At 69.5% G+C, this 55,323-nt stretch carries 57 protein-coding genes and 1 pseudogene (1 of these 58 only partly in view); 35 read left to right on the top strand and 23 right to left on the bottom strand.

Features of this window, described 5'->3' with window-relative positions; translation table 11 throughout:
- From DQW50_RS12465 to mptA, 5 genes are all read right to left on the bottom strand, one after another.
- On the bottom strand, positions 1-581 hold the 5' portion of the coding sequence (locus DQW50_RS12465; protein ID WP_112079606.1) for a Gfo/Idh/MocA family protein. Its footprint begins 418 nt before the window's first position; the window shows 581 of its 999 coding nt (coding positions 1-581); it begins with the start codon at positions 579-581; its stop codon lies beyond the left edge, outside the window.
- A gap of 39 nt (positions 582-620) precedes the next feature.
- Positions 621-1,349, bottom strand: a complete 729-nt coding sequence (locus tag DQW50_RS12460) for a DUF1641 domain-containing protein (RefSeq protein WP_241964414.1) — start codon at positions 1,347-1,349, stop codon at positions 621-623.
- Between the two features lies 1 nt (position 1,350).
- Positions 1,351-2,496, bottom strand: a complete 1,146-nt coding sequence (locus DQW50_RS12455; protein WP_112079605.1) for an NAD(P)/FAD-dependent oxidoreductase — start codon at positions 2,494-2,496, stop codon at positions 1,351-1,353.
- Position 2,497: 1 nt separating this feature from the next.
- Positions 2,498-2,740: a sulfurtransferase TusA family protein gene (locus DQW50_RS12450; RefSeq protein WP_112079604.1), complete on the bottom strand. Its 243-nt coding sequence runs from the start codon at positions 2,738-2,740 to the stop codon at positions 2,498-2,500.
- Positions 2,741-2,874: 134 nt separating this feature from the next.
- Entirely contained in the window at positions 2,875-3,801 is a 927-nt protein-coding gene (gene mptA, locus DQW50_RS12445) for a GTP cyclohydrolase MptA (protein WP_112079603.1), read from the bottom strand.
- Positions 3,802-4,149: 348 nt separating this feature from the next.
- Here mptA and DQW50_RS12440 point away from each other — a divergent pair, with 348 nt between their 5' ends.
- The 7 genes from DQW50_RS12440 (at position 4,150) to DQW50_RS12410 (ending at position 9,758) form a co-directional block, all read left to right on the top strand.
- A complete protein-coding gene (locus DQW50_RS12440) occupies positions 4,150-5,340 on the top strand; it encodes a DNA cytosine methyltransferase (RefSeq protein ID WP_112079602.1) in 1,191 nt (396 codons plus the stop codon).
- Positions 5,341-5,587: 247 nt separating this feature from the next.
- Complete coding sequence (locus DQW50_RS12435) at positions 5,588-5,878, top strand: 50S ribosomal protein L21e (protein WP_112079601.1); 291 nt, start codon at positions 5,588-5,590, stop codon at positions 5,876-5,878.
- A 1-nt stretch (position 5,879) separates the two neighbouring features.
- Entirely contained in the window at positions 5,880-6,236 is a 357-nt protein-coding gene (locus DQW50_RS12430; protein ID WP_112079600.1) for an RNA polymerase Rpb4 family protein, read from the top strand.
- Positions 6,237-6,348: 112 nt separating this feature from the next.
- The gene (locus DQW50_RS12425; protein ID WP_112079599.1) at positions 6,349-6,954 is read left to right on the top strand and encodes a DUF655 domain-containing protein; all 606 of its coding nucleotides are present in this window, start codon (positions 6,349-6,351) and stop codon (positions 6,952-6,954) included.
- A gap of 188 nt (positions 6,955-7,142) precedes the next feature.
- Entirely contained in the window at positions 7,143-8,042 is a 900-nt protein-coding gene (locus DQW50_RS12420) for a 16S ribosomal RNA methyltransferase A (RefSeq protein WP_112079598.1), read from the top strand.
- Between the two features lie 4 nt (positions 8,043-8,046).
- Positions 8,047-9,195 carry a mechanosensitive ion channel family protein gene (locus tag DQW50_RS12415; protein WP_112079597.1) on the top strand — a complete coding sequence of 383 codons (1,149 nt, stop codon included), beginning with the start codon at positions 8,047-8,049 and terminating at the stop codon, positions 9,193-9,195.
- Positions 9,192-9,758, top strand: coding sequence for a HemK2/MTQ2 family protein methyltransferase (locus DQW50_RS12410; RefSeq protein ID WP_112079596.1), 567 nt, complete (start codon positions 9,192-9,194; stop codon positions 9,756-9,758). The genes DQW50_RS12415 and DQW50_RS12410 overlap by 4 nt, the downstream gene beginning before the upstream one ends.
- Here DQW50_RS12410 and DQW50_RS12405 read toward each other — a convergent pair.
- Complete coding sequence (locus DQW50_RS12405; protein ID WP_112079595.1) at positions 9,727-10,656, bottom strand: ABC transporter substrate-binding protein; 930 nt, start codon at positions 10,654-10,656, stop codon at positions 9,727-9,729. The genes DQW50_RS12410 and DQW50_RS12405 overlap by 32 nt on opposite strands.
- A 117-nt stretch (positions 10,657-10,773) precedes the next feature.
- Between DQW50_RS12405 and DQW50_RS12400 the strand changes: the two genes are divergently transcribed.
- From DQW50_RS12400 to DQW50_RS12385, 4 genes are all read left to right on the top strand, one after another.
- Positions 10,774-11,787, top strand: a complete 1,014-nt coding sequence (locus tag DQW50_RS12400) for a 5-methyltetrahydropteroyltriglutamate--homocysteine methyltransferase (RefSeq protein ID WP_112079594.1) — start codon at positions 10,774-10,776, stop codon at positions 11,785-11,787.
- Positions 11,787-12,860 carry a methionine synthase gene (locus tag DQW50_RS12395; protein WP_112079593.1) on the top strand — a complete coding sequence of 358 codons (1,074 nt, stop codon included), beginning with the start codon at positions 11,787-11,789 and terminating at the stop codon, positions 12,858-12,860. Before DQW50_RS12400 ends, DQW50_RS12395 begins: the two co-directional genes overlap by 1 nt.
- A gap of 69 nt (positions 12,861-12,929) precedes the next feature.
- Entirely contained in the window at positions 12,930-13,517 is a 588-nt protein-coding gene (locus DQW50_RS12390) for an FAD-dependent oxidoreductase (protein ID WP_112079592.1), read from the top strand.
- 54 nt (positions 13,518-13,571) lie between these two features.
- The gene (locus DQW50_RS12385) at positions 13,572-14,321 is read left to right on the top strand and encodes a sugar phosphate isomerase/epimerase (RefSeq protein WP_112079591.1); all 750 of its coding nucleotides are present in this window, start codon (positions 13,572-13,574) and stop codon (positions 14,319-14,321) included.
- A 40-nt stretch (positions 14,322-14,361) separates the two neighbouring features.
- Here DQW50_RS12385 and DQW50_RS12380 read toward each other — a convergent pair whose 3' ends face one another.
- Both DQW50_RS12380 and DQW50_RS12375 read right to left on the bottom strand, forming a co-directional pair.
- Positions 14,362-15,204 carry a hypothetical protein gene (locus tag DQW50_RS12380; protein WP_112079590.1) on the bottom strand — a complete coding sequence of 281 codons (843 nt, stop codon included), beginning with the start codon at positions 15,202-15,204 and terminating at the stop codon, positions 14,362-14,364.
- Between the two features lie 78 nt (positions 15,205-15,282).
- Positions 15,283-16,368: an NADH:flavin oxidoreductase/NADH oxidase gene (locus DQW50_RS12375; protein WP_112079589.1), complete on the bottom strand. Its 1,086-nt coding sequence runs from the start codon at positions 16,366-16,368 to the stop codon at positions 15,283-15,285.
- Positions 16,369-16,615: 247 nt separating this feature from the next.
- Here DQW50_RS12375 and DQW50_RS18200 point away from each other — a divergent pair, with 247 nt between their 5' ends.
- Both DQW50_RS18200 and DQW50_RS12370 read left to right on the top strand, forming a co-directional pair.
- On the top strand, positions 16,616-16,777 hold the full coding sequence (locus DQW50_RS18200) for a hypothetical protein (protein ID WP_198664675.1): 162 nt from the start codon (positions 16,616-16,618) through the stop codon (positions 16,775-16,777).
- Between the two features lie 254 nt (positions 16,778-17,031).
- Positions 17,032-18,525, top strand: a complete 1,494-nt coding sequence (locus DQW50_RS12370; protein WP_112079588.1) for a HEAT repeat domain-containing protein — start codon at positions 17,032-17,034, stop codon at positions 18,523-18,525.
- Between the two features lie 289 nt (positions 18,526-18,814).
- Here the strand turns inward: DQW50_RS12370 and DQW50_RS12365 are convergent, their stop codons facing one another.
- Positions 18,815-19,822, bottom strand: a complete 1,008-nt coding sequence (locus DQW50_RS12365; protein ID WP_112079587.1) for a bifunctional oligoribonuclease/PAP phosphatase NrnA — start codon at positions 19,820-19,822, stop codon at positions 18,815-18,817.
- 277 nt (positions 19,823-20,099) lie between these two features.
- A complete protein-coding gene (locus DQW50_RS12360; protein ID WP_112079586.1) occupies positions 20,100-20,294 on the bottom strand; it encodes a cold-shock protein in 195 nt (64 codons plus the stop codon).
- Positions 20,295-20,398: 104 nt separating this feature from the next.
- On the opposite strand from DQW50_RS12360, the gene DQW50_RS12355 reads away from it, so the two are divergent.
- Positions 20,399-22,192 (top strand): phosphatidylserine/phosphatidylglycerophosphate/cardiolipin synthase family protein, encoded by a 1,794-nt coding sequence (locus DQW50_RS12355; RefSeq protein WP_112079585.1) that lies wholly within the window; start codon positions 20,399-20,401, stop codon positions 22,190-22,192.
- Positions 22,193-22,232: 40 nt separating this feature from the next.
- Here DQW50_RS12355 and DQW50_RS12350 read toward each other — a convergent pair whose 3' ends face one another.
- A complete protein-coding gene (locus tag DQW50_RS12350; protein WP_112079584.1) occupies positions 22,233-24,182 on the bottom strand; it encodes a DHH family phosphoesterase in 1,950 nt (649 codons plus the stop codon).
- A gap of 135 nt (positions 24,183-24,317) precedes the next feature.
- Between DQW50_RS12350 and DQW50_RS12345 the strand changes: the two genes are divergently transcribed.
- From DQW50_RS12345 to DQW50_RS12325, 5 genes are all read left to right on the top strand, one after another.
- The gene (locus DQW50_RS12345; protein ID WP_112079583.1) at positions 24,318-24,839 is read left to right on the top strand and encodes a Mov34/MPN/PAD-1 family protein; all 522 of its coding nucleotides are present in this window, start codon (positions 24,318-24,320) and stop codon (positions 24,837-24,839) included.
- A complete protein-coding gene (locus DQW50_RS12340) occupies positions 24,836-25,264 on the top strand; it encodes an adenylyltransferase/cytidyltransferase family protein (protein WP_112079582.1) in 429 nt (142 codons plus the stop codon). Before DQW50_RS12345 ends, DQW50_RS12340 begins: the two co-directional genes overlap by 4 nt.
- A gap of 88 nt (positions 25,265-25,352) precedes the next feature.
- Positions 25,353-26,777, top strand: a complete 1,425-nt coding sequence (locus tag DQW50_RS12335; RefSeq protein WP_112079581.1) for a heme o synthase — start codon at positions 25,353-25,355, stop codon at positions 26,775-26,777.
- 57 nt (positions 26,778-26,834) lie between these two features.
- Positions 26,835-27,077, top strand: a complete 243-nt coding sequence (locus DQW50_RS12330) for a SelT/SelW/SelH family protein (protein ID WP_112079580.1) — start codon at positions 26,835-26,837, stop codon at positions 27,075-27,077.
- Between the two features lie 136 nt (positions 27,078-27,213).
- The gene (locus tag DQW50_RS12325) at positions 27,214-28,032 is read left to right on the top strand and encodes a hypothetical protein (protein WP_127341334.1); all 819 of its coding nucleotides are present in this window, start codon (positions 27,214-27,216) and stop codon (positions 28,030-28,032) included.
- A gap of 9 nt (positions 28,033-28,041) precedes the next feature.
- Here DQW50_RS12325 and DQW50_RS12320 read toward each other — a convergent pair whose 3' ends face one another.
- Together DQW50_RS12320 and DQW50_RS12315 are read right to left on the bottom strand one after the other, a co-directional pair.
- Entirely contained in the window at positions 28,042-30,639 is a 2,598-nt protein-coding gene (locus DQW50_RS12320) for a cation-translocating P-type ATPase (RefSeq protein WP_112079578.1), read from the bottom strand.
- Between the two features lie 80 nt (positions 30,640-30,719).
- Complete coding sequence (locus DQW50_RS12315) at positions 30,720-30,932, bottom strand: hypothetical protein (RefSeq protein ID WP_112079577.1); 213 nt, start codon at positions 30,930-30,932, stop codon at positions 30,720-30,722.
- Between the two features lie 97 nt (positions 30,933-31,029).
- On the opposite strand from DQW50_RS12315, the gene DQW50_RS18195 reads away from it, so the two are divergent.
- From DQW50_RS18195 to DQW50_RS12295, 5 genes are all read left to right on the top strand, one after another.
- Positions 31,030-31,203 carry a hypothetical protein gene (locus tag DQW50_RS18195; RefSeq protein ID WP_198664674.1) on the top strand — a complete coding sequence of 58 codons (174 nt, stop codon included), beginning with the start codon at positions 31,030-31,032 and terminating at the stop codon, positions 31,201-31,203.
- 6 nt (positions 31,204-31,209) lie between these two features.
- The gene (locus DQW50_RS12310) at positions 31,210-31,722 is read left to right on the top strand and encodes a cytochrome c oxidase subunit II (protein ID WP_112079576.1); all 513 of its coding nucleotides are present in this window, start codon (positions 31,210-31,212) and stop codon (positions 31,720-31,722) included.
- Positions 31,719-33,539 carry a b(o/a)3-type cytochrome-c oxidase subunit 1 gene (locus tag DQW50_RS12305; RefSeq protein WP_112079575.1) on the top strand — a complete coding sequence of 607 codons (1,821 nt, stop codon included), beginning with the start codon at positions 31,719-31,721 and terminating at the stop codon, positions 33,537-33,539. Before DQW50_RS12310 ends, DQW50_RS12305 begins: the two co-directional genes overlap by 4 nt.
- Positions 33,536-33,751, top strand: a complete 216-nt coding sequence (locus DQW50_RS12300; RefSeq protein WP_112079574.1) for a CbaC protein — start codon at positions 33,536-33,538, stop codon at positions 33,749-33,751. Before DQW50_RS12305 ends, DQW50_RS12300 begins: the two co-directional genes overlap by 4 nt.
- Positions 33,752-33,834: 83 nt before the next feature.
- A complete protein-coding gene (locus tag DQW50_RS12295; RefSeq protein ID WP_112079573.1) occupies positions 33,835-34,080 on the top strand; it encodes a hypothetical protein in 246 nt (81 codons plus the stop codon).
- A 43-nt stretch (positions 34,081-34,123) separates the two neighbouring features.
- Here the strand turns inward: DQW50_RS12295 and DQW50_RS12290 are convergent, their stop codons facing one another.
- The 3 genes from DQW50_RS12290 to DQW50_RS12280 form a co-directional block, all read right to left on the bottom strand.
- Entirely contained in the window at positions 34,124-34,930 is an 807-nt protein-coding gene (locus DQW50_RS12290) for a TrmB family transcriptional regulator (protein WP_112079572.1), read from the bottom strand.
- 139 nt (positions 34,931-35,069) lie between these two features.
- Positions 35,070-36,746 (bottom strand): DUF255 domain-containing protein, encoded by a 1,677-nt coding sequence (locus tag DQW50_RS12285; RefSeq protein ID WP_112079571.1) that lies wholly within the window; start codon positions 36,744-36,746, stop codon positions 35,070-35,072.
- A 147-nt stretch (positions 36,747-36,893) separates the two neighbouring features.
- Positions 36,894-37,208, bottom strand: a complete 315-nt coding sequence (locus DQW50_RS12280) for a hypothetical protein (RefSeq protein WP_241964413.1) — start codon at positions 37,206-37,208, stop codon at positions 36,894-36,896.
- 337 nt (positions 37,209-37,545) lie between these two features.
- Here DQW50_RS12280 and DQW50_RS12275 point away from each other — a divergent pair, with 337 nt between their 5' ends.
- Both DQW50_RS12275 and DQW50_RS12270 read left to right on the top strand, forming a co-directional pair.
- Positions 37,546-38,601: an asparaginase gene (locus DQW50_RS12275; RefSeq protein ID WP_112079570.1), complete on the top strand. Its 1,056-nt coding sequence runs from the start codon at positions 37,546-37,548 to the stop codon at positions 38,599-38,601.
- A 59-nt stretch (positions 38,602-38,660) separates the two neighbouring features.
- Positions 38,661-39,788 (top strand): hypothetical protein, encoded by a 1,128-nt coding sequence (locus DQW50_RS12270; RefSeq protein ID WP_112079569.1) that lies wholly within the window; start codon positions 38,661-38,663, stop codon positions 39,786-39,788.
- A 14-nt stretch (positions 39,789-39,802) separates the two neighbouring features.
- On the opposite strand, the gene DQW50_RS12265 is transcribed toward DQW50_RS12270, so the two are convergent.
- On the bottom strand, positions 39,803-40,285 hold the full coding sequence (locus DQW50_RS12265; protein ID WP_112079568.1) for a co-chaperone YbbN: 483 nt from the start codon (positions 40,283-40,285) through the stop codon (positions 39,803-39,805).
- Between the two features lie 91 nt (positions 40,286-40,376).
- Between DQW50_RS12265 and DQW50_RS12260 the strand changes: the two genes are divergently transcribed.
- Positions 40,377-40,829, top strand: a complete 453-nt coding sequence (locus DQW50_RS12260; protein ID WP_112079567.1) for a pyridoxamine 5'-phosphate oxidase family protein — start codon at positions 40,377-40,379, stop codon at positions 40,827-40,829.
- Positions 40,830-40,863: 34 nt separating this feature from the next.
- On the opposite strand, the gene DQW50_RS12255 is transcribed toward DQW50_RS12260, so the two are convergent.
- Positions 40,864-42,891, bottom strand: coding sequence for a type II secretion system F family protein (locus tag DQW50_RS12255; RefSeq protein WP_112079566.1), 2,028 nt, complete (start codon positions 42,889-42,891; stop codon positions 40,864-40,866).
- A complete protein-coding gene (locus DQW50_RS12250) occupies positions 42,888-45,326 on the bottom strand; it encodes a type II/IV secretion system ATPase subunit (protein WP_198664673.1) in 2,439 nt (812 codons plus the stop codon). The genes DQW50_RS12255 and DQW50_RS12250 overlap by 4 nt, the downstream gene beginning before the upstream one ends.
- A gap of 156 nt (positions 45,327-45,482) precedes the next feature.
- Between DQW50_RS12250 and DQW50_RS12245 the strand changes: the two genes are divergently transcribed.
- The 6 genes from DQW50_RS12245 (at position 45,483) to DQW50_RS17885 (ending at position 52,089) form a co-directional block, all read left to right on the top strand.
- The gene (locus DQW50_RS12245; protein WP_112079565.1) at positions 45,483-46,376 is read left to right on the top strand and encodes a zinc finger domain-containing protein; all 894 of its coding nucleotides are present in this window, start codon (positions 45,483-45,485) and stop codon (positions 46,374-46,376) included.
- Positions 46,377-46,450: 74 nt separating this feature from the next.
- Complete coding sequence (locus DQW50_RS12240) at positions 46,451-49,519, top strand: FAD-binding and (Fe-S)-binding domain-containing protein (RefSeq protein ID WP_112079564.1); 3,069 nt, start codon at positions 46,451-46,453, stop codon at positions 49,517-49,519.
- A gap of 139 nt (positions 49,520-49,658) precedes the next feature.
- Positions 49,659-49,820, top strand: coding sequence for a hypothetical protein (locus tag DQW50_RS18190; RefSeq protein ID WP_198664672.1), 162 nt, complete (start codon positions 49,659-49,661; stop codon positions 49,818-49,820).
- A 132-nt stretch (positions 49,821-49,952) separates the two neighbouring features.
- Positions 49,953-51,350 carry a deoxyribodipyrimidine photo-lyase gene (locus DQW50_RS12235; RefSeq protein ID WP_112079563.1) on the top strand — a complete coding sequence of 466 codons (1,398 nt, stop codon included), beginning with the start codon at positions 49,953-49,955 and terminating at the stop codon, positions 51,348-51,350.
- A gap of 47 nt (positions 51,351-51,397) precedes the next feature.
- Complete coding sequence (locus DQW50_RS12230) at positions 51,398-51,844, top strand: acyl-CoA thioesterase (RefSeq protein ID WP_112079562.1); 447 nt, start codon at positions 51,398-51,400, stop codon at positions 51,842-51,844.
- A gap of 92 nt (positions 51,845-51,936) precedes the next feature.
- Entirely contained in the window at positions 51,937-52,089 is a 153-nt protein-coding gene (locus DQW50_RS17885; protein ID WP_157964865.1) for a hypothetical protein, read from the top strand.
- A gap of 28 nt (positions 52,090-52,117) precedes the next feature.
- On the opposite strand, the gene DQW50_RS12225 is transcribed toward DQW50_RS17885, so the two are convergent.
- Complete coding sequence (locus DQW50_RS12225) at positions 52,118-52,540, bottom strand: SHOCT domain-containing protein (protein WP_112079561.1); 423 nt, start codon at positions 52,538-52,540, stop codon at positions 52,118-52,120.
- Between the two features lie 94 nt (positions 52,541-52,634).
- On the opposite strand from DQW50_RS12225, the gene DQW50_RS12220 reads away from it, so the two are divergent.
- A complete protein-coding gene (locus DQW50_RS12220; RefSeq protein WP_112079560.1) occupies positions 52,635-53,279 on the top strand; it encodes a non-canonical purine NTP pyrophosphatase in 645 nt (214 codons plus the stop codon).
- 42 nt (positions 53,280-53,321) lie between these two features.
- On the opposite strand, the pseudogene DQW50_RS12215 reads toward DQW50_RS12220, so the two are convergent.
- Positions 53,322-53,789: pseudogene (locus DQW50_RS12215) on the bottom strand (hypothetical protein); the annotation flags it as partial.
- A gap of 26 nt (positions 53,790-53,815) precedes the next feature.
- Positions 53,816-54,013, bottom strand: a complete 198-nt coding sequence (locus DQW50_RS18860; protein WP_241964411.1) for a hypothetical protein — start codon at positions 54,011-54,013, stop codon at positions 53,816-53,818.
- A gap of 329 nt (positions 54,014-54,342) precedes the next feature.
- Between DQW50_RS18860 and DQW50_RS12210 the strand changes: the two genes are divergently transcribed.
- Complete coding sequence (locus DQW50_RS12210) at positions 54,343-54,762, top strand: hypothetical protein (RefSeq protein WP_112079559.1); 420 nt, start codon at positions 54,343-54,345, stop codon at positions 54,760-54,762.
- A gap of 18 nt (positions 54,763-54,780) precedes the next feature.
- On the opposite strand, the gene DQW50_RS12205 is transcribed toward DQW50_RS12210, so the two are convergent.
- On the bottom strand, positions 54,781-55,323 hold a 543-nt coding region (locus DQW50_RS12205; protein ID WP_133258792.1), incomplete at its 5' end, for a CDP-alcohol phosphatidyltransferase family protein.

Below are 55,323 nucleotides of genomic sequence, written 5' to 3'. Positions count from 1 at the left end.
CCGAGTACCGCCCTGACGATCGACACCGGGTAACAGCCGACGTCCATCAGCGACCCGCCGGCGAGCGCCGGGTCGAGCCGCACGTCGTTCGGGCGGTCGTACAGTGGGAACCGGAACGTCGCGGTCACCGTGCGCACGTCGTCTAGCTCTCGGTCGACCAGTTCGAGGACGCGCTCGGTACGCGGGTGGTACCGATACATGAACGCCTCCATCAGGGTGACGCCTCGGTCCGCGCAGTGGTCGACGACCTCGCGCGCCTCCGCCGCGTCGCTCGCGAGCGGCTTCTCACAGAGCACGTCGAGCCCCGCATCGGCCGCGCGCTTCGTCCACTCGGCGTGGAGCCCGTTCGGGAGCGGAACGTAGACGGCATCGATCCCGTCGTCCGCCAGGAGCGCCTCGTAGGAGCCGTAGCTCCGGGGGATCGAGTGTTCCGTCGCGAACCGCACAGCACGGTCGTCGTCGCGGGAGGCCACCGCACCGACCGCGTGGTCGCTCGACGCGATCGCCGGGACCACCGCCTTGCGGGCGATCCCCGCGGTTCCGAGCACGCCGAACGTCAGCCGGTCGTTTGGTGTAGACATGTACAGTCTCGGACACTCCGAATCACAAAAAGGGCGGTGTCACTCCTCGCCCGCGTCAACCGCCCGCGACCGCCCGATCGCCTTCGAGACCGCGAGCACGTACCCCAGCCCGTACTGGATCTCGGGGTCGCGGAGCCCGCGTGCGAGCCCCAGGGGTCCGACCTTCGCGGGGTCGCTCCGGTGAGCGGCGCCGACCCCTTCGAGCATCGTCTTCACCCCGTCGCGCGTGTCGTCGTCCGCCGCGGTGTCGGCGACCTCGCCGAGCGCCGAGCCGGTGCCGGCGAGCGACCGGACCATCTCGTCGTCGAGGGCGGCCGTCGCGAGCGAGCCGACCTGCGCCAGCTCCGCGAGCTCGTCTAACGCGCCGCTCCGCTGGAGCTCGGTCAGCGTCTCCATCGCCTCGCGAAGCTCGTCGCCGTTCGAGCCGACGGTTTCCGCAAGCGCGACGGTCTCGTCGGTCGCGAGCCCATCGGCGGACTCCGCGAGCGTCGAGGCGGTTCCGGCGAGCTCGACGACCATCTCGTCGGTGAGCGCGCTCTCGCCGAGCGAGACGACGTCGAGCAGTTCGTTGACCGCGTCGAGCCGGTCGACGAACGCCGCGACCGCCTCGGGGTTCTCGGCGACGATCGATTCGAGGTCGTCGCGGTCGAAGGCTTCGGGAGCGGTATCGACGGACCCGTCGGTCTCGGCAGCCTCGGGGTCCTCGGCGGAGCCGTCGGCCTCGGAACCGTCGACGGCGTCGTCGACCGCTGTGGACTCGTCGGACATCTCAGAGCAACCCCCGTGCGGTGAGCCAGTACGACTCGTTGTACGCCAGCTTCGACCAGTGGAGCTTCTCGGACGGTGGCGCCGGTGACGGCGGGTTCTCGTAGTCGAACTCGACGAACGACGCCGCGTCCATCCCCGTCTCGACGAAACACAGCGTCTTGCCGTCGTACGTCGCCGTCGCGGGACGGCCGCGAATCTCGCTCGCGAGCCGCTGGCTCAGGACCCCGGCCTGGTAGTGGGCGACGCTCCCGGCCTTCGGCACGCCGGTCGTCGCGGCGTCCCCGAGCGCGTACACGTCTTCGGCCGCCTCGGCCTCCAGGGTGTGTTTGTCCACGTCGACCCAACCGCGGTCGCCCAGCCCCGCCTCCTCGACGACGTCGACGCCGCGGTGCGGCGGAATCGTGACGAGGAGGTCGTAGTCGAGATCCGTTCCCTCCATGGAGGTGATCGTCTTCGCGTCGGGGTCGACGGACTCGGCGTTGAAGAACGTCTCCACGTTGATGTCGCGCTCGTCCATGATCGGCGCCGCCCACTCGGCGATGTGGGGGTTGCCGTGGACGCGCTGGATCGGGTACGTGTAGGTGATCTCGACGTCGTCGCGCAGGCCGCGCTCCCTAAACCAGTCGTCCGCCATGAAGACGAACTCCAGCGGCGCCGCCGGACACATGTGCGGCGTGCCGACGACGCTCAACACGAGGTGGCCCTCGGTCATCGAGAGCAACTCGTCGCGGAGCGCCAGCGCGCCGGATTCGGAGTAGTAGTCGTGCCCGCCCGCCGCGAGCCCTGGGATCTCATCGTCGGCGAGCGTCGATCCGGTCGCGACGACGAGGTAGTCGTAGTCGAGCGCGTCCGGCGCGTCGCGGAGCGCGAGTTCCTTCGCGTCCGTGTCGATCTCGGTCACCCGGTCGACGGCGAGGTCGACCCGGGAGTCGACGAGGTCGCGGAGCGGGCGGCGCCCGTCGGCGGGCTCACGCTGTCCGAAGGGGATGTACAGCCACACCGGCTTGTACACGTGGTCCGGGCCGTCGTTGATCAGCGTGACCTCGACGTCGCCGGCGTCGATCTCTGCGCCGAGCCGCTCCGCGAGGCCGTTCGCGAGCACCGCACCGCCCGTGCCGCCGCCGAGGATCGCGATCCGGTCGGTCATCTCACGCGACCTCCACGTAGAAGCGGTAGTCGTCGCCCGTCTCGTCGACGGCGAGCAGTTCGTTATCGGTCTCGTCGACCCACTCCGAGACGTCGGTGAGCGACTGGTCGGCGTCGCTCAAAAGCAGGATCACGTCTCCCGGGCTCGCCGAGCGGACGCGTCCGATGAGGTCCATCAGCGGACCGGGGCAGGCGGCTCCGCGCGCGTCGACGGTGTCGGTGGGTTCGATGTCGATGTCCGTCATGGGTACGTGTACCCGTTCGATCTCCACGGATATAGTATTGTACCAAAATCCCAGTTATGTGGAATATTGCTCGGGAGGAGACCGACGGTCGACGATACCGCTGTGGGTCGGAGCGTACCGATCGACGGCGACGCCTACTCGCCGAGTTCGTCGCGGAGGTCGCCCATCGTGACCTCGCGTTCGGCGTGGGCGTTGTGCTGATGGATCGACTCGTCGTTCGACTGTTTCATGCGGATCACGGCGTCGTCGGGGAGGTGGCCGAACTCCGAGAGCGTCCCCTCGGCGAGCGAGCGCACGCAGTCCTCGACGAACTTCGCGTTCGCGTGGGCGTGGTAGGTCATGTGGTCCTCGTCGGGGCGTTTCGCCATGTTGTAGATCCGCGCGCTCATCGAGTCGCGGGCGACGTCGATCACGTCGCGGAGGTCGACGTCCGGGTGCCCGTCCGTGGTGATAGTCAGCGTGGCGTGGCCGCGCTGGGAGTGGCCCGGCTGCGGGACCGCATCCAGGAACGCCTCGGTGGTCTCCTCGTCGACGCCGAGCCGGTGGAGCTCCTCGCGAGCACGCGACTCGGACATCCCCTGCGAGCAGGGACACACCGTCATTCCGGTGACCTCCGCGCCGATCTCCGCGCGTGTCCCCTCGTCGGTCGCGGTCGCACGGGCGATGATGGTCGCCGTGCTCTGGGTCTCGAGCCCGGAGGCCGGGGTGTCCTCGCGGGTGACGAGCTCCGCCGTCATCGACACCTCGGCGGTGGTGGTGTAGTCGTGTTTCTCGAGGAGTCGCTCCGCGGCGTCGCCACAGACGTCCTCGACGCGGTACGCCTCCTCGCGGGTGATCTCCTCCAATATCTCGTCTATCGTCGCGAGGTTCCGCGACATGTCGATCCCCTTCCGGCCGCTCGGCAGGTCGACGAACACCTCGAACTCGGCCATGAGGACGATCGGTCGCTCGTCGCCGCGAGCGAGCTTGACGAGTTTCTCCACGCCGGTGACGCCGACCTGCGAGAGCCCGACGGTGACGTCCGGGGCCGACGCCTGTACGTCCGGCAACTGATGACTCATTACGACCGTATCAGGGGAGACGCGTGATTAGGGCTTTCGATGGCGGGATTCCCGTCGGGCTTTCCACCGCGAGATGAGTGATCTAGCCGTGCGAGACGAGTAACGTCTCCACGTTGATCCGTCTCTCGGGTATCGGCCCTGCGAACCAGACAAACAGGCGGATGTCGTCGAAGAGTGCGGTCTCGAACGAAACAGACCGCTTATATTCCCACTTCGACTCGGGATTTCAGAGTCGTCTTGGTTCTGGTGTTCCGAGACTTCTGTTCGGTTTTGCGGAAAACTCGAGGGTAAACTACCCCGCAGCTCCATACCTTCTTTAGGGAAGGACCCTCCAGATGATAACACTAGATGAATCGAAACAGACCGGTGGCTGTCGATCTGTTCTGTGGACCTGGTGGTATTAGTACCGGGTTCCGAAACGCTGGATTCGATATCGCGGTTGCCGTCGACTATGACGAAGCAGCGGTTCAGACCTACGAAGCGAACCACGAACAGAGTCCACTACATGCGGATATTCGGGAAATAGACACGGAGGATGTCCTTCGAATTGTACGAAAGGAAGGATATGAGCGTGAAGACGTGGATATCGTCGTCGGAGGCCCTCCGTGTAAGGGATTTTCACTCGCAAACATGCAGACGAGATCTCCGGACAACCCGATGAACAATCTGTTTATGCATTTTTTGAAGATCGTCCGTGAGATCAGCCCACCGGTGGTCGTTATGGAGAACGTCCCCGGGCTCCTTTCGATGGGAAAAAACGAAGGAGAGATCAAAGACATCATCGTCGAAGAACTCCGAGAGATGGGCTATACGATCCAGTACCGTATCCTCAAGGCCGAGCGATTCGGGGTGCCGCAAGCTCGACGGCGTGTGTTTTTCATCGGGGTTCTAGAGGGGAAACCGCCGTTCCCATCGCCGACACATACGGAAGCCGGTCGTCAGGCAACACTAACCGCGTTGACGGACGAGCTGTCTCCAGTCGTGACGGTTGGCGGTGCCATCTTCGACCTTCCAGAATTACCCACTGGCGGTGGTGGATCGGAGGTCATGGAATACGATACGTCTCCTCATAGCGATTATGCGAGTGAAATGAGAGCGAACGTTGACGAAACACTGTACAATCATGAAACAACGATCAACAGGGAGAACACCGTCAAGCGATTTGAGCACGTGCCCCAAGGAGGAAATTGGGAGAACATTCCTCCGGAGTTGATGGAGAACTACACGGATCGTTCCCGAACACATGGGCACATATACTATCGCCTCGAGGAAGACGAACCAGCACTGACCATTGCGAACTTCCGAAAGTCCATGATGTTACATCCGACACAGGACCGGTTGCTGTCCGTCCGTGAGGCAGCACGGCTCCAATCGTTCCCCGACGTTTACCGGTTCGTCTCGAGCCGGATCAGTGACAAACAACAGATGGTCGGCGATGCGGTACCGGTGAAGCTTGCAGAAGCGATCGGCGGTGCCGTGTATGACCATCTGAAGGCACGAGGGTATCTCGAGCCCGGTACCCAAGAATCACTCAGCTAGGACGTCAGACCGGATCGGGTGGCACGAACGAATTCACGCACTCATATACAGTCCCCTCTGGACATGCTTTTCCTCTGGGCATCCTCTTCCTCTGGAGATCCTTTCTACGCGGTTCGAGAACAGATACGACCGAAACGCCACTACAGTACTTCGAGATGCCACGGAACATCTCATGCTACTGATGGAGGAGGTCTGACGGCGTAACGCACCATTTATACCTTCGACAGCTAAATACCATCCCACGACTATGCCGAGTTCCAATGGACCCCAGAAGGCCACTCGAGACAAGCTGTCGAACAAGCCGAGAGACCGCGGAACGTCGCCGCCACAGCGCGCGATCCAGGAGTTCGAGGAGGGCAGCCGGGTCCACCTCAAGATCGACCCGAGCGTCCAGGAGGGTCGCTTCCACCCCCGTTTCGACGGCCGAACCGGCACCGTGACGGGCAAGCAGGGCGCGGCGTTCAAAGTCGAGATCACGGACGGCGGCAAGACCAAGACGCTCATCGTCCGTGCCGCCCACATGAGCCGTCAGCAGTAAGATGACTATCTTCAAGGAGAAACTCGACGAGGAGTACCTCACCACCGCGGAGGCGAAGGACATCCTCGCCGAGATCGAGGCCAACCGCGCGGCCGACGAAGAGCGTGAGCTCCAGTACGAGCTGGCCCGCGCGATCGAACACGTGAACCGGTTCGGCCACCTCGACGCCGAGGAGTCCCGCGAGCTGGTCGAGGAACTCGTCGAGCTCGAGCGGATCGACGTCCCGACGGCGGTGAAGATCACCGACCTCCTCCCCGAGGACCGCACGGAGCTACGCTCCGTCTTCGCCCAGGAGCGGTACTCGCTCGACGGCGAGGAACTCGACGAGGTCCTCGACGTCGTCGCGAAGTACGCCTAGACCGAACGGAGCGCCGGCCGATCGGCCGGGGGTGTCCCTGATCGAGTCGACGAGGACCCACGTTTCCTCGATGACGGCGGCTTTTTACCTCTCGGATGCGCTACCTGTTGGTATGACCGACGACGCGACGGACGACGACGACGAGCGTGCCGCGACCTCCGAGGACGGGACGGAGGGCGGTTCCGTCGCCGTCCTGCTCGACGTCCTCCCCAACGGCCGACCCGACGACGGCCGCCCGGGCTACCAGAAGTCCCCGGTGGCGTACGCGCTCGGCACGTCGTCGTTCCGACTGTACGAGCTGTCGCTCGAGGAGGAAGCCGACGTCGCCGTGAGCGACCGGATCGACCTCGGCGGGCCGGCCGTCTCGCGGTACCGCGAGGTCACCTTCGACGACCTCACGCGGAACGCGGCCGCCGAGATCGAGTACGCCGTCGAGGCGATCGTCGACGCCGACGAACGTCGGTTCGTCGACTTCTACAACGAGGCGGGGCCGATCACGCTCCGGCTCCACCAGCTCAACCTCCTCCCCGGGATCGGCAAGAAGCTCCGGAACCGGGTCCTCGACGAGCGGAAACGCGGGCCCTTCGAGAGCTTCGAGGAGGTCTCGGAGCGGGTTTCGGGGCTTCACCGTCCCCGCGAAGTGGTCCTCGAGCGGATCGTCGAGGAGATCCGCGAGGACGACCTCAAGTACCGGACGTTCGTCGGCCGGGAGGAGTGATAGTGATCACTGCGAATAGTTTCATCGAGGGTGTCGACGGACGCCGAGTCAGCCGCGTTCGGCATCGAGACGAGTCGTCGTAGTGGGACGGACTCGCAGTGATCACTACGAACGGACGACGGCGGGAGCGGGACGCGTACTCCCGACCGAAACGGGACTTTTACCCCCGACGGGGATGTACCGCGGCCATGACCGATCGATCGGCGGGGGCCGCGGACGCGTACGGGACCCGCGATCCCGACGCGCTCGCGCGGCGGGCCGGCACCCGCGCGAACCCCGACAACGATCAACACTTCCTCGTCGACGACCGCGTCCTCGACCGGCTACCGACGTACCTCCCCGCGGGGGCCGACCTGCGCCACCTCCTCGAGGTCGGCGGCGGCGCGGGCGCGCTCACGGATCGCCTGCTCGCGACGGTCGACGCGGGCGACGGAGGCCTCGCCGGGCGGGTGACCGTGATCGAACGCGACCCGCCGTTCGCGGCGTTCCTCCGCGAGGAGTTCGCCGACGCGGTCGCCGACGGGACCCTCGCGGTGATCGAGGGCGACGCCCTCGAGGTCGAGCTGCCCGACTTCTCCGCCTGCGTCGCGAACCTCCCGTACGGGATCTCCTCGGAGGTTGCCTTCCGGCTGCTCCCCCGGAAGAAGCCGCTCGTGTTGACCTTCCAGGCGGAGTTCGCCGACCGGATGGTCGCGTCGGCCGGCGAACCCGAGTACGGTCGGCTCTCCGTCTCCGCTCAACACTACGCGAACGTCGAGGTCGTCGAACGGATCCCCAAGGAGGCGTTCGACCCACAACCGGCGGTCGAGAGCGCGGTCGTCCGCTGTACGCCGCGAGCCCCCGACTACGAGGTCGGCGACGAGGCGTTCTTCCTGCGGTTCGTGAAGGCACTGTTCACCCAGCGACGCAAGACCCTCCGGAACGCGATCCGCAACACCGCACACATCTCGGGGCTCGAGGCGCCGGACGCCGTCGTCGACGCGGTCGACGAGGACCTGCTCGGCCGGCGACCCGGGACGCTCGACCCCTCGACGTTCGCGGCGCTCGCCGAACTCGCCCGCGAGCACGGGTCGCCGGCGGAGGCCTGAGACGATGCTCGAGGTCGGAACCGTCGTCGGCGTGCTCGCCGATCTCGATCGGCTCGTGGACGGAACGGTTCGGCGAATCCTCCTCACGGCGGCGATCATCGCTGCGGTCGTCGTCGTCCGGCTGGCCGTCGGCCGGGTAAAACGGCGGGACGGGGAGCTCACCTCGAAACAGCGGATGGCGCTCTCGACGACGGTCGCGGGGACCACCGCTGTAGGGGTGCTCGCGGCCCTCGTCGTCTGGGGGCGCAGCGGGGCGCTCGTCGACGCGTTCCAGTCGGCGGCGATCGCCGACCAGCTGTCGAACGTCGTGCTCGCGGTGATCCTGCTCGCGAGCGCCTACGCGGTCACGGACTTCCTCGGCGACGTGATCCGCGAGCTCTCCGTCGAGAGCACCGCGGTCTCCGAACACCAGGAGGAGGTGCTCCGGCGGATCGTCCAGTTGAGCGTCTACACGCTGGTCGCACTCGTGACGATCGGCCTCTTCACCGACAACGTCGGCAGCCTCCTCGTCGGGGCGGGGTTCCTCGGGATCGTCGTGGGGATGGCCGCCAGACAGACCCTCGGTGCCGCCCTCGCCGGGTTCGTCCTGATGTTCTCGCGGCCGTTCGAGGTCGGCGACTGGGTGTCGATCGGCGAGTACGAGGGGACCGTCACGCAGATCTCGATCATCAACACCCGGCTCCGGTCGTTCGACGGCGAGGTCGTCACCATCCCGAACGACGAGGTCCGTTCGGGTGCGGTCGTCGACCGCTCGCGCCGCAATCGGCTCCGGATCGAGGTCGAGGTCGGCGTCGACTACACCACCGACCTCGACCTGGCCGTGGACGTCGTCGAGGGGGCGGTCACCGGGCTCGACGGCGTGGCTCGGATGCCCCAGCCCGACGTCGTGACCAAGCGGTTCGCCGACTCGGCGGTCGTCTTCGGGGTCCGCTACTGGATCACGAACCCGAGCATGCGAAAGCGCTGGCGGACCCAGACCGCGGTCATGGCCGCGATCAAAACCGAGTTCGAGGCCGAGGGGATCACGATCCCCTTCCCGCAGCAGACGCTCTCGAGCCGGACGAAGGGGGCCGACGCCGAGTTGAACGCCCGGATCGGCGGCGGGGGCAAGTCCGAACCGTCGGGTGAGACGAACGGCTCCGAGGGGACGTGACCCGGTTCGACCGCGACGGGCCGACCGTGTATCGGCCGGCCGAGGACTCCGGGCTGTTGGCGGAGGCGGCCGTCGCGGCCGCTCACGGCCGCGTGCTGGAGGTCGGGACCGGCTCCGGCTGGGTCGCGGAGCGGATCGCCGACGAGCGCGGGCTCCGCGTCGTCGGGAGCGACTACAACCCCCACGCAGCGCGGGAGGCCCGCGAACGCGGCGTCGAGGCCGTCGTCGGCGACCTCCTCGACCCGTTCCGCAACGACGCGTTCGACACGGTGTGTTTCAACCCGCCGTACCTCCCGACCGACCCGGACAACGAGTGGGACGACTGGATGGAACGCGCGCTCTCGGGCGGCGAGTCCGGACGCGAGCTCATCGAGCCGTTCCTCGCCGACGTCGGTCGGGTGCTCGCACCGGGCGGGACCGTCCTCCTGCTCGTCTCGTCGCTGACCGGATACGAGGCGGTGCTGGCGCTCGTCGAGGAGGCCGGCTTCGACCACGCGGTCGCCGTCGAGGAGTCGTTCCCGTTCGAGACGCTCACCGTGTTACGGCTCGACCGACGCGTCTGACCTTCGCGTCGCCGCCGGGTTGGTCGCTTCCGGGCTGGTCCGGGTGGATCATGGCCGCGAGCGCCTCCAACGTGTCGACCACGCGGTGGCTGTGACGGTTGAGGTAGGCGGTGCCGTCCATCGCGTACACCCGCCCGTCACGTACCGCGGTCACGTCGTCGAGCGGTTCCCGTTCGAGCAGGTCGCGGGCGCGCCTGCCGGCCTCGTCGACGTCGGCGCTACACGGCCCGACGACGAGAACCTCGGGGTCGAAGGCGCGCAACTCGGCGGGGTCGACCTTCCGCGACCGCTCGCCCGCGGCGACGAGCCCGGGTTCCCCGCCGGCGAGCCGGACCAGATCGGGGACCCAGAGCCCGCCGTGGCGGACCGGGTCGGTCCAGTCGAGGACGGCGACGCGCGGGCGGGAGTCCGAAGCTGTTCCCCCGGCGCCGGTCGAAACCGCGTCCGCGACGGCGTCGATGCGGGCTTCGAGGTCCGCGCGGAGTTCGATCGCAGTGTCTGGACGGCCGACCGCCTCGCCGATCCGCTCCACGTTCGCGAGCACGTCCGCGAGGTCGTCGGCGTGGACGTCGAGCACCGCGGCGTCGAGGTCGAGTCGCTCGACCGCCCGGCGGGCGAGCCCGGCGTCGAGCGCGCAGACGGCACAGACGCCCTGGGTGAGTATCGCGTCCGGGTCGGCCGCGGCGAGCGCGTCGCCGTCGAGGTAGTAGACGTCGTCGTGGGCGACGATCCGGTCCAGCTCGTCCGGGTCGCCGTCGAGGTCGCGGACGAGCCCGGTGAGCGTCGGCCGGTCGGCCACCGCCGGCGGGTGGTCACACTGGTGGGAGACCGCTGTAGGCGTGACGCCGAGCGCCGCCGCAACTTCCGTCGCCGAGGGGAAAAGCGAGACGACTGACATGGGACCGGGTTCCGCGCCTTCGGGGTTAACGGTTCGGCTCGGGTAGCCAGATACAATAACTACAAGACATAAATCAGGTTCGCAAATATTATACAACGGCATATCCAACGCTCGGTGATGACCGAACGAGTCGCGGCCACGCCGGGGATCTATCCGCTCCCGGACTGGGCGAAAGGGACGCTGTCGGACCTGAAGGGCCACCAGAAGGGCGACCTCCTCAGCGGCGACGAGGGGGAAGAGATCGCCGGGACGTACGACGAGGTCCGCGCGGAGTTCGTCGACGACCAGCTCGAGGCGGGCCTCGATCGCGTCGTCGAGGGACAGGGACGCTGGGACGACATGATGGCCCACCCGCTGACGGTCCACGACGGCGTCGAGACCGGGGGGATCGTGCGCTACTACGACAACAACAACTTCTACCGCGACCCGCGGGTCGTCGACGACCTCGGCTTCTCCGGGGACGTCGCCGGCGAGCTCGAGTCGGCGCGGGCGCTGCTCGCGGAGGCGGGCTCTGACGGTGCCCCGCTCGCAGCGACGCTGCCCGGGCCGTACTCGCTCGCGGCGCTCGCGACGGACGAGCACTACGGCGACGACGACGAGTTCCAGGCTGGGATCGCCGAGTTCCTCGCCGGCGAGGTCGAGGCGTTCCCGGCCCACGAGACGCTGTTCCTCCTCGAGCCGTCGCTGGTGACGGACCCGCCGGCGGACGGGACCGAGGAGCGCGCGACCGGCGCGATCGCGACGGTCGCCGACGCAACCGACGCCGACGTGGTCGTCCAGACCTTCTACGGCGCGCTCGACGAGAAGCTCTACGCGCACCTCGTCGACGAGGCGGACGCGGACGCGCTCGGGCTCGACCTGGTCGCCGGCGACCGCGAGGACACGGTGTACAACGTCCAGGAGTACGGTTCGACCGACTCGGTCGCGCTCGGGCTCGTCGACGGCCAGAACACGCTCGTCGAGGAGCCGGAAACGGTCGCAGAGCGCGTCGAGTGGTTCGAGGGACAGGTGCCGACTGCCGACTTCGGGACGACCTACCTGACGCCGAACACCGAGCTGTTCTACCTGCCCGAGAACAAGTACCGCGCGAAGCTGTCCGCCCTCGCCGCAGCCACGGAGGTGTTGGCGTAATGGTCCGAAACCCGTCCGCCAACCGCGAACAGTTCCGACCGACCGACCACCCGAACGACGCGTTCCTGCTCACGACCGTCGTCGGCTCGTACCCCAAGCCGAAGTGGCTCAACCGGGCCGACGAACTGGTCGAGGACCCCGACTCGAAGTTCGACGAGGCCGACCTGGCGGAGGCGCACGACGACGCCTGCCGGCTGATCACCCACGAGCACGAGCGCGCCGGGCTCGACACCGTCGTCGACGGCGAGATGCGCAGAAACGAGATGGTGGAGTTCTTCGCCGAGCGCATCGACGGCTACGAGTTCAACGGCCCGGTGAAAGTGTGGGGACACAACTACTTCGACAAGCCGAGCGTCGTCGAGGAGGTCTCCTACAACGAGCCGTGGCTCGTCGACGAGTTCGATTTTACCTCGAACGTCGCCGAGCGCCCGGTCAAGGTACCGATCACGGGGCCGTACACGCTCGGCTTCTGGGCGTTCAACGAGGCGTACCCCTCCACCGAGGAGCTCGTCTACGACCTCGCGGACCTCGTGAACGAGGAGGTCGAGAAGCTGGTCGAGGCGGGCGCGCGGTACGTCCAGATCGACGAGCCCGCGCTGGCGACGACGCCGGAGGACCACGCCATCGTCGGCGAGGCGCTCGACCGGATCGTCTCGGGTATCGACGAGGAGGTTCGGATCGGCTTACACGTCTGTTACGGCGACTACTCGCGGGTCTACCCCGAGATCAACGACTACCCGATCGACGAGTTCGACGTGGAGCTGTGTAACGGCGACTACGAACAGATCCCGACGTTCACCGAGCCTACATTCGAGCCCGACCTCGCGCTCGGCGTCGTCGACGCCCACACCGCCGAGATCGAACCGGTCGAGGAGATCAAAGCGAACATCCGCCAGGGACTGCGGGTCGTCCCGCCGGAGAAGCTGACGATCTCACCCGACTGCGGGCTGAAGCTGCTCCCCCGCGAGGTCGCCTACGGCAAAACCGAGAACATGGTGACGGCTGTGAGGGAGGTCGAAGCCGAGATCGACGCCGGCGAGATCGACCTCGACGCGCCGCTCGCGGACGACTGATTCGCCGCCGGTCACCCGATCACACGCACGTTACCTGACATTTATGCGGGTCGCCCCCGTGTGTCCGGCATGGCAAACGTCATCGTCGTCGGCGGCGGCCCCGCAGGCCTGAGTGCAGCCCTCTTCACCGCGAAGAACGGCCTCGAGACGACCGTCTTCGACACCGACGGCACGTGGATGCACAAGGCACACCTGTTCAACTACCCCGGGATCGGGTCCGTCGACGGCACCCTCCTCGTCGGCACGATGCGCGAGCAGGTCGACGACTTCGGCGTCGAGCGCCACCAGGGCGTGGAGGTCACGGGCGTCGAGTCGGCGGACGACGGGTTCGTCGTCTCGACCGAGGACGACGAGCACCCTGCCGACTACGTCGTGCTCGCGACGGGTGCGAACCGCGACCTCGCGGAGGACCTCGGCTGTGCGTTCACCGAGGACGACACGGTCGACGTCGGCGTGGACATGGAGACCTCGGTCGAGGACGCCTACGCGACGGGCGCGATGGTCCGCGCCGAGGAGTGGCAGGCGGTCATCTCCGCGGGCGACGGCGCGGCCGCCGCACTCAACGTCCTCTCGAAGGAGAAGGGCGAACACTACCACGACTTCGACGTCCCCGCCGACGCCGAGCGCGTGCTCGGGTCGCTCGTCGACGAGGAGTAGCGAGCCCGGCGGGCGGTCCGTTTTTTTAAGTCCCCCGCAGCGCAACCGATCGGTATGGACATCGGCGTGACCGTCGGCGACGACCTCGACCGACTGGCGGCGTCGCCGGCGGCGTTCGACTTCGTCGAGCTCGGCGTCGGCGCGGGCAGTCTCCCTCCGGAATCGATCGACCCGGACCGGCTCGAACGGGAGCTCGCCGGCCGCGACCTGGTCGTTCACCTGCCGTACAGCCAACTCCTCACGAGCTACGCGCGCGAGGTCAACGACGCCATCGTCGCCTACCAGCGGCGGCTGCTCGAGAGGGCCGGAGACCTCGGCGCGCGGAAGGCCGTTCTCCACGCCACCTCCGCCGACCGCGACGACGTGGAGTTCCGCGAGACCGCTGGCGAGCAACTCCGGCGGGTCGCCGACGCCGGTCGCGAGGCGGGCGTCGAGGTCGTCGTCGAGAACGTGGGGCACCAGCACCGCGGGATCCAGCTGTCGGTGCTCGGCGACATCGCCCGCGAGACGGACACGGCCGTGTGTTTCGACGTCGGCCACGCCTACATGGAGGGCGGGAACAAGGCGATACGGCGGTTCCTCCGGAGCCACGCCGACCGCGTCTCCCACCTCCACTGTCACGACGTGCGCCGCCGCGGCGACACGCACATCCCGATCGGGGCCGGCGAGGTGGACTACGAGGCGGTGAGCGCGGGGCTGGAGGGGTTCGACGGCACCGTCGCACTGGAGGTGTTCACCGACGACGACGACCTGCTCGTCGACTCCGCCGAGCGCGTCGCCGACCGGTTGGGAACCTCCTTTTGAGGGCGAAAGGGGGTCGACTCGGCGGACCGCGACGCGAACCCTATCGCCCCTGGCCGTCGTCTTCGGTTCCGTTGCCGCCCTCCCCGTGCGCGGAGCCGTCATCGCCGGGTTCCTCGCCGTCGGTCGCCTCGTCGTCACCCCCCTCGCCGTCGACCGCCCGTCCGCCGTCCTTCTCGCCGTCGTCGATCGCCCGCTTTATCGATTCCAGCTCGGACTCGACGTCGACCTCCGGAGGAGCGTCGGCGTCGTCGGCGTCGGTTTCCGCGTCGCTCCCGTCCGCGTCGTCCGCTCCGGGGTCGGTCACGTCGATCCGGACGGGAGCGTCGTCGCCCGCGTCGTCCCGATCGCGTCGGCGGCGATCGTCGCTGTTCCGGTCCGTTCGCCCGTCGCCGACCCGTCGGGACCGCGCCGCGTCCGCCTCGCGGCGACCCTCCTCGATCCGCGATTCGATCTCCGCGGTGAGGTCCCGCGCGTCGGCGACGATCGAGCGGGAGGCGGCCTCCTCCGGGAGGTCGGCCTCCGAGAGCGCGTCCCGCAGTTCCGCGAGCGACCGGGAGAGCCCGGCCGTCGCACCGGCGCGGACGTCCGCGAGGCGGTCGCCGGTCGCCTCCGCCCCCGCCGTGACGCTCCGGCCGGGGTCGGCGAGCCGGAGCGTCCCCTGGAGGAGTTCGAGCGATTTGATCGTCGTCTCCAGGAGAGCGATGAGCGTCGGGATGGTGTACTGCTCGGTGAACCGCACCAGCTCCGAAAGCCTGGGCGGACGCGGTGGCCCGCGACGGTCGCGCTCGGTCTCCCGGAGCTCGCGCCGGAGCTCGCTCAACACGTCCTCGAGCTCGTCGAGCCGCTCCTCGAGGTCGTCGTCGCGTCGGTCACGGGAACTCATACCCTCGCGTACGCGACGGGCGGGTAAAAACCTCGGCTGTGGGGGTCGACACCGTCAGTCGACGCGGTCCGGCACCCGTCAGTCGAACCGTCCGCGCCGATACTGGACCGGCCACTCGATCTCCGCGCCGAGCTCGTGGGCGGCCTCGAGCGGCCAGTAGGGGTGTCGGAGCATCTCGCGGCCGAGCGCGACGAGGTCCGCCCGGCCGTTTCGGACGAGCGCGTCGGCGTGGCTCGGCTCCGTGATCCCGCCGACGGCGGCGACGGGCACGTCCGTTCCCTCCCGGATCGCCTCCGCGTACGGCACCTGGTAGCCCGGCCCCGCGTTCGGGAGCTCCTGGTCCGGGTGGATCCCGCCGCCGGAGACGTCGATCAGGTCCGCACCGGCGTCGGCGAGGAGCGGGGCCAGCCGGACCGAGTCGTCGACGTCCCACGAGTCGCGATCGGGGAGCCAGTCGGTCGCGGAGATCCGGACGAAGACGGGTTTGTCGTCCGGCCAGACGTCGCGAACCGCCTCGACGACCTCGCGAACCAGCCGCGTCCGGTTCTCGAAGCTCCCGCCGTACCCGTCCTCGCGGTCGTTGGTGACCGGCGAGAGGAACTGGTGGAGGAGGTAGCCGTGGGCGGCGTGGACCTCCGCGATCTCGAAGCCGGCCGACAGGGAGCGCTCCGCCGCAGCGGCGAACGCGTCGATCACCGCGTCGATGTCGTCGGCGTCCATCCGGCGGGTGGCGGCGGGGTCGTCGTCGGGATACGGTTCGTCGGTCGCGGAGAGCGTCTCCCACCCCTCCTCGTGGTCAGCGGGGAGCGCGTGTCCGCCCTCCTTCGGCGGGGCGTGGGAGGCCTTCCGGCCGGCGTGGGCCAGCTGGATCGCGGGAACCGCGCCCTGCGACCGGACGAACGACGTGACCGGTTCGAGCGCCTCAGCCTGTTCGTCCGACCAGATCCCCAGGCAACCGGGCGTGATCCGACCGCGTCGCTCGACCCCGGTCGCCTCCGCCATCACGACGCCCGCGCCGCCGACCGCGCGGGTGCCGAGGTGGACCCGGTGCCACTCGTTGGGCATCCCCTCCTCGGCGGAGTACTGACACATCGGCGAGAGCATGATCCGGTTCGGGATCTCCGTGCCGCGCAACGAGAACGACGTGAAAAGCGAGTCCGTCATCGCCGGATCGACGACGCCGTCGTGGTAATGCCCACCGATAGCCCGCCCGAATCGCCGCCATCCCCGCCACCATCGATTCCGCCCTCGTCTCATCGACTCCATCCCCGCCACCATCGACTCCGCCCTCGTCTCATCGACTCCGCCCTCGTCTCATCGACTCCGCCTCGTCCGTTTCGGAGCCACGCCCGGCCCACGCGATTTAGGTCGACCGAAATCTATAACCCTTCCCGCCTCGGAGCAGTCGGCAATGAGTAGCGGAGAACCCGTCGAACGCGAGCCCGGACCCTCGAGCGACGACCCACCCGCCGTGACGGCGAGCCGCGCCTCGCCGACCCGAACCGTGTTCACCGAGGAGGGTAACACCGACGGCTGGATCGCGACCGACCTGACCGTGGAACTCGAACGGTAGTCGTCGAGCGGGCGTTTCCGCCGAATCGGACTCCCCGCCAAGCCCCCGCTCTCATCGAGTCACCGACGTTCTCCGACGGGATCTCCGGCGCCCCGTTCCCCGCGATACGCGATCTCGCACGAAACCGGCCGACGGAACGCTTCGTCCCGCGCGTCTACCGAACGCTTCGTTCCGCGCGTCGAGCCGTCGTCCGGAGATAGGGGCGCGGCGCGAAGGGAAACGTCTTAATGCACTACGTGCGCACTCTCCGGTATATGAGCAACGGCGACGACGAGCCGGCGGAGGCTGCCGAGGAGGCCGACGCCGCCGACCAGGCGGACACGGACGAGCCCGAGGCGACCGCCCCGACGCTCCCCGACGAGGCGACCGAAGAGTCCCTGACCGAGTACCTCGAGGAGATCGAGGCGATGCTCGAGGACGCCGAGACCGAGGCGGACCTCGACGACGTCGAGGCGCTGCTCGACGACGCCGAGGACGCCCTGGCGGGTGCCGACCTCCCCGAACCCGACGAGGACGACGAGGACGCCGACGACCCGCAGGGCGAACTGGAAGACCGGATCGCGGAGCTTCGAGAGGGTCTCGAGGACGCCCGCGGCCCCTACGCCGAGGACGTCGTCGAGGCGATCGAGACGTCGGTCTCGACGCTCGAGGACACCGAGTGGACCGCCGAGGGACGCGAGGACGCCGCTGGAGCGGTCGAGGCCTTCGTCGACGCGGCCGCGGAGGCGGTCGACGACGGCGTCGACGCGGACGCGATCGAGACGGACCCGGACGCCGCGGACGCCGGCGACACGAACGACGACGAGACCGACGCTACGGACGACGAGGCGGAGGCCGACGCTACGGACGACGAGGCGGAGGCCGACGAGGACGCTGACGACGGGGAGGCGGGGTCCGACGACGACCGGATCGCCGCCCTCGTCGACGCGCTCCGTGCCGTCGCGGCGGGGATAGAGAACGCGGGACTCGACCCCGACGACGACGCGGAGACGCTCGCGGAGCTCCTCACAGCGACCGACGCGCTCGAGGACGACCTCGAGGACGCCGAGGAGTGGGACGATCTCGAGACCCACGAACAGCTCCGCGCGCAGGGCTACTACGACGTGCTCGGCCACTACAAGGACTTCCCGGTCGAGTGGGCTGCGCTGAAGGAACACGAGGCGCGGGGCAACGTCGACATGGTCCTGCTGGCGCTCGACTCGCTCCAGTCGGACTTCATGGAACGCCACTGTCTCGAGGCGTTCGAGCGGATGGGCAAACGCGGGAAGACCGAGGCGTCGCTCGAGGAACTGCTCGGACGCGCGGGCAAGCGCGACCAGTTCGCGATCCGCATCCTCGGGAAGATGTCAGCCGAAGAAGCAGTCGAGACGCTCCTCGAGTACGTCGACGAGGACTCGAACCCACAGCTCCAGAAGGCGACGTTCAAGGCGCTCGGCGAGATCGGCGCAGTCGACGCGGTCGGCCCGCTCGCGGGGAAGCTATCGATGGAGAACGACCACGTCCGGCCGTTCGCGGCGCGCGCGCTCGGGCTCATCGGCGACACCCGAGCCATCGACCCGCTCGCCGATGCGCTCGCGGAGGACGACTCGGACGACGTCCGCGCGGCCGCCGGCTGGGCGCTCCGGCAGATCGGCACGCGGGAGGCGCTCGAGACGGTCGCCGAGTACGCCGACGAGCGCTCCTTCGTCGTTCAGACCGAGGCCGAAAAGGCACGGGCAGCCCTCGACGCCGCTGCGACGCCGGCTTAGTCGAGCCGAGACTCCCGCACAGCCGCGTGTTCGTGGATCGGCGACCCGGGTCGTCGGCTACTCGATTTCCTTCCATCCGGTTTCGTTGAAGTCCACATATCCTGACAGGATCTCCGTGCGAGGTACATCGCGTGTAGTCGGCGTTACAGCGATGTTTGTTTCACGTCGAAACTGCTGAACCAGCAACTCACCACACGCGTGCGAATTGAGTTATCAAGCGACATATGACGGAGTCCGGAGTCGGATAATAACTGTCCTTATCGAACGGTCGTTCGTGTTACTCTTCTGTCTATTCGGACAGATTGAGTTCCGCGAACAGGCGTGTAGTAATGATTTGTTCGACCATATCAAGCAACTGTGCGTCGTCGGACGTGTAGTCAGCAAAGAGACCGAGCGGGATTTCACCGCCCGCGACGTCGTGATGGCCACCGCCACTCCCGACATCTTCGAACGCCTCGTCCAGTATATCACCGACGTTCACTCGTGCATCTGGTGACCGAGCACTGAGGTGAATTGCGTCGTTGACGAGTCCAAACACGATGGCGGTCTGAACGCCCTCGAGTCTCACCAGATAATCGACGGCCTGTGGGAGCGCATCACGTTCGGTCGTCCGGCCGACGTGAGAGATGAGTACCGCTCCGTTTATAATTCGATTGTCGATCGCGGTCGAGATCGCGTCGAGGGTTCCCCCAGACACCGACGGCGAGGAAAGCTGGCGGACCATCTCTTGATCCGCGTACTCGTGAAGATACCCCGACGCATCGTACTCCCCGGAGGTCGCCCCGCGGAGGAAGTCGAGGGTGTCCGAACGGATGGCAAACAGGAGTGCTGTCGCGAGATCCGTATCCAGATCAATGTCGAGGGTGCGCACGTACTCCGTAAGGATCGTCGCAGCTGCTCCCAGTTCCTCACGATGATCGACGAACCGGGCGTCGATATCCTCGGCAGGATGGTGGTCGATCACGATATCGACGGCCGTGTCCGGGGGAACCGTGTTGTTCTCGCCCGGGATGGAATGATCGACGAATGCAAGTAACGAGTCCGGCTGACGGTTCTGGACGGTCGCCGAATCGAACGATCGGAGGTCGATGTCAAGGAGATTGACGAACGCTCGGTTTTGCTGGTGGGAAATCTCGCCACTGTAGAGGATCTGCTGTTCGTCGATGCCAGCCGCAGCCGCGATCCGACCCAATGCGAGTGCGCTCGCGAGACAGTCCGGGTCGGGGTTATTGTGGCAGACGATGTTGAGATCGCTGCCCCCCTCGAGAAGGTCATAAAGCTGTTGTGGCTGACTCATACACCCATATCTACAATCTCTGTACAGTTACAGTACAGGATATATCAAGACAAGTCAGTTACCCACGACTAAAGTCGTGGGGGGTTGCCCTCGAAATCAATGTGAATATATCAGCTGTCGATGATTCAGCGGAGCCTTCGATCCGGAAGTGCCCGCTGAACCGAGCGGTGGCTCGGTGCGTGATATACGTGAAAACGGGGTCGCGTCCGGTGTCCGCCCGTGAAGGTGGGTCGGGCCCGATAGTCGGTGTGAGGGTCGGGGCTGCGGTCGCCCGAGGTTAGTTGCGGACGACGTTCGTCGCGCGGGGGCCTTTCGGCGACGACTCGACGTCGAACTCTAACTCCTGTCCCTCCTCGAGGTCCGGGCCGCCAACGTCTTCCATGTGGAAGAACACGTCATCGTCCTCGTCCTCAGTCGAAATGAAACCGTAGCCGCCAGTGTCGTTGAAGAAATCAACCTTTCCGTTTGCCATTGCAAACAAACGTACGAGCGATCCGGGCATAACCCTTGCGAGGGTCGTGGTACCACGAGGGGACCGCCCGACCGTTTATATCGAATACCGCGGCCAGAGCCCGTATGCGTTCCCCGAGTAACCGGTCCCGTCCGTCGGTCGGGGCCGAGCCCACCGTCCGGGTCGAGGCCGCCACCCGGATCGACGCCGCCGCTCGGGCCGAGGTCGCCGCCCGAATCGTCGTCGCGATCGCGGTCCTGCTCGCGACGGTCGCGTCGGCGGCGGGCGTCGCTGGCGTCGCGGGCGCGACGGGAACGTCCGGAGCGGTCGAACCGGTAGAAGCCGCAAACCAGACGGAGGCGACCGGAGGGGGAAACCACACAGTCGACACTGCCGACCCGCGGATCGTCGAGCTGTATCCGAACCCGACCACCGAGGGGAATCGCGGCGAGTACCTCGTCGTCCGGCTCCCGGAGCCCGGAAACTGGTCGCTCTCGGACGGCTACCACGACGCGTCGCTTCCGTCGGACGCGAACGGAACGGTCGCGCTCTCGATGGATCCGAACCGCACGCGGGACCTCCTCGGCGATCGTGACGTCCCCGTCCGCGCGCTCGACGGCTACTTCCCGCTCTCGGCGAGCGGCGACCGGATCGAGCTACGCAGTGGCGGCGAGGCGGTGGACGTCGTCGAGTACGGCCGCGTCCGGGAGGGCTACCGCTGGCGGTCAGCGTGGGACGAGTGGCGACCCGACGGGTACGCCCCGCGCGCGCCCGAACGCGTTGCCGGCGCGGCGGTGACGCCGTTCGTCCTCCCGGACAGCCCGGACACACCCGTCGAACCGCTCGCCGACGCCGAAGAGCGGATCTTCCTCGCGGGATACACCGTCGAGTCCGAGCGTGTCGCGGACCGCCTCGTCGACGCGGCTGACCGTGGAGCGGACGTACGTGTCCTCCTCGAGGGCTCCCCGGTGGGTGGCTTTCCGCGGCGGGGGGCCCACGTCGCCGATCGGCTCGTCGCCGCCGGCGTCGAGGTTCGCGTCCTCGACGGCGATCCGGAGCGGTTCCGGTTCCACCACGCGAAGTACGCGGTCGCCGACGACCGGTCGGTCGTGCTCACCGAGAACTGGAAGCGGTCGGGGACGGGCGGCGAGTCGAGCCGCGGCTGGGGGGTGGTCGCAAACGATCCGGAGGCCGCCGAGGACCTCACGGCACTCTTCGAGAACGACGCGACCGCTTCGGACACCCGTTCGTGGGAGTCGTTCCGCGAGGAGACGACGTTTCACGGACCGGCGACGGACGGGGGAAACGACGACGACGCGGGAGTCCTCGAGACAGCGGACCGGCCGTACCCCGCCCGGTTCGATCCGCCGACACCCGCACCCGCGGACGTGGAACTGCTCACCGCGCCGGGCAACGCCGACGACCGGCTGGTCGAACGGATCGACGCCGCCGACGACCGCGTCCTCGCGATCGTCCCGCGGACGGATGGTCCGGACGGGCGGATCGTCCGGGCGCTCCGTCGGGCGGCCGACCGCGGCGTCGACGTCCACCTCCTGTTGTCGAACGCGTGGTACGACCGCGAGACGAACCGGGAGGTCGTCGACGCGCTCGCGGACGAGCCGATCGAGGTCGCCGTCGCGGAGCCGCGCGGCCGGTACGGGAAGGTCCACGCCAAGGGGCTCGTGGTCGACGACACCGCGGTCGTGGGGAGCCTCAACTGGAACGAGGGGGCAGCGACGGAGAACCGCGAGGTGCTCCTCGTCGTCGAGAACGCTGGGGTCGCCGACTTTTACGCCCGGACGTACGCCGCCGACTGGCGCGGCGGCGGCGTCCACCTGCCGATCGGGATGGTCGGGGGGCTGGCTGTAACGCTTGTCGGTGCCGGGGTCGTCGCGCGCCGGGAGGTCGAGTTCGCGTGAGCCGAAACGCCCGAAAACGCCGGCGCCGAAAGACGCCGGCTCAGTCGTCGTCGATGACGGCGGTCGAGGAGAGCGACTCGTCGATCTCGGCGTCGGCCATCTTCCCGACCAGCGCGTCGATGACGGCCTCGCGGCGGCCCTTCACGAACTTGATCGAGCCGACGACGAGGTGGCCGCCGCCGGAGACGCCCGCCTCGGGGAGCTCCTCGTTCAGCTCGGTCACCATCGTCGGGATGTCGAGGCGGACACCGTCCGACCGCAGGACCGCGAAGTCCGGCCCGTAGCCGATCGTAATGACGGGGTCGCCCGTCTCCTGGACCCGGGTGTCGTGGAGTTCGCCCGTCGTCTTCCCCGGCGCGGGGTAGGTAAAGCGGTGGGCGTACTCGTCGACGTCGATCCGGTAGAGGTGCGCGCCGGAGGCGAGCCGCTCGTGTTCGACGTGGTCGTCGACCGCCTCGAGCTGGCGGTTCACGTCCCGCTCGGCGCGCTCGGAGAGGAACTCGACGAGCTCCGCGTGGCGTTCGGGGTCGTCACAGCCGACGTTCAGCGCGTCGTTGACGAGCGTCTTCCCCTCGGAGTAGCGTAGCCAGTGAGCGGCGTAATCGAGCGCCTCCCCGATGTCGAGGAGGTCTTCCTTTCCGTAGCCGGCGTCGGCGGCGAGTTCGATGTAGTCCTCCATCGCCTCCGCCTTCGACCGGTCCGAGAGCCCGGCGACGGCGGGCACGTGTTCGAGCTCCTCCGAGAGCGACGGGTCGATCAGCCGCGCGAGCTCGACGCACATCATGCCGGTGGTGACCCGGTAGTCCTCGCCGTGGAGGTACGGGTTGACGTGGGCGTCCAGAAGCGGCGCGACCGCCTCCGGGTCGGGGTGGTGGTGGTCGACGACGGCGATGGGGATGTCGTAGTGCGTGAGGTTCTCGTAGGCGGGGACGTCCTCCTCGGTCGACCCGTTGTCGAGCATGAGCAACAACGGGAGCTTCCGGCCGTGGCGGGCGCGCCCTTCGAGCGCGAAGTTGAGGTCGCGGGTGACGTCCTCCATCTCGTAGTACGGGGCCTTGCTCGGCAGCCGCTTGAACAGGTGTTGTGGGGCGTCCGGGTCCTCGTGGACGTCCCGGACGAGCCGTTCGAGCGCCAGCTGAACCGGGATCGCCGCACACATCCCGTCGCCGTCGGCGTGGTGGCGGACCCGGATAGGTCGTCCGGCGAGCACGGTTCGCCGGAGCAGTCGGGCCAGATCCCGGAGGTCGTCGTGGATCGACTCGAACGCCTCCCACTCGACGAGGGGGTCGACGTCGGCCGGGTCGGCCCGTTCGTCCAGCGCCGCCTCGAACGCCTCGCGAGCCTCCCGGGCGCGGTCGCCGGAGAGCGTCTTCAGCGAGTCGACCTCGAGCTGGAGGCCGCCCTCCCGGGTCTCGACGGTCCCGGCGACGTGGACCATGTCGCCGACCTCGGCGCCCGGGTACGCGCGGACCCCCGCCTCCTCGAAGGCAGCACAGGAGACGACGCCGGAGGCGTCGGCGACGCCGAAGATCGTCGGGCCACCCGTCTGTTTCGTCTGGACGACCTCGCCCTCGACGGTCACCTCGTCGCCGGGGACGAGCCCACGAACTCGCGATATCGTCGGTTCGTGCTCGACGGTCTCGGTCGTGTAGCCGCCCGGCGACGCCTCCTCGAAGGCGACATCGCCGTTCTCTTTGACCTCGACCAGTCGGACGATCAGCCGGTCGCCGACCGCGTACTCGCCCTCGAGGTTCGACTCGTGCACGAGGCCGCTCACGGCGTCGGAGACGTCGACGAAGACGCCGTACTCGACGACGCCGTTGACGGAGGCGTGATACAACGCACCGGTCCGTACGTCCTCGAGGGTACAGTCGGGCGCGAGGTCGTGGACGACGTCTCGGTCGTCGCGTTCCCCCTCCGCCCTCGCGGCGTCGGGTTCGGGACTCGAATCGTCCCGCATGCCGGAATCCCCGGCGGTGTGCTCGCTCATACACGCCGTTCGGGATCGGAGGGTGTTAAGCTTGTTATCTCGTGCTCGCGCGCAGGCGGCCGTCGAGGTGGCGACGGCTCGGGCGCGGTCCGCCGGTCCGGAACCCATATCAGTCGACGGCGAGTCTCTCGAGACATGCGACTGTTCCGGCCGGACGACCTCCTCGGGATCGCCCGGGAGACGATGGAGTTCGTCCTCGAGGCCAGCGAGGAGACCCACCCCAACGAGTACATGGGGTTCCTCCGCGCGGACGACGCGGCCACCCTCGACATCGACCGAGACGGCCAGGTCATCACGGACGTACTCGTCATTCCCGGGACGGAGTCGAACCCGACGAGCGCGTCGGTCCGGACACACATGAAGCCGAACGACATGCGCTCGGTCGGGTCGGTTCACTCACACCCGAACGGCGTGCTCCAGCCCAGCGACGCCGACCTCGCGACGTTCGGCCAGGGCGAGGTCCACATCATCGTCGGCGCGCCCTACGGGTGGGGCGACTGGAAGGCGTTCGACAACGAGGGGAACCAGCGCCCCCTCGAGGTGCTCGACGTCGAGATGCCCGACGAGCACTTCTTCGATTTCACGCAGGAGGACATCGACCGCGAGCTGGGGGACGCGAACGACGGCCGGGGCGGCTTCTTCTCGTGGCTACGATGAGTCGGGTCGTCGCACAGGGGACCTTCGATCTGCTCCACCCCGGTCACGTCCATTACCTCGAGGACGCCGCGACGTACGGCGACGAGCTCCACGCGATCGTCGCCCGGGGGGCGAACGTCACCCACAAGGCGAAGCCGATCCTCTCGGACCGGCAGCGGCGGGACATGGTCTCAGCGCTCGCCGCCGTCGACGAGGCTCACCTCGGTCACGTCGAGGACATCTTCGTCCCGATCGAGGCGATCGACCCCGACGTCATCGTGCTCGGGTACGACCAACACCACGACGAGGAGGCTATCGAGGCCGCGCTCGCGGATCGGGGGATCGACTGCCGGGTGGAGCGAGCCTCCGGACGGGAGCCCCGCCACGACGACGAACTGCTCTCGACGGGCGACATCATCGACCGTATCCTCGAGAAACGAGGGTGACGGCCTCGAGTATCCCCACGGCGCGGGACGTCCGGACCGACCCGCGGAAGCGCGGGACATATATGGACCGACACCCAAGCCGATCCACGTGACGATACCCGACCGATTCCCCGCGGTCCTCGCCACGGCGACGATGGGCGTGTACCTCCTCGTCGTCGTCGGGGCGACGACCTCGCTGACGGACGCCGCGGCTGTCTGTGGCGGCTGGCCCGCCTGTGGGGGCGGCTACGCGCTCCCCGCGGAGCCGGGGGCCTGGATCGCGGTCGGCCACCGCGTGCTGGCGGCCGCCGTCGGCCTGTCCGTCGTCGCTGCCGCGGTTCTGGCGTGGCGCGACGGCGCGAGCCGCCGCGTCCGCGGCGCGCTCCTCCTCGCGCTCGCGTTGTTCCCGGCACAGGCCGGGATCGGCGCGGTCGTCGCCCTCGGTGACGGCTCGGTGTCGGTGCTCGGCCGGACGGTCCCGCTCGGGGCCGTCCACCTCGTCCTCGGCGTGACGATCTTCGCGAGCGTCCTCGCCGCGTTGGCGTGGTGGCTCGAGGCCACGACTGGCGACGTCGACGACGCGCCGACCGACTTCGAGCCGGGGACCGACCACCTGCCCCCGGTCGAAGACGCCCCCGAGCCGTCGGTGCCGACCGCGACGGGACCGCGACTGCGCGCGACCGCAACGGCGTACTTCCGGCTGATGAAGCCGCGGCTGATGTGGCTGCTCTGCCTGGTCGCCGCCGCCGCGATGGCGCTGGCCGGCGGTCCGGGGTTCACGCCGTACACGGTCACAGCGACGCTCGTCGGCGGAGCGCTCTCGATCGGCGCGTCGGGGACGTTCAACCACGTGTTCGAACGCGACGTCGACAAGCGGATGCAGCGGACCAACGACCGCCCGCTGGCGACCGACCTCGTCCCGGTCCCGCACGCGCTCGCGTTCGGCGGGCTGTTGACGGCGGTCTCGCTGGGGCTGTTCTGGACCGTGAACCCCCTGACCGCCGCGCTCGGGCTGGTCGCGATCGTGTTCTACAGCGTCGTGTACACGCTGGTGTTGAAGCCGAACACCGTCCAGAACACCGTCATCGGCGGGGCAGCGGGGGCGCTCCCGGCGCTCATCGGCTGGGCGGCGGTCACCGGCGAGGTCGGTAGTGGCGGGCTACTGCTCGCGGCCGTGATCTTCCTGTGGACGCCCGCGCACTTCTACAACCTCGCGTTGGCGTACAAGGACGACTACGAGCGCGGCGGGTTCCCGATGATGCCCGTCGTACACGGCGAGACCGCCACCCGGCGGCACATCCTCTGGTACCTCGGCGCGACGTTCGTCGCCGCGGTCGCGCTCGCGGCCGTCGCCGATCCGCTCGGCGCGCTGTACGCGACCGTGGGCGTCGTCCTCGGCGCAGTCTTCCTGTGGGCCGTCGTCCGGCTCCACTACGAGCGGAGCGAGTCCGCGGCGTTCCGCGCGTTCCACGCCTCCAACGCGTACCTCGGGCTCCTGTTGTTCGCGGTCGTGCTCGACGCGCTCGTGGTCTGAACCGGGGATCCGCGGGGGCGGCCGTTTTATGCCGTCTCGCCCGCAATACGGGAGCGTATGACACGAGTCGAGGTCGAGTACTGCGTACCGTGCGGCATGCTGGATCGGGCACAGGACGTCTCGCGGGCGGTCCTCGAGCAGTTCGGGGAGGAACTCGACGAGGTCGCGCTCGTGACCGGCGACCACGGGATATTCGTCGTCCGCGTCGACGGCGAGGTCGTCTTCGACAAGGACGAGGACGGCTACGACGTCGACGGGATCGTTCGCGCGGTGAAACCGCACGTCGGCGCGACCGCGTGAGTCGGATCGTCCCCCGGTAGACGGCCGATCGGACCGGACCCGTCGACGTGGAGAACGCCCCCGCGATCGTCACGGGGGAGCGCGCTGGGCGTGTCGGGCGGAAAGTAATTGTTGTTTGCTAACAAACGACGAGCCGATGATGGAGAGAACGGGTCCACGGTCCGGTGACGGCGGACGCTCCGTCGACGAGGGGAGCGTCGGCGAAGACGACGGATCCGGGTCGTCGTCCACCCCCGACGCGACGTCCGCCCCCGACGCGACGTCCGCCCCCGACGCGACGTCCGCCCCGGACGACCACCCGGCGGGAAACGACGAGCCGGTGGGCGACGACGAATCGGCGGCCGACGGCGGCGGAGTCGAGTGGAGGGACCGGACGTGGTACCGGTCGAAACTCGGGCTCGCGGTCGTCGCGGCCGACTTCCTCGCGACCGCGGCCCTCGCCTGGACGAGCGTCACCCCCGGCATCGACATCTCCGCCGGGTCGGACCGGATCGTCGCCCCCGCGGTGCTCGTCTTCAGCCTGCTCGGCGCGCTGGGGTTCGTCTTCACGGCGCTCATCGACGACTTCGACGCCAGCGTCGGCGACGTGCTACGATACAACTTCCGGCTACCCGCCGCGCTACCGCTCGGCGTCGGGGTGTTCCTGCTCTCGGACGTCGTCCTCGATGGAGTGGCGGCCGACGACGCCCTCGTCCTCGGCACGGTCTTTCTCACCGGGCTCTACGTCAACCTCGCGTACAAGCGGCTCGGGGCGTTAGCGCGGCGTCTGTTGCCGGGTGACGGTACCGAACGAGGTTCCGACGGGAACCGAGGAAGAAACGACGACGGCGACGGCGGAACCGGCCGCGACGGCGGCGGAACCGCCCGTGGTGACGGGGGAACCGACCGCGACGACGGCGAAACCGACGATCGGACCGTCCCGGATCGGGGGAACGGCGACCGAACCGCGGAGTGAGCCGGCGGGTCACTCCCTACCGACGACCGACCGCGCCGAGTTGCTCACGACGAGCAGGCTGCTCGTCCCCATCGCGAGCGCGGCCAGGAGCGGGTTGAGCGCCCCGGAGACCGCGAGCGGGATCGCGATCGCGTTGTAGGCGAACGCCCACCCGAGGTTCTCCCGTATCCGCCGGTTCGTCCCGCTCGTGACGTCGAACAGCTCCGGGATCGCGGCGAGACGGTCCTCCAGGAGGACGGCGTCGGCGGCGTCGGCCGCGAGGTCGGTCCCGCTCGCGACGGAGATACCGAGGTCGGCGGCCGCGAGCGCCGGCGCGTCGTTACTGCCGTCGCCGACCATCGCGACGCGTTCTCTCGCGCCGATGCGCCGGACCGTCTCGGCTTTCGCCTCCGGCGGGACCTCCGAGAAGACCTCGTCGATCGCGGGGTGTTCCGCGAAGCGCCGCGCGGCGGCGGCCGAGTCGCCGGTGAGCACGACGACGCGCTTCCCGCGGTCGTCGAGGTCGGTCACGAGCGCCTCCCAGCCCTCGCGGACGTCGTCGCCGACGACGAGGACGCCCCGGACGCGCCCCTCCCAGCCGACGAGGACGGCGACGTTCCCGTCCGCCCGCGCGCGCTCGCTCGCCTCGCGGAGCCGGTCGGGGAGCGCCCACCCGCGGTCCTCGAAGAGCGAGCGGTGGCCGACGACGACGCGGTCGCCGTCGACCCGACCCTCGACGCCGCGGTCCGTGACGGCGACGTCGGCGACGTCGACCCCGAGATCGATCCCGTCGAGGGACCCTTCCATCGGGTCGGCCGACTCCCCCGCCGGGTCGGCCGGAGCGACCGTCCCGTCCCCGAGGGGCCCGCCGACCGCGGGTTCGGTCCCGCCATCGACGACTGCGGGGGCCGACGGGTCGGCCGGTCCGGCCCCCGCCGCGAACCCGTCCACGATCGCCTCGGCGATCGGGTGCGCGGAGGCCCGTTCGAGCGCGGCGGCCCGCCGGAGGGCCCGGTTGGCGTCGGTTGACGAACCGCCGGTCCGGTCCTCCGCGTCCCGGTCCGCCGTGTCCCGATCCGCTGTGTTCCGGTCCGCCGCGTCCCGATCCGTAACGTCCCGGTCCGCCACAGCCACGTCCCCTTCGACGACCGTCTCGAGCAGTCGCATCTCCCCGTCGGTGAGCGTGCCGGTCTTGTCGAGCACGACCGCGTCGATCTCGGCACCGGCCTCGAAGACGGCGTCGGAGACGATCACGATCCCCCGGCGGGCGGCGTCGCGGACCCCCGCCGCGATCGCGAGCGGCGTCGCCAGTCCGAGCGCACAGGGACACGAGACGATGAGCACGGTGAGCGCGACGAGCGCCGCGTCCGTCGGGGAGCCGCCGACCGCCAGCGTGCCCGCGCCGGCGACGAGCGCGACCGCCACCACCAGCGGGACGAACACGGTCGCCAGCCGGTCGACGAGCCGCTGGATCCCCGAGCGGGAGCTCTGGATGTCCCACAGCAGGCGCACGAGGGTGTCGAGCGTGCTCGTCGCGTCCTCGCCCACCTCGACCACGACCGGCGCGTCCGTGACGACGGTCCCCCCGCGAACCGTGTCCCCCGGGCGTTTCGTCGCCGGGAGCGACTCGCCGGTCACGAGCGCCTCGTCGACGGCGGCGGTCCCCTCGGCGACCGTCCCGTCGAACGGGACGCGTTCGCCGGGACGGACGAGCAACCGGTCCCCCGGCTCGACCGCCTCCGTCGGGACCGACTCGCCCGACTCCCGTCGGGCCTCGCGTTCGGCCGCGGTCGTCAGCTCCGAGAGCATCCCGGTCGCGCGCGATTTGATCCGCGACTCGTAGCCGTTGCCCGCGGTGACAACGAGGATCACGGCGATCGTCACGTCGAAGTAGAGGTCGGTCCGGCCGACGAGCATCGCGAGCGTGCTGTACGTGTAGGAGCTGACGGCCGCGAGCGACACCAGGAGATCCATGTTCGGCCGGCCGGCCCGCAGGCTCACGTACGCGCCGCGGAGGATCGGGTACCCCGTGTAGAACAGGACGATGGAGGTGAAAAGCCAGATCTGCGTGAACAGGTACAGCCCGCCCACGCCCCCCAGATCGAGGAGCGGGTCGTAGCCGAAGTAGGTCGGGTATAAAAAGAGGACGTACCACAGCATCGCCATCATCCCGAAGAAGCCGCCGCCGATGAGGAAGCGGACCACGTCGACGTCGTCGCCCGCGGGTTCGGGGTCGGCGCGGTCGCTCGCCGTGTAGCCGGCGACGGAGAGCGTCTCCGGTAGCTCCCCCGCCGTCACCCGGTCGGGGTCGTACTCGACGCGGATCGTGTCGGTGGCGTAGCTGGCCTCCGCGGCCGCGACCCCCTCGCGTTCGGCGGCGGTCAACTCGAGGAACGACTCGCAGGTCGCACAGTGCATCCCGTCGACGTGGAGGAACGCCGTCTCGCCGTCGAAGTCGTCCGGCGGCTCCGCGTCCGGGGTTCGCTCCTCGAGGTCCGCGACGTCCTCCACGTCGTCGAGCGAGCGCGCCACGGCGAGACACCCCCGACAGCAGTACTCGCCGTCGACGGCCGGGTCGGTGTGCGGGTCCGATCCCGTGGGGAGGTCACAGAGGGTACAGTTCGACATGGGTGGTGGCGTCCGATCCGTCGACCGTGGGCGTCGGGGGTCCCCCCGGCCCGACCGAACGGCCGGCGGGGTTCGACCGCTTACGCGTCCTCGAGGTCGCTCGGTTCGAGCCTGGCGTCGTCGCCGCCGGGACGGAGGCTACCGCCGGTGGCGACCCGGAGGCTCGCCCAGATGATCACCACGTTGACGAACGTGACGGCGACGACGTACTCAGCGCGCGAGGCGAGGTAGGCCGCTGCCGGGAGCAGTCCGCCGAGCACCAGGAAGACCGCCTGCTGGAGCGAGAAGTCCATGCTGGTACGTATGTGGCCGTCAGCATATAATCCAAGCGGATTTTCAAGCTACGGGAACGGGTAGATATTATATGGTAGCCTGCCCGTAATCGGATCTATGAGCCGAACCGAGACGGCAGGGGCGTCGGTGGACGACGCGAGCGGCGACGAGGAGTTCGATCCCGTCGGCACGCTCGCGCTCATCGCGGTGTACTTCGCGATCCTTCTGATCGCATGGGTGTACATCTACTTCATCGAGTTCCTCGGCCGTGACCTGGTCGTGGTGGGGTGACACGGGATGCACATTCACGCCTACGAGAAGATCTGGCTCGCGCTCTCCATCGTGTTGATCCTGCTGCTCCTCGGGTCCGTCACCTACGGCGCGGTCGGCCCCGGCGTGGCGATGGTCGCCGACAGCGAGGCCCAGATCGACGCGAACGCGCTGGACGAGGACGACCGCTTCGCCGAGCCGCGCGTGGAACAGGTCGGTGAGAACGAGTACGAGGCGTACGTCGTCAGCTACCAGTTCGGGTTCGACCCGAGCCCGATCGTCGTCCCGGAGAACAGCACCGTCACGCTCCAGATAACCTCGCGTGACGTGATCCACGGCTTCGAGGTGGCCGGGACGAACGCGAACACGATGGCCGTTCCGGGCGAGGTCGCGGAGATAACCGTCGAGGTCGGCGAGCCACAGGAGTACGGGATCGTCTGTAACGAGTACTGCGGGGCCGGCCACCACGGCATGGAGGGGAAACTCCACGTCGTGACCGAAGAGGAGTTCGAGTCGGAAGACGGGGGTGACAGCGAATGAGCGACGCGCTCGAAGCGGAGGAGACGTTCCTCGATAGGTACCCGGCGGAAGCGAAGGTCGTTCGGTCGGCGTTCCTCGGGTCCTTCCTCGCGCTCACGCTGGGGGCGATCTTCGGCATCATCCAGACGCTCCACCGGACCGGGATCTTCCGCGGGCTCATCGACTCCAGCGACTACTACACGGTGCTCACCGCACACGGCGTCTTCTTGGTGATCAGCTTCACCGTCTTCTTCCTCGTCGGCCTGTTCACCTGGGCCGTGGTCCGCAGTCTCGACCGGCCGCTCGTGAACATCAAGATCACGTGGACGTGGTACCTGCTCATGGCCGGCGGAATGACGATGACGGGGATCTCCATCCTCGCCGGGTTGACCGACGCGATCGACATGAGCGCGGACGTCCTGTACACGTTCTACGCGCCGCTTCAGGCACACCCCCTGTTCTACACCGGACTCGCCGTGTTCATCGTCGGGTCGTGGCTCGCCGGGGCGGACTGGTTCCGCACGTGGCTCGCGTGGCGCGAGGACAACCCCGGCGAGCGGATCCCGCTCCAGACGTTCATGGTGTTGACCACCATGATCATGTGGTACATCGCCTCCTCGGCGGTCGCCGCGTCGGTGCTGATCTTCCTCCTTCCCTGGTCGCTCGGGCTGATCGAGTCGGTGAACCCGACGCTCACCCGGACGCTGTTCTGGTTCTTCGGCCACCCGGTGGTCTACTTCTGGCTGATGCCCGCGTACCTGCTGTGGTACACGGTCCTCCCGTCGATCGCCGGCGGGCGGCTGTTCAGTGACCCCCTCGCACGGGTGGTCTTCGTCCTCTTCCTGCTGTTATCGACCCCGGTCGGTATCCACCACCAGTACCTCGACCCCGGCATCGCCGAGGGGTTCAAGTTCATCTCGATGACGAACACGATGTTCCTGCTGTTGCCGAGCCTGCTCACCGCGTTCACCGTCGTCGCGAGCGTCGAGTACGGGGCTCGGCAGCGCGGCGGCACCGGGGTCTTCGGCTGGCTCCGGTCGCTCCCGTGGCGGGACCCGGCGTTCACCGGGATGATGCTGGCGGGACTGATGTTCGCGGCCGGCGGGTTCTCGGGGATGGTCAACGCCGGCATGAACATCAACTACATGATCCACAACACGATCTGGGTGCCCGGCCACTTCCACCTCACCGTGGGGACCGCGGTGGCGCTCACGTTCATGGCTGCGACCTACTGGCTCTGGCCGCAGATCACGAACAAGCCGGTGTACAGCCGACAGATCGGGCTGTTCCAGGTCGTCCTCTGGTTCATCGGGATGGCGCTCATGTCGAACGCGATGCACGCACAGGGGCTTCTCGGCGTCCCCCGGCGGACCGCCGAGCCGGAGTACTCCGGCTTCGAGTACCCGGTCGCGTTCGGCGGCTTCGAGGAGCTGAACGTTCAGATCGCGATCGGTGGGACGCTGTTGTTCCTCTCGACCGTCCTGTTCATCGGGAACCTCGTGCTCACGATGGGGAACCCGCGCGTCTCCGGGCTGGCGGAGACGATCCGGCCCGCGCTGTCCGGCCCCGACGACGCCCCGAAGGTGCTCGACGACCTCCGGATCTGGGTCGGGATCGCCGTGACCCTCGTCGTGCTCGCGTACGCGCTCCCGCTCGCGGCGATCATCAACGACGGCGGGCTACTCGGCCCCGGCGTCGGGACGTACCCGGTGTGGATCGACACGGCAGTCGGCGCGCTCGCGGAGGTCGCCGTTCCGGCGGCGTGGTCGCTCGTCGACGCGCTCGCGTTCGTCGGCGCCCGCCTCCTCGAGGCGGCGGCTTCGGGGGTGATGGCGTGAACGTCGACATCACCCGCGGCGGATTACTCGTCGGGCTCGCGGTCTTCGGCGTCATCGTCTACGAACTTCGGACGGTGCTCGACGCCCTCGGCCTCAGTCTCCCCATCGTCCCGTACATGGCCGGCGTGTTCGTCCTCGCCGGGCTCGCGGTCTGGCTCGTGGTGCTCTCCGGCGGCTGGCGGACCGATCCCGAACCCGACGAGGCCGGCTGACCCGGCGGTCCGGGTCGTTCCGGGGCGTCCGATCCCGGGGGATCGACCGGAGCGGTTTTGCCTATCTACCCCCTCGATCCGGTATGGACCGAACGCGCGTCGTCGTCCGCTGTGCGGAGTGTCGGTTCGAGGCGACACACGACCGACTTCGGACGGCCAGAGAGACCCTCGCGACCCACGAGGCCGACACCGGGCACGCCGTCGACTGGCGGATCGAGTCGCTCGCGCCGGGCGTCGAGCGGGCCGGCGCGGACGCCGGCGTGTGTGGTCTGCCGGCGCGCGCGAACGCCGATTCGCCGCTCGTCGATCCGGGCGACGCCGACCGCTGAGGTCGGCGGAGCGGCGTGGCGGAACGCGGTCGGTTTCGGGCGGTCACCCGATAGAGAGCGCCTCCGCCGCTGTCCACCGCGGCTCGAACTCCTCGCTCACGCTGGCGGCGAACTCGGCATCTTTGATGTCGATCATCGCGAAGGGCTCCTCCCCCGAGAGAGGATGTGGCACCTCGATACACACCTCGATCCCGTCGAAGACGTTGAACGTCCCGTCGACGCCCGGCGCCGTCCGAACGGAGAACCCGTCGTTGTCGGCGAGTTCGGCGGTGTACCGGCGGCCGACGCTTCGCGGGAGCGCGTCGACCGTCTCCGGCGACAACAACACCCGGACCTCGACGCCGCGGTCGAGCGCCGCCTCCAGCTCCGCGGTCACCCGGTCGCCGACCGTACCGAGGTCGAAGCCGGTCGCGGGCGCGCCCGCGACCACGACCATTCGGCGTTCCGCGGCCGCGATCCGTTCCAACAGCAGGTCCGTGGCGTCCTCCGCGCCGACGGCGGCCGTCCAGAACTCGCCGTCGACGGGGTCGGTGGCGTCGAGCTCGCTCGAGAGCTCCTCGACGACCGACGCGTACTGGTCGGCCCGGGCGTCGAGCTCGCGTCGTTTCTCCTCGAGCAGTCGGTCCAGGGCGGTGTCGGGCTCGACGCCGACGTACTTCTTCGGACGGCTCGCCGCCTGACTCCGGACGAGGTCGTGATTTTCGAGACTGTTGAGCACGTCGTAGATCCGACCCATGGGGACCTCGCTGGCCCGCGACAGGTCCTTCGCCGTCGTCGGCCCAGTCCGCAACAAGGCGCGGTACGCGCGGGCCTCGTACTCCGACAGTCCGAGGTCACGGAGGGATGCCATACCCCACGGTGTCGTGGTGCCGATATAAACGCGTCGAAGGTTTACACGGATTCCATCGGAGGGCCGATCCGCGAGGCGACGGTTCCGGGACGGTACGTGCCCGGTGCGTCGCTGGGCTTCGGCTACTCGAGGACGCGTGTCACTCGACCGTCTCCGCGACGCGGACCATCAACTCGTCCGGCGTTGTCGCCGGCGCGGAGACGGCGTCGCCGGCGGTCACGACGGCGGACCCCTCCGGGACGGTTCGCGGCGCGGACGCGTCCTCGCGGTGGGCGTTCGGAACGACGACCTTCTCGTGGTCGGCGACCCGCCAGGCTGCCCGGTGGAGGTCGCTTCCGGGCTCGGTCCCGACGACGATGACGGTCGTTCCGCGGAGCAGCCGACCCACGAGGCTCCCGTACGCCGCGACCTGAACCCCGAGTCGGTCGGTCGCGCCCGCGAACGACTCGGCGGTCTCGCGGGCGACCGCCCGGTAGCGGTCCTCGCCGGTGAGCGCTGCGAGGTCGACGAGCGCGGACGCCAGCTCCACGTTGCCGTCGAGCGGCCTGAAGGGTCGGTCGAGCAGCCCGGCACCCGAACGCGGTCCGTCGACGAACGAGCCGTCGACGTGGAGCTCCCGGATCGCCCGGTCGGCGACCGCGCGGGCGACGTCGGCGCCCGCACCGAGCACCCCGACAGCGCGGACGTACGCGCCCACCACCCGCGAGACGTCCTCGAGGAGGTCGCTCGGGGCGACGTCGCCGGTCCCGTCGTCCCCGTCCGTCGACCGGTAGTGGGTCACGAGGCCGGTGTCGGCGTCGATCAGGTCGCGTTCGAGGCCGTCGAGGATTCGTTCGGCGTACTCTCGGGCGCGATCGTCGTCGGTGTACGCCGCGAAGGTCAAGAGCGCGTCGGCCGAGAGCGCGTTCGCGCCGGCGAAGACGGTGAGGTCGCGACGGGGCGGGTCGAGTTCCGTGCGGTCCTCGGCGGACGCGGCGTAGTAGGCCCGTCCGAGCCCCGGACCGAGGCTCCCGCCGACGCCGTAGCCGGTCCAGAGGTCGTCGGTGAGGAAGTCGATCGCCGCCACAGCGGGCTCACGATACGCATCGTCGCCGGTGTAGAGATAGGCGTTCGCGAACGCCCGCGTCACCGCCGCGTTCGTGTCGGCCGGCTTCTCGTAGGCCACGTCGCTCCAGTCGCGCGTCCCGGCGAACCGGAAGAAGCCGCCGGCGACGTCGTCGGCGAGGTGGTCGCGGACGGCGTCGAGGGTGCGCAGCGCGCGGTCGCGGTCGCGTTTCAGCGCGAACTCGACGGTGCGGGGAAGCGGGAACTTGGCGTCGGTTCCCCAGCCGGCGTACTCCTCGTCGTACTTGTTCTCGAGCTGGCCGGCGAGGTGGCTCTCGACCGCCTCGGAGAGCTCGCCGGCCGGCGGTCGGTCGCCGTTGAGTGCGCGGGGTATCCGGCCGGCTGTACGACCCTGCTCGTTCCACAGCTCCCGGACGGATTCGAGCACCTGGCGCATCCCGTCGACGCCGAGGTAGCCCGCGCCGGTGAGCAGTTCGCCGTCGGGCGTGAGGAAGGCGGTCGTCGGGAACCCGCCCATGTTGTACCGTTCGCGGACTCGGGGGCAGCGGTCGACGTCGACCCGGACCGGGACGAACCACTCGTTCACGTTGGCGGCGATGCGCGGCTCGGCGTAGGTGGTCGCGTCCATCTCGTGACAGCCCTCACACCAGGTGGCCGAAAGCGAGAGGAGGACCGGGCAGTCCCGCCCGTCGGCCTCGGCGAACGCCTCGCGGCCCCACCCGCGCCACTCGACCCGCGTCGCGTCGGTCATGGATCACGCTCCGGTCGGGGGGTGGGTAAGCGCTTCGAGACGGCGCGCGATGGAAAGACAGTGGAGGGCGAACGCGGTGGAGGGCGAACGCGGTGGAGGGCGAACGCGGTGGAGGGCGAGAGGCGACGGTCCTCGATCCGGACGGCGTCAGGCGTCTCTCTCGTCGACGCGGTCGCCGTCCGGCGGCCCGGACGCGTTGCTCACGCCGGCGGCCGGAACACCGTGGTCACGGCTTGAGCCGGGGTCGTAGTCGTGACCGACCGCGAGCGCGACCGCGTTCGCGGCCAACAACCCCACGAAGAGCAGGCCGTTCGTTCGGTCGAGCCCGGCGTGCAGGAGGAACGGGTAGCCGACCGGGATAACGATCGCCGCCCAGAACGCCAGGGCTCTAACGGTACGGCTCATCCGCTCCGCGAGGGGGAACGTGAGGGGGATGCGTTTGAGGGGGACACGAGTGGACATCTGACGATTTTCCCAAGGGGCGGTACCCACATATAGCCCGCCGAGGGTTCGGTGTAATTCACACCTTGTATCGTGTTTCGCGACGTTTTAAAACTCTCTCAGAAACAGTTAAAAGGTTTATCGAGTTCTCTGGATATTTTTTCAATAATAATAAATACGAATATATAAGCCGAGAGATCCGAGGCGAACGGGGGCTCTCGAGGGGGGAACGGCGATCGGTCGGCGGTTGGCGGAGTCGGTAGCCGACGACTATACTCGTCCGCGTCCCTCGTGAATCGCCGAAACCCCCGCCTGCCGAGGGGCGAAGCGATTTACCCCTGCCGCGGAACCGTCGGTCATGGCGAGTGACGAGACTACCGAGGGCGGACGGCACGGAGACGACACGCGACCGCACGTGTGCGTCGTCGCCTGCGGGGGGACGATCGCGTCGGAACCGGGCGACGACGGCGCCGCGCCGGCGAAGACCGGGTCGGACCTCGTGTCGGCGGTTCCAGGCGTCGGGACGTACGCGACCGTGTCGGCCCGTGAGGTGTGTTCACAACCGGGGTTCGACGTGCGCTGGCGCGACGTGTTCGCGACCGCGGCCACGGCGCGGGAGGCGGTCGAGGAGGGTGCGGACGGGATCGTCGTCACCCACGGGACCGACACGCTGGCGGACACCGCCTACGCGCTCGACGTCCTCACGGACCTGCCCGCGCCGGTCGTGGTGACGGGCGCGCAACGCCGCCTCGACGAGCCCTCGAGCGACGTGCCGGCGAACCTGACGCTCGCGGTCCGGACGGCCGCCGACGACCGGTTCGCGCGGGGCGTCCACGTCGCGTTCGACGACGAGGTTCACGCCGGCCGCGACGTCGTGAAGGGCCACAGCAACGCGCTCTCGACGATGGCCTCGCCGGCGACGGCGCCGGTCGCGACGTTCACCCGCGCTGGGTCCGACCTCGTCCGCGAGCCGCACCGGGGGGTCGCGGTCGACCCGCTCTGTGGGCCGGACGGGCCGATCGACCCCTCGGACCCGGCCGCCGCGGCCGACCGCGTTCCCGAGGTCCCCGTGGTCCACTCGGGGACGGGAGCGAGCGCGGCGGGTATCGACCGCGCGCTCACAGCCGGCGTGGGCGGGATCGTGATCGAGGGGACCGGCCTCGGCAACGCCACGGCCGCGATCGGCGACGCCGTCGCGGAGGCGGTCGAGGAGGTGCCCGTCGTCGTCGCCGGGCGACCCGCCGGGCCGACCGAACCGGTGTACGGCACGCCGGGCGGGGCGGTCACGCTCGCGGACCACGGCGTCGTCTTCGCCGGCGACCTCCCGGCCGCGAAGGCCCGCGTCGGGTTGGCGCTCGGGCTGGCCGCCGGCGTCGAACGGGAGGACCTACCTCGGGTGTTCGGCCGGCCGTAGCACAGAGAGTCGTTTGTGCCTACACGAAGCCCTTATCCGACAACGTCGTACCGGCGGGTATGAGACGGCTTACTCGACGGTCGACGCTTCGGGGCATCGGGACGACCGCCGGAGTCGTCGGCACCGCCGGACTCGCGGGATGTCTCGGTCGGTCCGCGCCCGGGACCGGCGATGACGGCGGGGACGGCGTGGACCCCGACACGGCGGTCCATCGGGTCGACAGCGCGCTCTCCGGGCCGGCGTGGCGGCGGACGGAGCGGCCGGGGTTTGTGACCCTGTTCACCGACCGGACCGCAGTCCTGTGGTTCCTCCGGGAGGCGCGCCCCGAGACGAACGAATTCGTCGACGGGACCGACTTCGAGGAGTCGGTCCTCGCGTACGTCGAGTCGGTGGGCCGGAACACCTGCGAGCGACGCCTCGAGTTCGCGGACGTCGCCGTCGACGGGGGAACCCTGACCGCGGACGCGACCGTGGTCGACACCGCCGACGAGGACACCGCGTGCGGCGAGGCGATCACCTACTCCGGGGCGTTCCTTCGGGTCACGACCGACCCGCTACCGAACGCGGTCCGGATCGCGGTGACCGACGGGTGGGGGAACGGTGCCGAACTGACCGGCGAGGACGGCGTTCGCGACCCGTCGGCGCTCGACGGGTTCGTCCGACCGGACGGCGACCCGCCGAACGTTCCCGGACCGCTCGACTGTCCGGACGACGTCTTCGAGCGGCATCCGCCCTTCCACGACGGGGACGTAAACTGGGGCTCTGGTGGCGGCGTCGACGAGGGAGCGGGGCTCGAACTCCGCGTCGTCGGGACCGGCGGCGCGAGTACTCCTGACGAGGCGCGACGGTTCGAGCGGGGCGATCCGTTCCGCGTCGAGATGACGAACGTCTCCGCGCGGCCGGTCGGCGTCGGCAACCACGCCAAGTACACCCTCGAAGTGGAGACGGAGGACGGGTGGACCGACGTGCGCGGGAGCGACGACGGTCGGTTCGAGTACACCGACGAGCTGCTCTCGACGCCGCCGGGCGAGACCGTCAAGTGGTCGTTCACGATGGACGAGGAGGGACTGGTCGCCGAGCACCCGAACGACGGCCTCCGGGTGTGTCCGGACCTCGAACCCGGACGGTACCGGTTCGTCTTCTTCGGCGCGGACGACCTCGCGGTCGCGTTCGACTACGTCGGGTGACGCGGTTCGCCCGTTCAGGCCGCGTTGTTTGCGATCGCTGACTCGAGCGTGGTTCGGTCTTGTGCGCCGACGAACCGCTCGACCGGCTCGCCGTTCGCGTACACGAGGAACGTCGGTACGCCCCGAGCGCCGAGCTGTTGAGCCAGCGCGGGCAACCCGTCGACGTCGACCTTCGCGACGACCGCGTCGGTCTCGACCGCGAGCGACTCGACGGTCGGCTCCATCAGTTGACACGGGCCACACCAGTCGGCGTAACAGTCCACTAACACGACGTCGTGCTGGCCGACGAGCTGCTGGAACTCCTCGACGCTTTCGACCTCGACCGGCTCGGCCGGCGTCTCGGATCCGCCGTCGGACCCGCCGGCACCGTCGACGTCGGAGCCAACGGCACCGTCGACGTCGGACCCGCCGTTCGCCTCGGATTCGATCCGTTCGAGGAGCTCCCGACGCTTGCGCTCGCGGATCCGCTCGCGCTCGCTTCGTTCGGATTCACTCATACAGCAATATTGTGCCTTCTGAACAATATAGGTTGTGGTCGTCGAGGTTGGTGTGGCGGAGGTATATGACGACGCGTGTCGTAAGTGGTGTATGGCCGACATCGACGCGGTCCGCATGGACGACGACGAGCGCGACGAGTTCCTCGGCCGGTCGGGAACCGGCGTCATCTCGCTCGCGACGCCCGAAAGCGAACCACCCCACAGCGTCCCGGTCTCGTACGGCTACGACCCGGTCGAGTCGGTCCTCTACTTCAGGCTCTCGCACGGCCCGGACCGGACGAAGGGCGAACTCGACGGCCGTGAGGCCACGTTCGTGACCTACGGGGAGGTCGAGGGTCGGTGGCGGAGCGTCGTGGCGAGCGGTCGGCTGGTGTCGACGACGGACGAATCGGTGGCGGGGGAGACCATCGAAGGGCTGGAGCGGACCGGGAGGATACCGATCGTCGACGTCTTCGGCGAGCCCACGAGCGACGTTGCCTTCGCGTTCTACCGGCTCGACCCCGAGCGGTTCACGACCCGGATCGAGCGGTCGATGGAGCCGTGAGGGCGGACGCGTTCGGTGCGGTCGACGACCCGCCTCAGATTTGCCCGATGGCGACGAAGCCGGCGTAACAGGCAGTCACCAGCACGCCGGAGTGTAAGAGGGCCCCATACCTGCCGCGAGCGGCGGCCCCCGCGAACCACCCCGACGCGAGCATCGTCGCCTGCGCGACCACGTAGAGCCGGAACCGTTCCAGTTCGGGGTGGACCAACTCGGGATCGAAGGGCGCGTCGAGCGCGGCCGCGAGCGCGAGCAGGCGGTCCGTCTCCATCACGCCGGCGTTGATCGCGGCGACGGCCCCGCCGACCGACAGCGCCGCGACCCACCCGACCACGACGTATCGACGCATCGCCTCGCGGAGCGCGCGCTTCTCGTGGGTCAGCCGGTCGACCTCGACCTGGAGCGTCTCGAACACCTCGTCGACGGCGCTCCCGGCGTCCAACGCCCCGGCGACCAGCCCGACCGTCCGGGCAGCGAGGGGCGTTCCGACGCGGTCGACGAACCGGTCGAGCGCCGTGACGCGTACGTCGCTGCCGACGGCGGCGGACGCGTCACGGCCGGGAGTGTTCGGGTCGGGTGCGTTCGGATCGGGGGCACCCGTGTCGGCTGTACCCTCCCCGGCGGTCGTCAACGAGAGGTTGAACGCGAGGTCCGCGACGTCGTCGGCCAACACCCCGAGGTCCGTCTCGCGGGCGGCGGTCGCGACCGCGTCCGGGAACGGACGGCCGACGGACGCCTGCGCCGAGACCGCGTAGACGAAGTCGGCGACCCGGCGGTCCTTCGCGTCGTCGATCCGGTCGCGACGGGCGGCGACGACCCCGACCGGGAGCGCGAACGCGACGTACGCCAGAAGCGAGACGTTCACGAGCGGGTAGCCGGCGTAGGCGAGATACCCCGCCACGGCCGCCGTGGGGACGGCCGCGACGAGCGACGCGCTGGCCGGGTTCGACGGCGCGGACGCGAGCACGCTGGGGAGACCCCTCGGCCGACGGTAACTCCTGCGAGTGTCGACGGGCCGGAGTGCGCCGGTGGCGGCGATGCCGACGAGTCCGACTGCGAGCAGGAACCCGACGGAGGCGTAGACCGCGACCGCGCGCGGCGAGACGGCCCCGACCGGCGTGTCGACCAACCGCGAGAGATCGGGCACGAACACGCTCGTGACCGAGACGGCGACGACGAGCAACGCGGGCAACACGAGCACGAGCACGAACAGCTCCGCGATCGGTTTCAGGTACCGCCGGGCCCGCGTCCGGGCGTGCTCCTGTCGGTGCGCCAGGAGGCGGCTCTCGGTCCGGAGGAACTCCGCGAGCGCCTCGTCGCCCGCCGAGACGTGCTGGCGGAACTTCAACAGGAACGGCGCGAGCAGGTCCCGGGAGGGCGTATCGCGGGCGACTCTGCGGAGCCCGGCGTCGAGGCTTCCCGTGAGCCGTGCGGCGTTGAGCGCCTTCCGGAACGACACGGCCGCGCCGCCGTAGGCGTCGTTCTCGGCGACCTTCGCCACGAGGGTCCGAGCGTCGTCGCTCCCCGAGGAGAGCGCGTCGAGGTACCGGACCGCGCCGGGGAGCGTCCGCTCGATCCGCGTTCGGCGCGCCGAGACCAGCCACCGGAGGTAGAGCCCGCCGGCGCGGACCGTCGCCCGCTTGGCGAGGAGGCCCACGACCGCCGACAGCCCGACCGCGAGCGCGACCGGCGGCGGAGCGGGGACCGCGACCGACACGCGAGCGTCGAGGCCGTCGGCGAGGACGGTCGAGACCCCGGGGGCGACGGCGAACGCGAGGAGAAACGCCGGAAGGGACGCCGCGAGACACGCGACCCACGAGAGCGCGTACGTCCGCGCGAGGTACGTCTCGAACCCCGTCGACGGGTCCGCCCCGCGGTAGCGCTGTCTGTCGACGTCGTGGCGACGGTCGTCGGCGTGTCGGGCGAACAGCGCGTGGAGTGTCCGGTCGAGCCCACCCGATCCTGACGAACGGGGACGATCGGCGGAGCCGGACGACCGGGCGTCGCCGACGTCGGATCGAACCGCCCGGTCGGCGCGGGCGGCCCCCCGTGTGTCGCCGCTCACGGCGAACCCCCGGACCGCGCGTCGTCGCCCTCGATCGACCCGTCCGCGCCGGTCCCGCGCCGGATCGAGCGCGCGGCGCGCTCGACGGTCGCGGCCTCGTCGGCCCGGAGGTCGGCGAGGAACTCGAACAGCTCGTCGAAGTCGTCGATGCCGTCCCGGACGAGGTACTCCACGTAGCGGTGTTTGGCGGCGAACTCGGACTCGACCGCGTCGAGGTCGCGGTCGGTCCGCTCGGCGAGCCGCGCGAGCGCGTGGAGCCGCCTGCCGCCGTCGGAGTACGACCCCCCGGCGTCCGCAGTCGGCGCGCCGTCCATCCGGAACCCGCCCGCGGGGTCCCGCCACGCGACCGTGTTGTAGTGGACGGCCGTGTCGCCGCGCTCGACGACGCCGGCCCCGCCGTGTTTCGGGTCGCCGGTCCGACTCCGGGTCGCGGCCGGATCGAGCGCGTCGTACTCGGCGGGCGAGAGCGGCTCGACCGCCTGGGAGACGTACCGGTCCCCGCCCACCTGCCGCGGGAACACGACGAGGTCGACCTCCCGGAGCAGGTACGGCGGGAGCCCGCGCTCTATCGCGCGGTTGACGAGCGTCTCGACGTCGGCGGCGTGTGTCGTACCGACGACCCCGTGGCCGGTGTTCACCGTCTCGGCGAACGTCTCGAAGCTGGCGGGCGTGTTGATCTCGGCTATCACCTCGATATCGGGGTTCAGGTAGTTGGCCTCCGTCATCAGCGTCGCCATGCTCACCGCCTTGTAGTCGTTCTCGTGGTCGCGGGTCGTCAGCGCCACGCCGGTCTCGTGTGGGAGCTGTACCTCGCGGGAGCCCTCGTCGATGGAGATCGGGCGGTCGTCGAAGGGGATGAAGGGCATGTGGGCGTTCATCAGCGTCGTCTTGCCCGCCCCCGTCGGCCCCGCGAAGAGGACGACCCCGCGGTGTTCGTACAACAGCCACAGCAGGGTGACGAGCTCCGTCGAGAGCGCGTTTCGGGCGATCAAATCGACCGGCGTCAACGGGTCGGGGGCCTGCTTCCGGATCGAGACGTGCGGGCCGTCCGCGGAGATGACCGGCAGCGCGACCGCACACCGGACGGTCTCGGGGACGTCGGGGACGTCGAGGTTGACCTTCGCGGAGGGCGTCGAGGCGTTCAGCTCCACGCCGTCGCGGGCCGCCAACCGCGTCACGACGTCGACGAACCGCGACTCGTCGGTGAACGCGAGGTTCGTCGGGATCCGCCCGCCGCCCGCGAGCGGGTCGAGCCCGCGCCGGTCGTCCGTGGCCGCGTCGCTGCCCGCGCTCCCGTGGCCGGCGTCCTCGTCGGGCGCGTCGCTCCCGCTCGCCGCCGCACCGTCCCCGTCCGCCTCCCCCGACAACACCGCGGGGCGGGGGACGACCTTCACGCGCTCGCCGACCCGGTTGGCCTCGACGTCCTCCAGGTGCGGGTCGCGTATCGGGACGGTGAGGACGCCCTCGCCGACGAAGTCGCGGAGCACGTAGTACACGAGGTCGTCGAGGCGGTCGTCGGCGTACGTCGGGCCGACGCTCGGGGCGACCAGGTCCCGGTCGGCGAGGGCGCGTCGGACGCGGGTGCGGGCGGTCGCGAGCCATCCCCGGGGAGCGGAACCGCCGGCGAGCCGACGCGAGAGGTACCGTCGGGCGTGCTCGGCGACGAACGCGGTCCGGTCGTCGATCAGCCGGTCCACGGGGGTCTCCCAGATCCGGCGCGCACAGTCGCGGATGAGCGCCTCGTCGCCGGGGAGGAGGTCGGGTTCGAGCGCGGCGTACTTGGTCTCGAAGGCGTCCGAGCCGAGCAGCCGCTCGCGGTAGATCACCACGTCGACGGGGTAGCCGGCGAACTCGACGGAGTACCGCGCGAGCCGCTCGCCGGCGACGCGCTCGACGTACTCGGCGTCCGCGTCGACCCCCGTCTCGAGCGGGGCGAACGCGTCGGTGTGGACGACGAGCTCGCGGTCGTCGCCGACGTCGGCCACCTCGATCCGGCCGTCGAGCGCGATCGGGGTGAGGTCGCCGAACAGCCGGAGCTCGCACAGCGCGTGGTGGTCGATCCGCCGACGGGCGGCCGCGGTCGTCGAGAGCAGCCGGTCGAGCACCCGCTCGTACTTCGGCTCGAAACCCGCGTTCGCGCGCTCTATCGCGCCGGCACGGGTGAGCGGCCGGCGACCGTGGACCGCCGAGAAGTGGTCGCGGACGGTCCGGAGCGCGCGCTCGTCGGCCGGCGAGAGGGGCGGTTCGCGGACGTCGTAGCCGAACCGGCCGCCGTCGCGTTCGCGGACCGTCGCGACGACGCCGGGCGCGGACTCGTACTGCGCGCGGACGTCCGGGGCGTACCAGGCTTCGGGGTCGTCGGGCGGGACCGGCGCCGGAACCGAGGCGTCGTCGTCCCCGGAACCGCCGCCGATCCGCAGGGTGGGAGTGGTCACGTCGCTGCACCTCGTCTACTCGACCGAAATCTGGCGATCGGATATAACTATTCTCTTTTTCTGACATGTAGTTTCAGGACGTTGAAACGCGACGACGGCGGTCCGGTCCGCCGGGCCCGAAGAGGTTTGTCGTCGGGGGCGGAACCGGCGCGGTAGATGGTCTCGGACGAGGACCTCGGGCGACGGGCAGCCGCCCTCGACGACTCCGTGGTCGTCTGCCGGATCGACGGCGACGCCGACGTCCCCGCCGGGGTGTTCCCCGGCGCTCGCGTCGCGACGATCGCGGACCTCGTCGCCGAGGCGGACGGCGACGCCCTCGGTCACGTCGACGCCGTGCTGGTCGTCGTGGGTCCGACGCTCGGGGCGGACCGGGTCCACGACGCGTTCGACGCGCTCGACGCGCTCGACGCGCTCGACGCGTTCACCGTCGCGGTCGTCCCGGCGGGCGTCGAGCCCGAGTCGCTGAGGACGGTGCGCCGGCGGGCCGACGCGACGCTACTCGCCGGAGACGACGGACCCGCGGGGACGGTCCGGACGTTCCTCGAGGCGGTTCAACGGCCCGGCTTTGTCAACCTGGACCTGGCCGACGCCCGGACGGCCCTCGCCACCGGGATCGCCGCGGTGGGAACCGGGTCGGCGAGAACGGGGGGATCCCCGACCGCCGACCGCGACGCGCCCGCACTCGCGGTCGACGAGGCGTTCGGCCGGCTGCCGGAGGGCGTCGATCCCACCGGGGCGAGCGCCGCGCTCGTCGACGTAGTGGTCGACCCGGAGACCAGCATCGCCGCCGCGACCGACGCGATCGCTGCGGTCCGCGAGCGGATGGACCCGGACGCGAACGTGATCTGGGGCGGCGCGGTCGACGAGGGCGCCGTGGACGAGGCCGGCGTCCGGATCGTCGTCGCGGACGTCGGCTACGCCCCGCCGCTCGCCGGCGGCGACCCCTGTCCGCGCTGTGGGACCCCGTTGTCGACGTACGCGTTCGGCACGCGCGAGACGCTCTCGTGTGACGGCTGTGGCTACTCCGGCGTCGCGGTCCGCCGCGACTGAGGTCGCCGTCAGGGTCGTCCGCCGGAAACCTCATGAACGAATGTTTTATTCGTCGGTCCGCACCCTGGTAGGGTATGGCAACCGACCCGACTCGGGAGGAGGGTCCCGCGTTCGACACGTCGACGGCGTCGCTCGGGCACGACCGGCCGGACGTCCCCGCCTACCGGGCGCTCGCAGCGGACCTCCGCGAGCGCGTCGACGGCGAGGTCCAGTTCGACGAGTACGCACAGGTGCTGTACGCGACCGACGGCAGCATCTACGGGGCGCGCCCCGCGGGGGTCGTCTCGCCGCGGTCGGTCGCGGACGTCCAAGCAGCGATGCGGGTCGCCGCCGACCACGGCGTGCCCGTCCTCGCACGCGGCGCGGGCTCCTCGCTCGCCGGGCAGACGGTCGGGCCGGGCTGTGTCGTGCTCGACTTCTCGCGGCACATGGACGGGATCGTTGAGGTCCGCCCCGACGACCGCCGCGCCGTGGTCGAGCCGGGCGTCGTCCAGGACCGCCTCGACGCCCGGCTCGCCGAGGACGGGCTGAAGTTCGCGCCGGATCCGGCCTCCTCGGCGCGGGCGACCGTCGGCGGCGGGATCGGCAACAACTCCACGGGCGCGCACTCGGTCCGGTACGGGATCACGGACGCCTACACCGAGGAGCTGACGGTGGTGCTCGCGGACGGAACGCTCATCGAGACCCGTGAGGTCGTCCTCGACTCGCCGGAGTACGAGGCGATCGTCGCGGGCGAGGAGGACAGCGAGCGGGAGGCGGCGCTGTACGAGACGGTCCGCCGGCTCGTCGAGGAGAACGGGGCGGAGATCGACGAGCGGTACCCGACGCTCAAGCGGTCGGTCTCGGGGTACAACCTCCACAAGGCCATCTACGAGAACGACGAGGGCGAGGAGGTGATCAACCTCTCGAAGCTGTTCGTCGGTGCGGAGGGCACGCTCGGCGTCGTCGTCGAGGCGGAGGTGTCGCTCGTCACCCGCCCCGAGGAGACCGCGCTGGCGCTGTACTGCTTCGACTCGCTCTCGGCGGCGATGCGGGCGGTCCCGGAGGCGCTCGAGTTCCCGGTGAGTGCGGTCGAGCTGATGGACGACGAGGTGTTCGGGCTCGCAGCGGGCTCCCCGCAGTTCGCGGAGTACGCCGAGCCGATCCCCGACCGCGCCGCGGCGGCGCTCATGCTCGAGTGGGACTCCGAGCTGGTCGACGACTTCGAGACGGCGGTCGCCGACACGAACGCGTACTTCCTCGAGGCGGGCGACGCCTTCGACGTCCTCGAGGCGTACACGGCCGCCGACCAGGCCGACCTCTGGAACCTGCGAAAGGCCGCCATCCCGCTCCTGATGAGCATGGAGGGCGACCCGAAGCCGTACCCGTTCATCGAGGACGCGTCGGTGCCGCCCGCGGAGCTCGCCGAGTACGTCGGGGAGTTCGAGGCGGTGCTCGACGCCCACGACACCTCGGCAGCGTACTTCGCACACGCCGGGAGCGGTACCCTCCACATCCGGCCGATCCTCTCGTTGAAAGAGGAGGAGGGAATAGAGAAGATGCACTCGATCGCCGACGACGTCACCGACCTCGTGTTGGACCACCACGGGGCGTTCTCGGGCGAACACGGCGACGGGCTCGCCCGAACCGAGTTCAACCCGAAGATGTACGGCGAGCAGCTCTGGACCGCCTTTCAGGAGCTCAAGTCGGCGTTCGACCCCGAGTGGCGGCTGAACCCCGGGAAGGTCGTCTACGTCGACGGCGAGACAGCGAGCGAGCGCGGCTATCCCGAGACCGCCGCGGACACGGACATGCGCGAGCACCTCCGGTACGGGGCGGCGTACCAGTCGATCGAGCCACGGACGACGCTCGATTTCGACGACGAAGGAGGGTTCTCCCACCTCGTGGAGCTGTGTAACGGCTGTGGCACCTGCCGGGAGACCGACTCGGGCGTGATGTGTCCGACCTATCGCGCCTCCGGCGAGGAGATCCAGACGACGCGGGGACGCGCCAACATGCTTCGGGCCGCCATCAGCGGCGACCTCGACGACGACGAGATCCACTCCGACCGCTTCCAGGGGGAGGTGCTCGACCTCTGTGTGGGGTGCAAGGGGTGCAAGAGCGACTGTCCGACCGGCGTCGACCTCGCGAAGCTGAAAGCGGAGGTGAAACACGAACACCACGAGTCGGAGGGCGCGGGGCTCCGCGAGCGGCTCTTTCGCGACGTCGACCGCCTCTCGGCGATCGGGAGCGCGCTCGCGCCGCTGTCGAACGCAGTGACGAAGCTCCCCGGAGCGAGGCGGGTCATGGACGCCGTCGCGGGGATCGCGCCCGACCGCGAACTGCCGACGTTCCGCTCCGAGAGCTTCGAGGAGTGGTTCGCCTCCCGGGGCGGCTCGACGGTCGACCCCGCGGACGCGGTCGACACGGTCGTGTTGTTTCCGGACACCCACACGAACTACAGCTACCCGGCTGCCGGGAAGGCGGCCGTCGCGGTGCTGGAGACGGCGGGGATCCGCGTCGAGGTCCCGGACGACCTCGCGCCGTCGGGACGGGCTGCCTTCTCGACCGGCTTCCTCGACGTCGCCCGCGAGCGCGCGGAGGCGAACGTCGCAGTGCTCGCCCCGCGCGTCCGGGAGGGGACGTCGGTCCTCTTCGTCGAGCCCTCCGACGCGGTGATGCTCCAGGACGAGTACCTGGACTTGCTCGACGGCGACGCCGTCCGGGCGGTCTCGTCAGCCGCCTACGGCGTCTGTGAGTACCTCGACGCCGGTCGGGTCGACGAGCGGCTGGCGTTCGACGCGCCAGCCGAGTCGCTGACCTATCACGGCCACTGTAACCAGAAGGCGACCGACAAGGACCACCACGCGGTCGGCGTGCTCCGGCGTGCCGGCTACGAGGTGGACCCGCTCGACTCCTCGTGTTGCGGGATGGCCGGCTCGTTCGGCTACGAGTCCGAACACTACGACCTCTCGAAGGCGATCGGCCGGATCCTGTTCGACCAGGTGGAGTCGAGCCCCGGGGAGACGGTGACCGCGCCGGGCGCGTCCTGCCGTTCGCAACTCGGCGACCGCGAGGGGGAGACGGCCCCGCCGCACCCGATCGAGAAGGTGGCCGAGGCGGTGACCGGACCGGCGGGCACGACGACCGCGGGCGACGACTGAGACGAGTCCGGTCGCGTCCGGCGACGACTGAGGCGCCTCCGGGCACGGGTCGCCACGTTCGAGAAACCGCGATCGAGGAGGCGGGGATCGGGTCAACCGCCCAAGAGTTATCCCCGATCGAACCGTGTTAACGAATGCCATGTGCCATCACGTGGGCGAGGCGCTCTCGCCGGAGGAGATCCGGGAGCGTCACCGGTCCTGGGCGGCGGAAGGGGAGCCCGACGACGCGCCGGACGGCGGGCTCGACGAGCCGGCGGAGACGGACGAGCCGGACCCGCCGCGCGTGCCGGCGGGCGACTGACGCGACGGCGACGCGGGCCGGCACGCACGACGCCGGCACGCCCCGCCGCGAGTACCGCGTTTTTCACCCGACTGCTCCGAGAGCCACCGCCGCGGCCGGAGGACACTACACCGTTCGGCGCCTCCTGTCCGTATGGACCTCTTCTGGCATCGACGTGACCCCCGCACTCGAGACAACGCCGGACTGGCGGCCGCCGCTCGCGCCGCCACGGTCGCCGATCCGCTCGTTCCCGTCTTCGTGTACGACGCCGATCTCCTCGGGACGGTCGGGGCGAGACAGCGCGCGTTCTTCCTCCGGCACGTCGCACTGCTCGAGGACCGCTATCGTGAACTCGGCAGCGACCTCGTCGTTCGGGCGGGCGAGCCCGACGAGGTGCTACCGGCGCTCGCCGCCGAGTACGACGCCGAGACGGTCTTCTTCAACGAACACTACCGCGCGGCCCGGCGCAACCGCCAGCGACGCGTCGAGGACGCGCTCGCCGGCGCCGACGTCGCGACCGACGCCCGGACCGATCTCGTGTTGGTCGGCCCCGATCGATTGGAGCGGTCGTATCCGAACCACGGCCGGTTCCACGACGACTGGGAGCGGGTTCCGAAACGAAACCCGTATCCGGAGCCGGACGCCGACGCGCTGGCGACCGTCTCCGACGCTAAAACGGTTCCCAGGCCGGACGTCGATATCGACCTCCCGCCGGCCGGATACCGAGCCGCCCGTGAACGGTACGAGGACTTCCTCGACGGCGGGATCACCTCCTACGCCGATACCCGCGACGACCTCGCGCTGGCGGTCGAAGCCCCGACACTGGCGGTCTCGCGCATGTCACCGTACCTCTCGACCGGCGCGATCGGGATCCGGGAGCTGTGGGCGGACGCCGGCGACGTCTACGACGCCGTCGCCGGCGACGAACAGCGCAACGTCGACAAGTACCGGTACGAGCTCTCCTGGCGCGAGCAGATGTACCACCTGTTGTACTACAACCCCGACCTCGCCGTCTCCGACTACAAGTCGTTCCCCAACGAGATCGCCTGGCGTGACGACGACGCGGCGTTCGAGGCGTGGAAAGCGGGCGAGACGGGGTATCCGCTCGTCGACGCCGGCATGCGCCAGCTCGATCGGGAGGGATACGTCCACAACCGACCGCGGCAGGTGGTCGCCAGCTTCCTCACCAAACACCTGCTCGTCGACTGGCGTCGAGGCGCACGGTACTTCACGAAGCAACTGATCGACCACGACTACGCCTCGAACCACGGTGGGTGGCAGTGGGCGGCATCGACGGGCACGGACTCCGTGGACGTCCGGATCTTCGACCCCGTCAGCCAGGCAGGGAAGTACGACGACGGTGCCCGTTTCATCCGCGAGTACGTTCCCGAACTCCACAGCGTGCCTGCCGAAAAGGTGATCGACTGGCCGACACTGTCGCGTCGCGAGCGCGAGGACCTCGCTCCGGAGTACGCCGGTCCGATCGTCGACCGGAACGAGGGATACGAGCGAGCACAGCGCGTCTTCGAGGAGGCGCTCGGCAAACGGTAACGCGGCCGAGCCCCGAGGTCTTTGTCCGACGGGCCCTTCCGGATCGTATGCCGAGCGTCAGCGACACCTACATCGAGAACCGCCAGCGCGTCCAGCCGACCCACACCAACAACTACGCGTCAGCACACGGCGGCAACGTGGTCAAGTGGATGGACGAGGTCGGCGCGTTGTCGGCCATGCGCCACGCCGGCGAGACGTGCGTCACCGCGAAGATCAACGAGCTCGACTTCAAACGACCGATCCCGCAGGGGGACACCTGCGTGATCGAGTCGTACGCGTACGCCGCCGGCCGAACCAGCGTTCGCGTCCGACTCCGGGCGTTCCGTGAGTCGCCACGAACCGGCGAGCGGGAGCTGACGACCGACTCCTACTTCGTCTTCGTCGCCGTCGACGCGGACGGGTCGCCGACGCCCGTCCCCGAACTCACCGTCGACGGGGAGCGCTGCCGGAAGCTACGCGACGACGCGCTCGCAGCGGAGCCCGACGAGGGATAGGACACCCGTGCTGTTCAGTATGAGCGTTGGCTACTGTCCCGTGCTACCATTGGTTAAGTAACATATTTGTTTTGAAACGACATCTTTCCCGTATGACACGGTGTATTCATTGCGGAAAACCCTCCTCTGGCCGATTCAGCCTCGTTTTCGAGCGGGAGTCGGGACGACGGGAGATGGATCTGTACCTCTGTGAGCAGTGTATCGATCGGTTCGAGGCTGCCCCGGACGTTCACGTGGCCGAGTGACCGTCGGGGTGAGAACCGACCGGCCGGCTCAGGGGAACGTGGAGTCCGACTCCGTCTCGATCTCCGCCGTCCTCCCGTCCCGTATCCGGGGTCCGCCCCGATCGACCGCCCCCTCGAGCTCCTCGGTCTCCAGAAGACGGTCCAGCCGTCGCTCGAACTCCGCCTCGTCGATCTCGCCGGTCGCGTACCGTCTCCGGAGGGTGACGACCGGGCCCTCGTCGGTCGATTCCGTCTCCACGTTCGTCGTCCCTGCCGTGTCCGGGGACGAGACGAACGGGGCGTCCGCACCGAGTATCGCGACGACCGGGAGCAGGACCAGGAAGCCGAACACGAACGTCGCGGGGACGAGCACGCCCAACTCGAGCACCGCGAAGAGCGACGTCAACCCGAACGAGAGGGCTACGATGAGCCCCATGAGCCGTTTCTTTTCGAACCGTGGGAGGGCGACCATGAGCGGTGGGTTCCGGTCGGGATTGGAAAAGCGTGTCGCTGAGCGGAGCCCGCATCGACGACTATTCACGTCGCGCCCGCGCAGTCGTCGTCGAATGCTGCGATACGTGACGACGAACGCGGGCAAGGTCCGCGAGGCGGAGAGCTACCTGGCGGACGGCTCGGTCAGCCAGTTGGCGTTCGACTACACGGAGATACAGGCTGACGAACTCGCGCCGATCGCGGCCCGCGGCGCGCGCGAGGCGTACCGGGAGGCGGGCGAGCCCGTCCTCGTCGACGACGCGGGGCTGTTCGTCGAGGCGCTCGACGGCTTTCCCGGGCCCTACTCCTCGTACGTCGAGGACACGCTCGGGGTCGACCGAGTGTGGGAGATCGCCCGCTCGATCGAGGACCGCCGGGCAGGGTTCCGGTGTACCCTCGCGTACTGCGACGGCGAAGAATTCGCCGCCAGCCCCGACCCGATCGACCGGGGCGACCGCGTCGCCGCCGCGGCTGTGGGGCCGGACGACCCGGACGCGGACGGGACCGACGACGGGACCGACCCCCTCCCGGTCAAGCTCTTCGAGGGCTACGTCCCCGGGCGGATCGTCGCCCCGCGCGGCGACGGCGGGTTCGGCTACGATCCCATCTTCGAACACGACGGCGAGACGTTCGCGGAGATGGACACCGACCGGAAGAACGCGGTCTCCCACCGCGGGCGGGCGCTGGAGAAGTTCGCGGAGTGGTACGCGGACCGGTAGCGGGGAGGTACACGGAGTGGCACGCGGACCGGTAACGGGGAGTCACCACGTCCGCGTGTCCCGGTCCGGTCCGGGGTACTCACCGCCGACGACCTCGGGGTAGAGCCGTTCGGGCGAGAAGACGGTCGCGAACGCGCGCGGCTCGCGCACGCTGACCGGTAGTCGGTCGCGGAGCCCCACGGCTGAAGACGGCCCTGTCAGCGCCGGATCGAGGCTGATCACCTGCATCGCACTGCCGTGGTACGCCGACGCCAGCGCCGGGTGGTCGCCCGCGGGATGGGTCACGGGCTCGCGCCACGCGGCCACCTGCGCGCGCCAGTCGCGCGCGAGGTCCGGGTCGGCCAGCGTCGCCACCACCGCCTCGACGTCGTCGAGGAGGGCGTCGCTGGCGACGAGCGTCGTCCAGGAGTGTCCACGGAGGTGATCGAGCGCGTCGCGAGCAGTACCGCCGACGAGCAGGTCCGCCGCCAACACGTCCGCGTCGGCGACGACCCGCGCGGGGCTGGGTTCCGGTCGCCCGTCGTCGTCCGGAACGCTCATGGGTCGCCGTCCCGCTCCGCCCGGGCGTCCCGTTCCGTCCCGTCCTCTCGTTCCGTCCCGTCCTCTCGTTCCGTCCCGTCCTCTCGTTCCGTCCTGCCGTTCCGCGCTGCACGCCGCTCGGTGAGCGCGCGCGAGATCGCCTCCTCGTCGACACCGGAGCCGTCGGCCCGGTCGAACAGGTCGCCGAAGGTCATGTTCGTACCCTCCGCCGCCGTCCATATCGACCTTCCGGCCCGTCTCCGGGAGGGGAGTCCCCCCGGCGTGCCCGCGTCGTCTCCGCCGGCACGGGTCCCCACCGCAGCGTGGGACGGCCGTCGGACGCGGAGCACACGTCTGACGCGGGTATAAGTCGGTCCAGTCATCCGATCCGATCGGGCGCGTCGCCCCGAGCGGTTCGGGGTGGAGTGCCGATTCCCCCGGTTTCTCGGGCGACGGCGCGCGCCGTCGTCCCCGACACCGTTCGAACGGCGAGCCATGTGTAATCGTACCAAACAACGATGTGGGAGGGGCCCCTACTCGAGGTATGGTAGACGACACGTCCGCGACCGCCACCGCGGGTCGGATCGGATCGCTCACCTCGACGCACTGGGTCGGCGTCGCCGTCGCGGTCGTGAGCGCGCTCGTACACCTCGTGTTGGGGGTCGGGTTCGTCTCGGACTTCCTCGATACCGGGCTCACGGTCTCGCTCGCGATGGGCGTCTCCTTCCTCGTCGCGACCGCCGGCTTCCTCCTCGGGGTCTGGCTCGTCGTCACCGGGCAGCTCCGTCCGACGGTCTATCTGCTCGGGATCCCGTTCACCGCCGGCCAGATCGTCCTCTGGTACGTCCTCAACAGCCCCGGGCTTCCCGCTCCGCCGCCGATAAACCCGCTGTCGGCGGTCGACAAGGTCGCCCAGGTCGTCCTGATCGCGGTGCTCGTGGTCCTGTACCGTCGGGAGTCGTAGCGGGCGACGGAGACCGCCTCACAGCCGGCCGCTCGCGACGAGCCAGTCGCGCACGAAGGAGGCGACGACCGGCACCGTGGCGACGGCCGTGAGCAGTCGGGAGGCTCCCGTTCCTGGAACCGGCGACAGCGCGAGCCAGGTCGCGAGCATCGTCGCTGCGCCGATCGGGCGACGGACCCGACTCGGCCGGAGGTCGTGGGTGGGGAGCCCCCGCCGTCGCCGGCGTCGGAGACCGTAAGCGAAGAGGGGTCGGGCGAGCCCGACCGCGAGGAACGCGACCGGCGCGGCGCCAGCGACGACGGCGACCGTCGCGCCGACGAGGACGGTCGCCCCGTCGACCTCGACGTCGAGCTCCGCGCCGAGTTCGGTCACCGCGTCGGTCGCGCGCGCCACCGCGCCGTCGACCGCGTCGCCGCCGGCGGCGACCGCGAACAGCGCGCCGGCGAGCCAGCCGTCCCCGCCGCCCGCCGTCGCGGCCGGGTCGACGACCAGGTACGCGCCGAGCAGTGCGAGCGCCGACGCGCGAAGGGTCGTCACGGCGGTCGCCGCCGTTACCGGCTC

The organism is Halorubrum sp. 48-1-W, from assembly GCF_003287355.1.
Lineage (GTDB): Archaea > Halobacteriota > Halobacteria > Halobacteriales > Haloferacaceae > Halorubrum.
This window is presented reverse-complemented; position numbering and strand designations above follow the sequence as displayed.

Coding starts and splice junctions, on each gene's coding strand:
- DQW50_RS12460 (WP_241964414.1), bottom strand. CDS start 1,349: ATGTCCGACGAGTCCACAGCGGTCGACGACGCCGTCGACGGTTCCGAG.
- DQW50_RS12455 (WP_112079605.1), bottom strand. CDS start 2,496: ATGACCGACCGGATCGCGATCCTCGGCGGCGGCACGGGCGGTGCGGTG.
- DQW50_RS12450 (WP_112079604.1), bottom strand. CDS start 2,740: ATGACGGACATCGACATCGAACCCACCGACACCGTCGACGCGCGCGGA.
- mptA (WP_112079603.1), bottom strand. CDS start 3,801: ATGAGTCATCAGTTGCCGGACGTACAGGCGTCGGCCCCGGACGTCACC.
- DQW50_RS12440 (WP_112079602.1), top strand. CDS start 4,150: ATGAATCGAAACAGACCGGTGGCTGTCGATCTGTTCTGTGGACCTGGT.
- DQW50_RS12435 (WP_112079601.1), top strand. CDS start 5,588: ATGCCGAGTTCCAATGGACCCCAGAAGGCCACTCGAGACAAGCTGTCG.
- DQW50_RS12430 (WP_112079600.1), top strand. CDS start 5,880: ATGACTATCTTCAAGGAGAAACTCGACGAGGAGTACCTCACCACCGCG.
- DQW50_RS12425 (WP_112079599.1), top strand. CDS start 6,349: ATGACCGACGACGCGACGGACGACGACGACGAGCGTGCCGCGACCTCC.
- DQW50_RS12420 (WP_112079598.1), top strand. CDS start 7,143: ATGACCGATCGATCGGCGGGGGCCGCGGACGCGTACGGGACCCGCGAT.
- DQW50_RS12415 (WP_112079597.1), top strand. CDS start 8,047: ATGCTCGAGGTCGGAACCGTCGTCGGCGTGCTCGCCGATCTCGATCGG.
- DQW50_RS12405 (WP_112079595.1), bottom strand. CDS start 10,656: ATGTCAGTCGTCTCGCTTTTCCCCTCGGCGACGGAAGTTGCGGCGGCG.
- DQW50_RS12400 (WP_112079594.1), top strand. CDS start 10,774: ATGACCGAACGAGTCGCGGCCACGCCGGGGATCTATCCGCTCCCGGAC.
- DQW50_RS12395 (WP_112079593.1), top strand. CDS start 11,787: ATGGTCCGAAACCCGTCCGCCAACCGCGAACAGTTCCGACCGACCGAC.
- DQW50_RS12390 (WP_112079592.1), top strand. CDS start 12,930: ATGGCAAACGTCATCGTCGTCGGCGGCGGCCCCGCAGGCCTGAGTGCA.
- DQW50_RS12385 (WP_112079591.1), top strand. CDS start 13,572: ATGGACATCGGCGTGACCGTCGGCGACGACCTCGACCGACTGGCGGCG.
- DQW50_RS12380 (WP_112079590.1), bottom strand. CDS start 15,204: ATGAGTTCCCGTGACCGACGCGACGACGACCTCGAGGAGCGGCTCGAC.
- DQW50_RS12375 (WP_112079589.1), bottom strand. CDS start 16,368: ATGACGGACTCGCTTTTCACGTCGTTCTCGTTGCGCGGCACGGAGATC.
- DQW50_RS18200 (WP_198664675.1), top strand. CDS start 16,616: ATGAGTAGCGGAGAACCCGTCGAACGCGAGCCCGGACCCTCGAGCGAC.
- DQW50_RS12370 (WP_112079588.1), top strand. CDS start 17,032: ATGAGCAACGGCGACGACGAGCCGGCGGAGGCTGCCGAGGAGGCCGAC.
- DQW50_RS12365 (WP_112079587.1), bottom strand. CDS start 19,822: ATGAGTCAGCCACAACAGCTTTATGACCTTCTCGAGGGGGGCAGCGAT.
- DQW50_RS12360 (WP_112079586.1), bottom strand. CDS start 20,294: ATGGCAAACGGAAAGGTTGATTTCTTCAACGACACTGGCGGCTACGGT.
- DQW50_RS12355 (WP_112079585.1), top strand. CDS start 20,399: ATGCGTTCCCCGAGTAACCGGTCCCGTCCGTCGGTCGGGGCCGAGCCC.
- DQW50_RS12350 (WP_112079584.1), bottom strand. CDS start 24,182: ATGAGCGAGCACACCGCCGGGGATTCCGGCATGCGGGACGATTCGAGT.
- DQW50_RS12345 (WP_112079583.1), top strand. CDS start 24,318: ATGCGACTGTTCCGGCCGGACGACCTCCTCGGGATCGCCCGGGAGACG.
- DQW50_RS12340 (WP_112079582.1), top strand. CDS start 24,836: ATGAGTCGGGTCGTCGCACAGGGGACCTTCGATCTGCTCCACCCCGGT.
- DQW50_RS12330 (WP_112079580.1), top strand. CDS start 26,835: ATGACACGAGTCGAGGTCGAGTACTGCGTACCGTGCGGCATGCTGGAT.
- DQW50_RS12325 (WP_127341334.1), top strand. CDS start 27,214: ATGATGGAGAGAACGGGTCCACGGTCCGGTGACGGCGGACGCTCCGTC.
- DQW50_RS12320 (WP_112079578.1), bottom strand. CDS start 30,639: ATGTCGAACTGTACCCTCTGTGACCTCCCCACGGGATCGGACCCGCAC.
- DQW50_RS12315 (WP_112079577.1), bottom strand. CDS start 30,932: ATGGACTTCTCGCTCCAGCAGGCGGTCTTCCTGGTGCTCGGCGGACTG.
- DQW50_RS18195 (WP_198664674.1), top strand. CDS start 31,030: ATGAGCCGAACCGAGACGGCAGGGGCGTCGGTGGACGACGCGAGCGGC.
- DQW50_RS12310 (WP_112079576.1), top strand. CDS start 31,210: ATGCACATTCACGCCTACGAGAAGATCTGGCTCGCGCTCTCCATCGTG.
- DQW50_RS12305 (WP_112079575.1), top strand. CDS start 31,719: ATGAGCGACGCGCTCGAAGCGGAGGAGACGTTCCTCGATAGGTACCCG.
- DQW50_RS12295 (WP_112079573.1), top strand. CDS start 33,835: ATGGACCGAACGCGCGTCGTCGTCCGCTGTGCGGAGTGTCGGTTCGAG.
- DQW50_RS12290 (WP_112079572.1), bottom strand. CDS start 34,930: ATGGCATCCCTCCGTGACCTCGGACTGTCGGAGTACGAGGCCCGCGCG.
- DQW50_RS12285 (WP_112079571.1), bottom strand. CDS start 36,746: ATGACCGACGCGACGCGGGTCGAGTGGCGCGGGTGGGGCCGCGAGGCG.
- DQW50_RS12280 (WP_241964413.1), bottom strand. CDS start 37,208: ATGTCCACTCGTGTCCCCCTCAAACGCATCCCCCTCACGTTCCCCCTC.
- DQW50_RS12275 (WP_112079570.1), top strand. CDS start 37,546: ATGGCGAGTGACGAGACTACCGAGGGCGGACGGCACGGAGACGACACG.
- DQW50_RS12270 (WP_112079569.1), top strand. CDS start 38,661: ATGAGACGGCTTACTCGACGGTCGACGCTTCGGGGCATCGGGACGACC.
- DQW50_RS12265 (WP_112079568.1), bottom strand. CDS start 40,285: ATGAGTGAATCCGAACGAAGCGAGCGCGAGCGGATCCGCGAGCGCAAG.
- DQW50_RS12260 (WP_112079567.1), top strand. CDS start 40,377: ATGGCCGACATCGACGCGGTCCGCATGGACGACGACGAGCGCGACGAG.
- DQW50_RS12245 (WP_112079565.1), top strand. CDS start 45,483: ATGGTCTCGGACGAGGACCTCGGGCGACGGGCAGCCGCCCTCGACGAC.
- DQW50_RS12240 (WP_112079564.1), top strand. CDS start 46,451: ATGGCAACCGACCCGACTCGGGAGGAGGGTCCCGCGTTCGACACGTCG.
- DQW50_RS18190 (WP_198664672.1), top strand. CDS start 49,659: ATGTGCCATCACGTGGGCGAGGCGCTCTCGCCGGAGGAGATCCGGGAG.
- DQW50_RS12235 (WP_112079563.1), top strand. CDS start 49,953: ATGGACCTCTTCTGGCATCGACGTGACCCCCGCACTCGAGACAACGCC.
- DQW50_RS12230 (WP_112079562.1), top strand. CDS start 51,398: ATGCCGAGCGTCAGCGACACCTACATCGAGAACCGCCAGCGCGTCCAG.
- DQW50_RS17885 (WP_157964865.1), top strand. CDS start 51,937: ATGACACGGTGTATTCATTGCGGAAAACCCTCCTCTGGCCGATTCAGC.
- DQW50_RS12225 (WP_112079561.1), bottom strand. CDS start 52,540: ATGGTCGCCCTCCCACGGTTCGAAAAGAAACGGCTCATGGGGCTCATC.
- DQW50_RS12220 (WP_112079560.1), top strand. CDS start 52,635: ATGCTGCGATACGTGACGACGAACGCGGGCAAGGTCCGCGAGGCGGAG.
- DQW50_RS18860 (WP_241964411.1), bottom strand. CDS start 54,013: ATGACCTTCGGCGACCTGTTCGACCGGGCCGACGGCTCCGGTGTCGAC.
- DQW50_RS12210 (WP_112079559.1), top strand. CDS start 54,343: ATGGTAGACGACACGTCCGCGACCGCCACCGCGGGTCGGATCGGATCG.